The sequence below is a fragment of the Micromonospora sp. WMMD975 genome (assembly GCF_029581215.1).
Classification (GTDB): Bacteria; Actinomycetota; Actinomycetes; order Mycobacteriales; family Micromonosporaceae; genus Micromonospora.
The window spans coordinates 4936802-4991893 of the sequence record NZ_CP120739.1; the positions used below are offsets into that span (position 1 = coordinate 4936802).

Annotated in this window: 62 protein-coding genes and 4 tRNA genes (2 of these 66 only partly in view); 4 read left to right on the forward strand and 62 right to left on the reverse strand. The window is 70.2% G+C overall.

The genetic code is table 11. The annotated features are described in order from the left end of the window. The 55 genes from O7613_RS21710 to O7613_RS21980 all read right to left on the reverse strand — a co-directional run. Positions 1 to 846, reverse strand: partial view of a DNA-directed RNA polymerase subunit alpha gene (locus O7613_RS21710; RefSeq protein WP_007073009.1) — the 5' portion only. It extends 177 nt beyond the left edge of the window; the window shows 846 of its 1023 coding nt (coding positions 1–846); it begins with the start codon at positions 844 to 846; the stop codon falls past the left edge of the window. Between the two features lie 94 nt (positions 847 to 940). Further along, positions 941 to 1567: a 30S ribosomal protein S4 gene (gene rpsD, locus O7613_RS21715; RefSeq protein WP_089155247.1), complete on the reverse strand. Its 627-nt coding sequence runs from the start codon at positions 1565 to 1567 to the stop codon at positions 941 to 943. A gap of 14 nt (positions 1568 to 1581) precedes the next feature. Further along, on the reverse strand, positions 1582 to 1989 hold the full coding sequence (rpsK, locus tag O7613_RS21720) for a 30S ribosomal protein S11 (RefSeq protein WP_014440747.1): 408 nt from the start codon (positions 1987 to 1989) through the stop codon (positions 1582 to 1584). An 87-nt stretch (positions 1990 to 2076) separates the two neighbouring features. Beyond that, a complete protein-coding gene (gene rpsM / locus O7613_RS21725; protein WP_013288614.1) occupies positions 2077 to 2457 on the reverse strand; it encodes a 30S ribosomal protein S13 in 381 nt (126 codons plus the stop codon). Positions 2458 to 2609: 152 nt separating this feature from the next. Next, complete coding sequence (gene rpmJ / locus O7613_RS21730; RefSeq protein ID WP_012184307.1) at positions 2610 to 2723, reverse strand: 50S ribosomal protein L36; 114 nt, start codon at positions 2721 to 2723, stop codon at positions 2610 to 2612. A gap of 91 nt (positions 2724 to 2814) precedes the next feature. After that, the gene (gene infA / locus O7613_RS21735; protein WP_007073013.1) at positions 2815 to 3036 is read right to left on the reverse strand and encodes a translation initiation factor IF-1; all 222 of its coding nucleotides are present in this window, start codon (positions 3034 to 3036) and stop codon (positions 2815 to 2817) included. 295 nt (positions 3037 to 3331) lie between these two features. Next, positions 3332 to 3859 carry a DUF1707 domain-containing protein gene (locus O7613_RS21740; protein ID WP_282289769.1) on the reverse strand — a complete coding sequence of 176 codons (528 nt, stop codon included), beginning with the start codon at positions 3857 to 3859 and terminating at the stop codon, positions 3332 to 3334. Between the two features lie 186 nt (positions 3860 to 4045). Beyond that, positions 4046 to 4897: a type I methionyl aminopeptidase gene (gene map, locus O7613_RS21745; RefSeq protein WP_282289770.1), complete on the reverse strand. Its 852-nt coding sequence runs from the start codon at positions 4895 to 4897 to the stop codon at positions 4046 to 4048. A gap of 89 nt (positions 4898 to 4986) precedes the next feature. After that, positions 4987 to 5640 (reverse strand): adenylate kinase, encoded by a 654-nt coding sequence (locus O7613_RS21750; RefSeq protein ID WP_281586616.1) that lies wholly within the window; start codon positions 5638 to 5640, stop codon positions 4987 to 4989. Further along, on the reverse strand, positions 5641 to 6966 hold the full coding sequence (gene secY, locus O7613_RS21755) for a preprotein translocase subunit SecY (RefSeq protein ID WP_281586615.1): 1326 nt from the start codon (positions 6964 to 6966) through the stop codon (positions 5641 to 5643). It abuts the gene before it with no gap. Positions 6967 to 7201: 235 nt separating this feature from the next. Beyond that, the gene (gene rplO, locus O7613_RS21760) at positions 7202 to 7645 is read right to left on the reverse strand and encodes a 50S ribosomal protein L15 (protein ID WP_281586614.1); all 444 of its coding nucleotides are present in this window, start codon (positions 7643 to 7645) and stop codon (positions 7202 to 7204) included. Beyond that, positions 7645 to 7827, reverse strand: coding sequence for a 50S ribosomal protein L30 (gene rpmD / locus O7613_RS21765; protein WP_091065818.1), 183 nt, complete (start codon positions 7825 to 7827; stop codon positions 7645 to 7647). Before rpmD ends, rplO begins: the two co-directional genes overlap by 1 nt. Next, positions 7827 to 8441: a 30S ribosomal protein S5 gene (rpsE, locus tag O7613_RS21770; protein WP_281586613.1), complete on the reverse strand. Its 615-nt coding sequence runs from the start codon at positions 8439 to 8441 to the stop codon at positions 7827 to 7829. The genes rpmD and rpsE overlap by 1 nt, the downstream gene beginning before the upstream one ends. A gap of 33 nt (positions 8442 to 8474) precedes the next feature. Continuing rightward, the gene (gene rplR / locus O7613_RS21775; protein WP_281586612.1) at positions 8475 to 8864 is read right to left on the reverse strand and encodes a 50S ribosomal protein L18; all 390 of its coding nucleotides are present in this window, start codon (positions 8862 to 8864) and stop codon (positions 8475 to 8477) included. Beyond that, on the reverse strand, positions 8861 to 9403 hold the full coding sequence (gene rplF / locus O7613_RS21780) for a 50S ribosomal protein L6 (RefSeq protein ID WP_281586611.1): 543 nt from the start codon (positions 9401 to 9403) through the stop codon (positions 8861 to 8863). Before rplF ends, rplR begins: the two co-directional genes overlap by 4 nt. 16 nt (positions 9404 to 9419) lie before the next feature. Beyond that, on the reverse strand, positions 9420 to 9827 hold the full coding sequence (gene rpsH / locus O7613_RS21785; RefSeq protein WP_281586610.1) for a 30S ribosomal protein S8: 408 nt from the start codon (positions 9825 to 9827) through the stop codon (positions 9420 to 9422). Between the two features lie 98 nt (positions 9828 to 9925). After that, positions 9926 to 10111 carry a type Z 30S ribosomal protein S14 gene (locus O7613_RS21790; protein ID WP_007073023.1) on the reverse strand — a complete coding sequence of 62 codons (186 nt, stop codon included), beginning with the start codon at positions 10109 to 10111 and terminating at the stop codon, positions 9926 to 9928. A 1-nt stretch (position 10112) separates the two neighbouring features. Then, on the reverse strand, positions 10113 to 10682 hold the full coding sequence (rplE, locus tag O7613_RS21795; RefSeq protein ID WP_091065804.1) for a 50S ribosomal protein L5: 570 nt from the start codon (positions 10680 to 10682) through the stop codon (positions 10113 to 10115). After that, positions 10682 to 11002 carry a 50S ribosomal protein L24 gene (gene rplX / locus O7613_RS21800; protein ID WP_181570334.1) on the reverse strand — a complete coding sequence of 107 codons (321 nt, stop codon included), beginning with the start codon at positions 11000 to 11002 and terminating at the stop codon, positions 10682 to 10684. The genes rplE and rplX overlap by 1 nt, the downstream gene beginning before the upstream one ends. Then, positions 10999 to 11367 (reverse strand): 50S ribosomal protein L14, encoded by a 369-nt coding sequence (gene rplN / locus O7613_RS21805; RefSeq protein WP_007465279.1) that lies wholly within the window; start codon positions 11365 to 11367, stop codon positions 10999 to 11001. The genes rplX and rplN overlap by 4 nt, the downstream gene beginning before the upstream one ends. Before the next feature lie 97 nt (positions 11368 to 11464). Next, positions 11465 to 11743 (reverse strand): 30S ribosomal protein S17, encoded by a 279-nt coding sequence (gene rpsQ, locus O7613_RS21810; protein ID WP_281586609.1) that lies wholly within the window; start codon positions 11741 to 11743, stop codon positions 11465 to 11467. Further along, a complete protein-coding gene (rpmC, locus tag O7613_RS21815; protein ID WP_161685901.1) occupies positions 11740 to 11976 on the reverse strand; it encodes a 50S ribosomal protein L29 in 237 nt (78 codons plus the stop codon). The genes rpsQ and rpmC overlap by 4 nt, the downstream gene beginning before the upstream one ends. Further along, a complete protein-coding gene (gene rplP, locus O7613_RS21820) occupies positions 11976 to 12401 on the reverse strand; it encodes a 50S ribosomal protein L16 (RefSeq protein WP_073834927.1) in 426 nt (141 codons plus the stop codon). The genes rpmC and rplP overlap by 1 nt, the downstream gene beginning before the upstream one ends. A 3-nt stretch (positions 12402 to 12404) precedes the next feature. Continuing rightward, positions 12405 to 13286: a 30S ribosomal protein S3 gene (gene rpsC, locus O7613_RS21825; RefSeq protein ID WP_281586608.1), complete on the reverse strand. Its 882-nt coding sequence runs from the start codon at positions 13284 to 13286 to the stop codon at positions 12405 to 12407. Then, positions 13286 to 13750, reverse strand: coding sequence for a 50S ribosomal protein L22 (gene rplV, locus O7613_RS21830; RefSeq protein ID WP_281586607.1), 465 nt, complete (start codon positions 13748 to 13750; stop codon positions 13286 to 13288). Before rplV ends, rpsC begins: the two co-directional genes overlap by 1 nt. A gap of 40 nt (positions 13751 to 13790) precedes the next feature. After that, positions 13791 to 14072, reverse strand: coding sequence for a 30S ribosomal protein S19 (gene rpsS / locus O7613_RS21835; RefSeq protein ID WP_091627706.1), 282 nt, complete (start codon positions 14070 to 14072; stop codon positions 13791 to 13793). 12 nt (positions 14073 to 14084) lie between these two features. After that, a complete protein-coding gene (rplB, locus tag O7613_RS21840) occupies positions 14085 to 14924 on the reverse strand; it encodes a 50S ribosomal protein L2 (protein ID WP_278109425.1) in 840 nt (279 codons plus the stop codon). A 12-nt stretch (positions 14925 to 14936) separates the two neighbouring features. After that, positions 14937 to 15239, reverse strand: coding sequence for a 50S ribosomal protein L23 (rplW, locus tag O7613_RS21845; RefSeq protein ID WP_013288632.1), 303 nt, complete (start codon positions 15237 to 15239; stop codon positions 14937 to 14939). Continuing rightward, positions 15236 to 15886 carry a 50S ribosomal protein L4 gene (gene rplD / locus O7613_RS21850; protein WP_281586606.1) on the reverse strand — a complete coding sequence of 217 codons (651 nt, stop codon included), beginning with the start codon at positions 15884 to 15886 and terminating at the stop codon, positions 15236 to 15238. The genes rplW and rplD overlap by 4 nt, the downstream gene beginning before the upstream one ends. Beyond that, positions 15883 to 16548 carry a 50S ribosomal protein L3 gene (gene rplC, locus O7613_RS21855; RefSeq protein WP_282289771.1) on the reverse strand — a complete coding sequence of 222 codons (666 nt, stop codon included), beginning with the start codon at positions 16546 to 16548 and terminating at the stop codon, positions 15883 to 15885. The genes rplD and rplC overlap by 4 nt, the downstream gene beginning before the upstream one ends. Positions 16549 to 16559: 11 nt before the next feature. Next, complete coding sequence (gene rpsJ, locus O7613_RS21860; RefSeq protein ID WP_007073037.1) at positions 16560 to 16868, reverse strand: 30S ribosomal protein S10; 309 nt, start codon at positions 16866 to 16868, stop codon at positions 16560 to 16562. Between the two features lie 357 nt (positions 16869 to 17225). After that, positions 17226 to 18419, reverse strand: a complete 1194-nt coding sequence (gene tuf, locus O7613_RS21865) for an elongation factor Tu (RefSeq protein ID WP_091426406.1) — start codon at positions 18417 to 18419, stop codon at positions 17226 to 17228. A gap of 223 nt (positions 18420 to 18642) precedes the next feature. Next, positions 18643 to 20739, reverse strand: a complete 2097-nt coding sequence (gene fusA, locus O7613_RS21870) for an elongation factor G (protein WP_281586604.1) — start codon at positions 20737 to 20739, stop codon at positions 18643 to 18645. A gap of 76 nt (positions 20740 to 20815) precedes the next feature. Beyond that, positions 20816 to 21286, reverse strand: a complete 471-nt coding sequence (rpsG, locus tag O7613_RS21875; protein ID WP_077938296.1) for a 30S ribosomal protein S7 — start codon at positions 21284 to 21286, stop codon at positions 20816 to 20818. Position 21287: 1 nt separating this feature from the next. Beyond that, positions 21288 to 21662, reverse strand: coding sequence for a 30S ribosomal protein S12 (rpsL, locus tag O7613_RS21880; RefSeq protein ID WP_007465318.1), 375 nt, complete (start codon positions 21660 to 21662; stop codon positions 21288 to 21290). Positions 21663 to 22147: 485 nt separating this feature from the next. Beyond that, positions 22148 to 22528, reverse strand: a complete 381-nt coding sequence (locus O7613_RS21885) for a hypothetical protein (RefSeq protein ID WP_281590077.1) — start codon at positions 22526 to 22528, stop codon at positions 22148 to 22150. Positions 22529 to 23175: 647 nt separating this feature from the next. Then, positions 23176 to 23544, reverse strand: coding sequence for a hypothetical protein (locus O7613_RS21890; protein WP_281586603.1), 369 nt, complete (start codon positions 23542 to 23544; stop codon positions 23176 to 23178). Between the two features lie 177 nt (positions 23545 to 23721). Further along, complete coding sequence (locus O7613_RS21895; protein WP_281586602.1) at positions 23722 to 27609, reverse strand: DNA-directed RNA polymerase subunit beta'; 3888 nt, start codon at positions 27607 to 27609, stop codon at positions 23722 to 23724. A gap of 80 nt (positions 27610 to 27689) precedes the next feature. Then, a complete protein-coding gene (locus O7613_RS21900) occupies positions 27690 to 31121 on the reverse strand; it encodes a DNA-directed RNA polymerase subunit beta (protein ID WP_281586601.1) in 3432 nt (1143 codons plus the stop codon). Between the two features lie 575 nt (positions 31122 to 31696). Further along, positions 31697 to 32086: a 50S ribosomal protein L7/L12 gene (gene rplL, locus O7613_RS21905; RefSeq protein WP_281586600.1), complete on the reverse strand. Its 390-nt coding sequence runs from the start codon at positions 32084 to 32086 to the stop codon at positions 31697 to 31699. A 53-nt stretch (positions 32087 to 32139) separates the two neighbouring features. Beyond that, positions 32140 to 32688, reverse strand: coding sequence for a 50S ribosomal protein L10 (gene rplJ / locus O7613_RS21910; protein ID WP_281586599.1), 549 nt, complete (start codon positions 32686 to 32688; stop codon positions 32140 to 32142). A gap of 320 nt (positions 32689 to 33008) precedes the next feature. Further along, on the reverse strand, positions 33009 to 33701 hold the full coding sequence (locus O7613_RS21915; protein ID WP_282289772.1) for a hypothetical protein: 693 nt from the start codon (positions 33699 to 33701) through the stop codon (positions 33009 to 33011). After that, entirely contained in the window at positions 33698 to 34684 is a 987-nt protein-coding gene (locus O7613_RS21920; RefSeq protein ID WP_282289773.1) for an ATP-binding cassette domain-containing protein, read from the reverse strand. The genes O7613_RS21915 and O7613_RS21920 overlap by 4 nt, the downstream gene beginning before the upstream one ends. An 80-nt stretch (positions 34685 to 34764) precedes the next feature. Further along, entirely contained in the window at positions 34765 to 35481 is a 717-nt protein-coding gene (gene rplA, locus O7613_RS21925; protein ID WP_281586596.1) for a 50S ribosomal protein L1, read from the reverse strand. An 83-nt stretch (positions 35482 to 35564) separates the two neighbouring features. Continuing rightward, positions 35565 to 35996: a 50S ribosomal protein L11 gene (rplK, locus tag O7613_RS21930; protein WP_091065740.1), complete on the reverse strand. Its 432-nt coding sequence runs from the start codon at positions 35994 to 35996 to the stop codon at positions 35565 to 35567. 150 nt (positions 35997 to 36146) lie between these two features. Then, positions 36147 to 36869 carry a transcription termination/antitermination protein NusG gene (gene nusG, locus O7613_RS21935; protein ID WP_091065737.1) on the reverse strand — a complete coding sequence of 241 codons (723 nt, stop codon included), beginning with the start codon at positions 36867 to 36869 and terminating at the stop codon, positions 36147 to 36149. 35 nt (positions 36870 to 36904) lie between these two features. After that, complete coding sequence (secE, locus tag O7613_RS21940; protein WP_282289774.1) at positions 36905 to 37309, reverse strand: preprotein translocase subunit SecE; 405 nt, start codon at positions 37307 to 37309, stop codon at positions 36905 to 36907. 216 nt (positions 37310 to 37525) lie between these two features. Next, positions 37526 to 37598: transfer RNA gene (locus O7613_RS21945), tRNA-Trp, on the reverse strand. 127 nt (positions 37599 to 37725) lie between these two features. Further along, complete coding sequence (locus O7613_RS21950) at positions 37726 to 38118, reverse strand: MaoC family dehydratase (protein WP_282289775.1); 393 nt, start codon at positions 38116 to 38118, stop codon at positions 37726 to 37728. Positions 38119 to 38120: 2 nt separating this feature from the next. Then, positions 38121 to 38567: a MaoC family dehydratase N-terminal domain-containing protein gene (locus O7613_RS21955; protein ID WP_281586593.1), complete on the reverse strand. Its 447-nt coding sequence runs from the start codon at positions 38565 to 38567 to the stop codon at positions 38121 to 38123. 120 nt (positions 38568 to 38687) lie between these two features. Next, on the reverse strand, positions 38688 to 38855 hold the full coding sequence (gene rpmG / locus O7613_RS21960) for a 50S ribosomal protein L33 (RefSeq protein ID WP_013288652.1): 168 nt from the start codon (positions 38853 to 38855) through the stop codon (positions 38688 to 38690). Between the two features lie 131 nt (positions 38856 to 38986). Next, a tRNA-Met gene (locus O7613_RS21965) sits at positions 38987 to 39059 on the reverse strand. 25 nt (positions 39060 to 39084) lie between these two features. Next, positions 39085 to 39157 (reverse strand) — tRNA-Thr (locus tag O7613_RS21970). Positions 39158 to 39252: 95 nt separating this feature from the next. After that, a complete protein-coding gene (locus O7613_RS21975) occupies positions 39253 to 41781 on the reverse strand; it encodes a bifunctional diguanylate cyclase/phosphodiesterase (RefSeq protein WP_281586592.1) in 2529 nt (842 codons plus the stop codon). Positions 41782 to 42394: 613 nt separating this feature from the next. Continuing rightward, the gene (locus O7613_RS21980; protein ID WP_282289776.1) at positions 42395 to 42901 is read right to left on the reverse strand and encodes a hypothetical protein; all 507 of its coding nucleotides are present in this window, start codon (positions 42899 to 42901) and stop codon (positions 42395 to 42397) included. A 107-nt stretch (positions 42902 to 43008) separates the two neighbouring features. On the opposite strand from O7613_RS21980, the gene O7613_RS21985 reads away from it, so the two are divergent. After that, complete coding sequence (locus O7613_RS21985; protein ID WP_282289777.1) at positions 43009 to 43455, forward strand: hypothetical protein; 447 nt, start codon at positions 43009 to 43011, stop codon at positions 43453 to 43455. Positions 43456 to 43527: 72 nt separating this feature from the next. Here the strand turns inward: O7613_RS21985 and O7613_RS21990 are convergent. Continuing rightward, positions 43528 to 43611 (reverse strand) — tRNA-Tyr (locus tag O7613_RS21990). A 147-nt stretch (positions 43612 to 43758) separates the two neighbouring features. Between O7613_RS21990 and O7613_RS21995 the strand changes: the two genes are divergently transcribed. Then, complete coding sequence (locus O7613_RS21995; RefSeq protein WP_282289778.1) at positions 43759 to 44253, forward strand: YajQ family cyclic di-GMP-binding protein; 495 nt, start codon at positions 43759 to 43761, stop codon at positions 44251 to 44253. A gap of 43 nt (positions 44254 to 44296) precedes the next feature. Here O7613_RS21995 and O7613_RS22000 read toward each other — a convergent pair whose 3' ends face one another. Continuing rightward, positions 44297 to 45556, reverse strand: a complete 1260-nt coding sequence (locus O7613_RS22000; RefSeq protein WP_282289779.1) for an MFS transporter — start codon at positions 45554 to 45556, stop codon at positions 44297 to 44299. A gap of 171 nt (positions 45557 to 45727) precedes the next feature. On the opposite strand from O7613_RS22000, the gene O7613_RS22005 reads away from it, so the two are divergent. Next, positions 45728 to 47362 carry a hypothetical protein gene (locus O7613_RS22005; protein WP_282289780.1) on the forward strand — a complete coding sequence of 545 codons (1635 nt, stop codon included), beginning with the start codon at positions 45728 to 45730 and terminating at the stop codon, positions 47360 to 47362. Between the two features lie 182 nt (positions 47363 to 47544). Next, positions 47545 to 48729: a hypothetical protein gene (locus O7613_RS22010; protein WP_282289781.1), complete on the forward strand. Its 1185-nt coding sequence runs from the start codon at positions 47545 to 47547 to the stop codon at positions 48727 to 48729. A 102-nt stretch (positions 48730 to 48831) separates the two neighbouring features. Here the strand turns inward: O7613_RS22010 and htpX are convergent, their stop codons facing one another. From htpX to nuoK, 5 genes are all read right to left on the reverse strand, one after another. Further along, on the reverse strand, positions 48832 to 49707 hold the full coding sequence (gene htpX / locus O7613_RS22015; protein WP_281586567.1) for a zinc metalloprotease HtpX: 876 nt from the start codon (positions 49705 to 49707) through the stop codon (positions 48832 to 48834). A gap of 155 nt (positions 49708 to 49862) precedes the next feature. Beyond that, positions 49863 to 51362, reverse strand: a complete 1500-nt coding sequence (locus O7613_RS22020) for a proton-conducting transporter membrane subunit (protein ID WP_282289782.1) — start codon at positions 51360 to 51362, stop codon at positions 49863 to 49865. Beyond that, on the reverse strand, positions 51359 to 52864 hold the full coding sequence (locus tag O7613_RS22025; RefSeq protein ID WP_282289783.1) for an NADH-quinone oxidoreductase subunit M: 1506 nt from the start codon (positions 52862 to 52864) through the stop codon (positions 51359 to 51361). The genes O7613_RS22020 and O7613_RS22025 overlap by 4 nt, the downstream gene beginning before the upstream one ends. After that, positions 52861 to 54786 (reverse strand): NADH-quinone oxidoreductase subunit L, encoded by a 1926-nt coding sequence (locus O7613_RS22030; RefSeq protein ID WP_282289784.1) that lies wholly within the window; start codon positions 54784 to 54786, stop codon positions 52861 to 52863. Before O7613_RS22030 ends, O7613_RS22025 begins: the two co-directional genes overlap by 4 nt. Next, positions 54783 to 55092, reverse strand: partial view of an NADH-quinone oxidoreductase subunit NuoK gene (gene nuoK / locus O7613_RS22035; protein ID WP_281586563.1) — the 3' portion only. 29 nt of this gene lie beyond the right edge of the window; only the last 310 of its 339 coding nucleotides appear in the window; its start codon lies beyond the right edge, outside the window — the gene reads right to left on this strand; the stop codon is at positions 54783 to 54785. The genes O7613_RS22030 and nuoK overlap by 4 nt, the downstream gene beginning before the upstream one ends.

Below are 55092 nucleotides of genomic sequence, written 5' to 3' on the forward strand. Positions count from 1 at the left end.
GTCGGCCTCGGTGCGCCCGATCAGCTCACCGACGGAGTTGATGCCCTCGCGCTTGAGGCAGTTGTAGGAGCGGACGGTCAGGTCCAGCTCCTCGATCGGCAGAGCCAGGTCCGCCGCCAGCTGGGCGTCCTGCGGGGACGGCCCGATGTCGATGCCCTCGGCGGTCTCGTCCAGCTCGCGGGCGAGGCCGAACAGCTCCACGAGCGTCGAGCCGGCGGAGGCCAGCGCGGTACGCGGACCCATCGACGGCTTGGTCTCGACGTCGATGATCAGCCGGTCGAAGTCGGTCCGCTGCTCGACCCGGGTCGCCTCGACGCGGTACGTCACCTTGAGCACCGGCGAGTAGATCGAGTCGACCGGGATCCGGCCGATCTCGGCGCCCGCCTGCTTGTTCTGCGCCGCCGTGACGTAGCCCCGACCCCGCTCGACGGTCAGCTCCATGTCGAGCCGGCCCTTGCCGTTGAGGGTGGCGAGCTTCAGGTCCGGGTTGTGCACCGAGACACCGGCCGGGGGCTGGATGTCACCGGCGGTCACGTCGCCCGGGCCCTGCTTGCGCAGGTACATGCTGACCGGCTCGTCGTGCTCGGAGCTGACGCACAGCTCCTTGATGTTCATGACGAGCTCGACCACGTCCTCCTTGACCCCGGGGATCGTGGTGAACTCGTGCAGGACACCGTCGATCTTGATCGAGGTGACCGCCGCACCGGGGATGGACGACAGCAGCGTACGCCGCAGCGAGTTGCCGAGCGTGTAGCCGAAGCCGGGCTCCAGCGGCTCGATGGTGAACCGGGACCGGGTCTCGTTGATCGACTCTTCGGAGAGAGACGGTCGCTGGCTGATGAGCATCTTTTCTCTTCTCTTCCGGGGCGCCCGCTATTTGACGCCCACGACACAACTGTTCCGGTGGCCCGCCCCGCAGGACGGGCCACCGCAACGAGCCCTACTTGGAGTAGAGCTCGACGATCAGCTGCTCCTGGACCTGGGTGTCGATCACCTGTCGGGCCGGGAGCGAGTGCACGAGGACCTTCATCTGGCTGGGGATGGCCTCGAGCCACGCCGGAACGGTCTTGGAGCCGGCCTCGGCCTGCGCGACGATGAACGGGGTGAGCTCCTTGCTCTTGCCCCGGACCTCGATGATGTCGTGCTCCTTGACGCGGAACGACGGGATGTCGACCTTCTTGCCGTTCACCGTGAAGTGACCGTGCTTGACCAGCTGACGGGCCATGTCCCGGGACTTGGCGTAGCCGGCCCGGTAGACCACGTTGTCCAGCCGCGACTCGAGGATCTGCAGCAGAACCTCACCGGTCTTGGCCTTCTTGCCCACGGCCTCTTCGTAGTAGCCGCGGAACTGCTTCTCCAGCACGCCGTAGACACGGCGGGCCTTCTGCTTCTCACGGAGCTGGAGCAGGTACTCCGTCTCCTTGGTCCGGCCGCGGCCGTGCTGCCCGGGCGGGAACGGCCGGGACTCGAACGGGCACTTCGGGCCATCGCACTTGCTGCCCTTGAGGAACAGCTTCATCTTCTCCCGCCGGCAACGGCGGCAGTCAGCACCGGTGTAACGAGCCATCTCTCTCTAACCTCTCAGACCCGGCGACGCTTCGGCGGACGGCACCCGTTGTGCGGCTGCGGCGTGACGTCGGAGATCTGCCCGACCTCGAGGCCCGCGGCCTGCAACGAACGGATGGCGGTCTCCCGGCCGGAGCCGGGGCCCTTGACGAACACGTCGACCTTGCGCATGCCGTGTTCCATGGCCCGACGCGCGGCGGCCTCGGCGGCCAGCTGCGCGGCGAACGGGGTCGACTTGCGGGAGCCCTTGAAGCCCACCTGGCCGGAGGAGGCCCAGGAGATGACCGCACCGGTCGGGTCCGTGATGGACACGATGGTGTTGTTGAAGGTGCTCTTGATGTGCGCCTGCCCGTGGGCGACGTTCTTGCGTTCCTTGCGCCGGACCTTCTTGACAGCGGCTCCGGCACGAGCCTTCGGTGGCATAAGTCTTCTGCGCTCCTAGTTGACTTTCCGGAACGGGTTGCGGCCTGGCCCACCTCTGCGGCGGCCGACCCGTCACCCGGGTAAGAATTACTTCTTGCCGGGCTTCTTCTTGCCGGCCACGGTCCGCTTCGGGCCCTTCCGGGTCCGCGCGTTGGTCTTGGTGCGCTGACCGCGCACGGGCAGACCGCGACGGTGCCGGATGCCGGCGTAGCAGCCGATCTCGACCTTGCGGCGGATGTCGGCGGCGACCTCGCGGCGCAGGTCGCCTTCAACCTTGTAGTTGCCCTCGATGTGGTTCCGGAGCTCGACCAGCTCCTCGTCCGTGAGGTCCCGAACGCGCTTGTCCGGCGAGATGCCGGTGGCGGCGAGGGTCTCCAGGGCGCGGGTGCGACCGACCCCGAAGATGTAGGTGAGCGCGATCTCCATCCGCTTCTCGCGGGGGAGATCCACGCCGACTAGACGTGCCATGTGCGGGCGTACTCCTCAAATGTGTGCGGAGGTGTGGACCCGTCCCACCCCGCTGCCCGAGCGGGCCCCGGCCTCCAACCGGGGGTCAACCACGAGGGGGTACGCGCGAAGCGCACCGTCCGCGGCTGGGACGAGCTGTGACGTGTGGGGCGTCAGCCCTGGCGCTGCTTGTGGCGCGGGTCGGTGCAGATGACCATGACCCGGCCGTGCCGGCGGATCACCCGGCACTTGTTGCAGATCCTCTTGACGCTCGGCTTGACCTTCACGGTTGCCTTACTTCCCATCCGGCCCGGAACGCGACGAGTCGCGACCCGGACGTCGAAGACGGACACGGGGACGTCCCGGCCGTCGTCAGGCTTACTTGTAGCGGTAGACGATGCGCCCGCGGGTCAGGTCGTACGGCGAGAGTTCGACGACGACCCGGTCCTCCGGCAGGATGCGGATGTAGTGCTGCCGCATCTTGCCGCTGATGTGAGCCAGCACCTTGTGACCGTTCGCGAGCTCCACCCGGAACATGGCGTTCGGCAGGGGCTCGATGACCCGACCCTCGATCTCGATGGCTCCGTCTTTTTTCGGCATGTACTCCGCTGTCCTGACGTCGGTTACTCCGGACGGCTCACAACGTCTTACACGGATCGCCCAATCAAGATCAGTTGACCCGCGCCAGCCGCGGCTCCGACTCCCACCGAAGCGCAGGGTGGGCATGGCGGAGTGGACGCTGTGCGCCGATCAGAAAGTGTACGCCGGCCGGAGCGCTGCCGCCAAACCGGCCGGCCCTGACGCCCCGCGCCTGGCCGATTTCCGCACCCACTGTGACCAGTGGCACAGCGGTGGAAGGCCGCGACCGTCGCCGTACCCCCTCGGGCACCCACGCTCAGCGCCGGCGGTCGCGCCGCTTCCGGCCATGATCCACACCGATCAGCCCGACCGACTGCATCAACACCAGGCCACCCCACGGGCCCAGCACCCAGAGCGGCCAGACGCCGGCGACGTGGCCCGATGCGACCGCACTGATCAGCCAGATCGGCACCAGGATCGCGGCCACCCGCAGCCAGGGCATCCAGATCCAGAGCAGCCGGGAGCGGGTCTCCGGCGCCTCGGGTTCGCCGGAGGCCGTCGGCGCTCCGGACGGGCCGGACCCGGTCGAGGTGGCCGGCTCGGCGCCAGCGGGCGGCGGAGTCGGCGCGGGCGGTGCCAGGGCGGATCGCTCGGCGGACGCCACCCCCGGCAGGTCGGCGACCACCTCGTCCAGCTCGCCGTAGGTCCGGGCGGCGTACGCGCGGGCCAGCCGCTCGTCGTACTCGTGCAGGCCGAGCCGGCCCTCCTCCAGCGCCACCCGGAGCCGTTCCGCAGTGGCCTCCCGGTCGCGGTCGGCCGCTCGCATCTCCCGGTGCCCGTCCATGACGGCAAGGATGCCACCACCCTGCCACCGCACGAAACGCCCGGCCCTCCGTGATCCACACCAGTTCGCCGAAGTGGCCGCATCACACCCACCCCGATACCGCCAGAGCGCCGAAACGGAGTTGATCACGCAAGCCGAGGCCCCGAACCAGGACCAACCGGGCCCGGGTGGGCGTCCCCGGCCGGGTCAGCGCGCCGGCGAGTCCGCGGGCTGGCGGGAGGTGACCAGGTCGCCGAGGCGGGCCCGGCCGCCGTCTACCGCGGTCAGCACCCACACGCCGTCGGGCAGCAGCGCCATCGAGTGCTCGACGTGCGCCGCCATCGACCGGTCCCGCGTCACCACGGTCCAGCCGTCGGACAGCTCGACCGTACGCGGGGAACCGGCCGTGATCATCGGCTCGATGGCCAACGCCATGCCGGGCACCAGGCGCGGACCCTTGCCCGGACGGCCGTGGTTGAGCACGTGCGGATCCTGGTGCATCTCGGTGCCGATGCCGTGGCCGCCGTAGCCGTCGACGATGCCGTACCGGCCGCCCTTGCGGACCGCGGTCTCCACCGCGTGCGAGATGTCGGTGAGCCGGCCCCGGCCGGAGGCCGCCCCCCGGGCCGCGGCGGCGATCCCGGCCCACATCGCGTCCTCGGCGACCTCGGCCATCCGCAGCAGCGCCGGGTCGACGTCGCCCACGGCAACCGTGACAGCCGCGTCGCCGTGCCAGCCGTCGAGCACCGCGCCACAGTCGATCGAGATCAGGTCGCCGGAGCGCAGCACCTGATTCGGCGACGGGATGGCATGCACCACCTGCTCGTTGACCGAGGAGCAGATCGACGCCGGGAAGCCGTGGTAGCCCTTGAACGACGGGACCGCCCCGGCCTCGCGGATGGTGGCCTCGGCGATCGCGTCCAGGTCGGCCGTCGTCACGCCGGGCGCGACCGCCTCCCGCATCCGGCCCAGGGCACGGGCGACGACCAGACCGGCGGCCCGCATCAGCTCGATCTGCTCGGGGGTCTTCAGCTGGATGTCCAGCTGGGGACGGCGCATGACGGCGACACCTTTCGTTACACGGAACAGCGGGGCACGTCACGCGTACCCCGCTGTTCGAACTCTATCCGCCGGGCGGCGGCGGGCGGTCAGCCTCCGTACGACCGTAGCGCGTCGATGGCGCGGACGGTGACGTCCTCCACCGGCCCGGTCGCGTCGATGCCCACCAGCTTGCCCTGGGCGCCGTAGTAGTCGACGAGCGGCGCGGTCTTCTCCGCGTATTCCCGCAGCCGGGCGGCGATGGTCTCCGGCTTGTCGTCGTCCCGCTGGAACAGCTCCGCGCCGCACCTGTCGCAGACACCCTCCCGGGTGGTCGCGTCGAACTCGACGTGCCAGATCTTGCCGCAACCCCGGCAGGTACGCCGGCCGGAGAGCCGCCGGATCACCTCGTCGTCGTCGACGACCAACTCCAGCACCAGGTCCAGCGAGCCGCCCAGGTCGGCGAGGAGCTTGTCCAGCTCGGCGGCCTGCGGCGTGGTCCGCGGGAAGCCGTCGAGCAGGAAGCCCTCGCCGGCGTCCGGCTCGGCGAGCCGGCCCCGCACCATGTTGATGGTGACGTCGTCCGGGACCAGCTTGCCGGCGTCCATGTATCGCTTGGCCTCGACCCCCAGCGGCGTGCCCTGGGTGACGTTGGCCCGGAAGATGTCACCGGTGGAGATCTTCGGCACCGCCAGGTGAGCGGCGATGAACTCCGCCTGTGTGCCCTTGCCCGCGCCCGGCGGGCCAACCAGAACGAGTCGCATCTACCGCAGGAACCCTTCGTAGTTCCGCTGCATGAGTTGGCTCTCGATCTGCTTCACGGTCTCCAGACCGACGCCGACCATGATGAGCACAGCGGTGCCGCCGAACGGGAAGTTCTGGAACTGCTGGTTGTCCAGCCAGATGAAGAAGAAGTTCGGCAGGATCGCGACGATGCCCAGGTAGAGCGCGCCCGGCAGGGTGATCCGGCTGAGGATGAAGTCCAGATATTCGGCGGTCGGCTTGCCGGGGCGGATGCCCGGCACGAAGCCGCCGTACTTCTTCATGTTGTCCGCGACCTCGGTCGGGTTGAACGTGATCGACACGTAGAAGTAGGTGAAGAAGATGATCAGCAGGAAGTAGATCGCGATGTGCTCCGGCGCGCTCGCCTTCACGATGTGGTTCTGGATCCACGCCTGGGTCTTGCCCGGGTCGTTCTGGTCGAAGAACTGGAGCGCGAGCGTCGGCAGGTAGAGCAGCGACGAGGCGAAGATGACCGGGATGACGCCGGCCTGGTTCACCTTGAGCGGGATGTAGGTCGACGTGCCGCCGTACATCCGCCGGCCGATCATCCGCTTCGCGTACTGGACCGGGATCCGGCGCTGCGCCTGCTCGATGAACGTGACCGCGGTGATGACCAGCAGCACCAGGGCGATGACGAGGAGGAACATCCCCCAGCCCTTGGTGGTCTTGATCTTCCAGCCCTCGCTGGGGAGCCGGGCCGCGATCGACGTGAAGATCAGCACCGACATGCCGTTGCCGACGCCCCGGTCGGTGATCAGCTCGCCGAGCCACATCACCACGCCGGTGCCGGCGGTCATGGTCATGACCAGCACGGTGAGCGTCAGCCAGTCAGGGATGCCGGTGCCCTTGGGCACGATCGGGAACTGGTCGCACTGGTTGTTGAACAGCTGCCCGGAGCGGGCCAGCGCCACGAACGCCGAGGACTGGAGGATGCCCAGGCCCAGCGTCAGGTAGCGGGTGTACTGGGTGATCTTCGCCTGACCGGCCTGGCCCTCCTTGCGGAGCTGCTCCAGGCGCGGGATCACCACCGTCAGCAGCTGCAGGATGATCGACGCGGTGATGTAGGGCATGATGCCCAGCGCGAAGACCGAGAGCTGGAGCAGCGCGCCGCCGGAGAAGAGATCCAGCAGGTTGAGCACGCCGGTGCTGCCCTGGATGGTGTCGAGGCACTTCTGCACGTTGCCGTACGAGACGCCCGGGCTGGGCAGCGTGGCGCCCAGCCGGTAGACCGCGATGATGCCTACTGTGAACAGCAGCTTCTTGCGCAGGTCAGGCGTACGGAACGCACTGAGAAAGGCGGACAGCAACTTCTTCCTCCTGCGCGACGCGGGCCGCCGGTGACGATCCCTGGCGGGGCGGGGTGAATGTCGGGCCCAGTGCCCGATATCCATGGCTGGGAACGGACTCTAACAGCCCGACCCCCGTCCGGGCAGATGTGCCCGGCTACATAAACCGAATCCGATGTTACCCGGCGCACACGTCGCCGGTAGACCATGGCGCCCGCCCAGTCACGAACAACTGAGCGGGCGCCACGAACATGCCTTACAGCTCGGTGACCGAGCCGCCGGCCGCGGTGATCTTCTCCTTGGCCGACGCGCTGAACGCGTGCGCCGACACCTGGAGCGAGACACCACCGAGGTCGCCGGTGCCGAGGACCTTGACCGGGTGGCCCTTACGGACCGCGCCGGACTCGACCAGCTCGACCGGGCCGATCTCGCCGCCGTTCGGGAACAGCTCGGCGAGGCGGTCCAGGTTGACCACCTGGAACACGACCTTGAACTTGTTCTTGAAGCCCTTCATCTTCGGCAGGCGCATGTGGATGGGCATCTGCCCACCCTCGAACGCCGGCGAGATGTTCTTCCGGGCCTTCGAACCCTTGGTACCGCGACCGGCGGTCTTGCCCTTGGAGCCCTCACCACGACCCACACGGGTCTTGGCGGTCTTGGCGCCGGGTGCCGGACGCAGGTGGTGCACCTTGATCGTCATTACTCGACCTCCTCGACCTTCACGAGGTGGTTGACCGTGAAGATCATGCCTCGGATCTCCGGCCGGTCCTCCTTGACCACCACGTCGTTGATCCGCTTGAGCCCGAGCGAACGCAGCGAGTCACGCTGGTTCTGCTTGCGCCCGATCCCGGACCGGACCTGGGTGACCTTCAGACGTGCCATCAGGACGCCACCCCCGCACGCGACGCCAGCATGGCAGCCGGCGCGACATCCTCCACCGGCAGGCCACGACGCGCCGCGACCTGCTCGGGGGACTCGAGCCCCCGCAGGGCCGCCACGGTGGCGTGCACGATGTTGATCGGGTTGGACGAGCCGAGGCTCTTGGAGAGCACGTCGTGGATGCCCGCGCACTCCAGCACGGCACGGACCGGACCACCGGCGATGACACCCGTACCGGCCGAGGCCGGCTTGAGCAGCACCACACCGGCGGCGTCCTCGCCCGTGACCGGGTGCGGGATCGACTGACCGATCCGCGGCACCTTGAAGAAGTGCTTCTTGGCCTCCTCGACACCCTTGGCGATCGCCGCGGGCACCTCCTTGGCCTTTCCGTAGCCCACGCCGACGGTGCCGTCGCCGTCGCCCACGATCACCAGGGCGGTGAAGCTGAAGCGACGACCACCCTTCACGACCTTGGCGACGCGATTGATCGCGACGACCCGCTCGAGGTGCGGGGTCTTCTCGACGGGCGCGTTTCCGCGGCCGCCCTCACGGCGGTTGTCGCGGCGACCACCCTCGTTGCCACCGGACCCGCCGCCACGGCGCTGTTGACCTGGCATCAGCAGCCTTCCTTCTCTCTCGTGACGGGGTTGTTAGAACTCGAGCCCGGCTTCGCGGGCGGCGTCGGCAAGCGCGGCAACACGCCCCGCGTACCGGTTGCCACCGCGGTCGAAGACGACCTTCGAGACGCCGGCGGCCTTGGCGCGCTCGGCGAGCAGCGCGCCGACCTTGCCGGCCAGGGCGCTCTTGTCGCCCTCCGCGCCGCGCAGCGAGGCGTCCATGGTCGAGGCCGACGCCAGGGTGTGACCCTTGGTGTCGTCCACGACCTGGGCGACCACGTGCCGCAGGGAGCGGGTGACGACGAGGCGGGGACGCTCGCCGGTGCCGCTGACGTTCTTGCGGACCCGGAAGTGCCGACGCGCACGCCCGACGGCACGCTTTGCGGCGACGCCGCGGCGGCGCTTGAGCAGCGTGGCGCTCACTTCTTACCTGCCTTTCCAGCCTTGCGGCGGATGACCTCGCCCTGGTACTTCACGCCCTTGCCCTTGTAGGGCTCCGGCGGGCGGATCTTCCGGATGTTGGCGGCGATCTCGCCGACCTGCTGCTTGTCGATGCCGGCCACGTGGAACAGCGTCGGCCGCTCGACCGTGAAGGTGATGCCGTCCGGCGCCTGCACCAGCACCGGGTGCGAGAACCCGAGCGCGAACTCCAGGTCCTTGCCCTTGGCAGTGACGCGGTAACCGGTGCCGGCGATCTCCAGGCTCTTGCGGTAGCCCTCGGTCACCCCGACGATCATGTTGGCCACCAGCGTACGGCTCAGGCCGTGCAGCTCCTTGGCCTTGCGCTCGTCGTTCGGCCGGTTGACGACCAGCTCGCCGTTCTCGCTGCGCTCCGCCGTGATCGGCTCGGCCAGCACGTGGCTCAGCTCGCCCTTGGGGCCCTTGACCTTGACGGTCTGGCCGTCGATCGTGATGTCGACGCCGGAAGGCACCGGGATCGACTTACGTCCAATACGCGACATTTCTACCTGTCTCCCGTTACCAGACGAAGGCGAGGACTTCCCCGCCAACGCTCCGCTTGCGGGCCTGCCGGTCGGTCAGCAGCCCCTGGGACGTCGAAATGATCGCCACGCCCAGTCCGCCGAGCACCCGCGGGAGCCCGTCCGACTTGGCGTACACCCGGAGACCGGGCTTGGACACGCGCTTGATGCCGGCCAGGCTCCGCTCGCGGTTCTGGCCGTACTTCAGCTCGACGACCAGTCGCTTGCCGACGGCGCCCTCCTCGGGGTCATCGACCGACCAGGTGGCGATGTAACCCTCGGCCTTGAGGACCTCGGCGATGTTCGCCTTGATCTTCGAGTAGGGCATCGTCACCCGGTCGTGGTACGCCTGGTTGGCGTTACGCAGACGCGTGAGCATGTCTGCGATCGGGTCGGTCATCGTCATGAAAACTCGTCAACCTTTCTCGCCGGGGTTCCCCGGGCCAGGCCCGGGGCCTACGGCGAAGAGACAGTTCAGCTGACGCGCCGGAGCGCGCCGGGCTATTACCAGGAAGCCTTGGACACGCCGGGCAGCTCACCGCGGTGGGCCATCTCCCGGATGCACACCCGGCAGAGACCGAACTTGCGGTAGACCGCCTTCGGACGCCCGCACCGCTGGCAGCGGGTGTACGCGCGAACCGAGAACTTCGGCTTCGCGGCCGCCTTGAGGATCAGCGCCTTCTTGGCCATCTCAGTTCTCCTTGAACGGGAAGCCCAGGAGCTTGAGCAGCGCCCGGCCCTCGTCGTCGGTCGTGGCGGTCGTGACCACCGTGATGTCCATGCCCCGCTGGCGATCGATCTTGTCCTGGTCGATCTCGTGGAACACCGACTGCTCGGTCAGACCGAACGTGTAGTTGCCGTGCCCGTCCAGCTTGCGCCCGTCCAGACCGCGGAAGTCGCGGATACGCGGCAGCGCGATCGAGAGCAGCCGGTCCAGGAACTCCCACATCCGGTCGCCCCGCAGGGTGACCTTCGCGCCGATCGGCATGCCCTCACGGAGCTTGAACTGCGCGATCGACTTGGTCGCCCGCCGGACCAACGGCTTCTGGCCGGTGATCGTGGCCAGGTCGCGGACCGCGCCGTCGATCAGCTTGGCGTCGCGAGCGGCCTCGCCGACACCCATGTTGACGACGATCTTGACCAGGCCGGGCACCTGCATGGGGTTGCCGTAGGCGTACTGCTCCTGCAGCTTCGCCACGACCTCGTTGCGGTACCGCTCCTTGAGACGCGGCAGGGTCTTCGTTTCGGTAGCCGTGGTCATCACAGGTCCTTACCGGTGCTACGCGCGATGCGGACCTTCTGGCCGTTGTCGTCGATCCGGTAGCCGACGCGGGTCGGCTTGCCGTCGGAGTCCATGACCATCACGTTCGAGACGTGGATCGGGGCCTCCTGGGTGACGATGCCACCGGTCTTGGCGCCACGCTGGGTGGTGCTGATGCGAGTGTGCTTCTTGACCCGGTTCACGCCCTCGACCAGGACCTTGTCCTGCCGCGGGTAGGCCGCGATGACCTTGCCCTTGGCACCCTTGTCCTTGCCGGCGATGACGACGACCGTGTCGCCCTTCTTGACCTTCACGGTCACAACACCTCCGGCGCGAGAGAGATGATCTTCATGAACCGCTTGTCCCGCAGCTCGCGACCCACCGGGCCGAAGATACGGGTACCGCGCGGGTCCCCACCGTCCTTGATGATGACGGCGGCGTTCTCGTCGAAGCGGATGTACGACCCGTCCGGCCGCCGCCTCTCCTTGGCGGTCCGAACGACGACGGCCTTGACGACGTCGCCCTTCTTCACGCCGGCACCGGGGATCGCGTCCTTCACCGTTGCCACGATGACGTCGCCGATGCTCGCGTAGCGCCGACCGGAGCCACCGAGAACCCGGATGCACAGGATCTCCCGGGCACCCGTGTTGTCGGCGACGCGCAGTCGCGACTCCTGCTGAATCACGTCTATCTCCTATGTCTGCCGGTTCTCCGGCCGCCGAGGGCGGCCGGAGCCTGGCGGAACGTTCGCCCGACCGATGCCGGCCGAGCTCGAGCCTTCGCTACTTGGCCTTCTCGAGGATCTCCACGAGCCGCCACCGCTTGGTGGCGGAGAGCGGCCGGGTCTCCATGATCAGGACCCGGTCGCCGGTACCGGCCGAGTTCTGCTCGTCATGCACCTTCAACTTGCTGGTACGGCGCATGATCTTGCCGTACAGCGCGTGCTTGACCCGGTCCTCGACCTCGACCACGACGGTCTTGTCCATCTTGTCGCTCACCACGAGGCCCTCACGGACCTTGCGGCGGGCCCGCACGGTGGCGGTCGTGTTCTCGTCACTCATGATGCAGTCACCTCAGTCGGCGCGGCCGAGAGACCCAGCTCACGCTCACGCATGATCGTGTAGATCCGGGCGATCTCCCGACGGATGACCTGCAGCCGCCGGTTGTTGTCCAGCTGCCCGGTTGCGCCCTGCACGCGGAGGTTGAACAGCTCCGCCTTCGCCTCGCGCAGCTTCGTGACCAGCTCCTCGTCGGAGAGCTCACGCAGCTCGGAGGCCTTGACGCCCGCTGCCATCAGGATTCACCCACTTCGCGCGTAACAATGCGGCACTTCATCGGGAGCTTGTGGATCGCGCGACGCATTGCCTCTCGCGCGATCTGCTCGTTCGGGAAGGACATCTCGAAGAGAACCCGCCCCGGCTTGACGTTGGCGACCCACCACTCGGGCGAACCCTTACCGGAACCCATCCGGGTCTCGGCCGGCTTCTTGGTGAGCGCCTGGTCCGGGAAGATCGTGATCCAGACCTTGCCACCACGCTTGATGTGACGGGTCATCGCGATACGCGCCGACTCGATCTGGCGGTTGGTCACGTACGCCGGCTCGAGAGCCTGGATCCCGAACTCGCCGAACACCACCCGGTTACCACCCTTGGACGCGCCGTGGCGGTCCGGGTGGTGCGGCTTGCGGAAGCCCTTCGGGGGCTTGCGCGGCATCAGCATCTGTCAGCCCTCCTGCTGCGTTTCTGCCGGCTGGTTCGGAGCCGAGGCGGCTGCGGCGACAGCGCTGCTGTCGACCGGCTCACCGGCCGGCGTCTCCGCCTGCTGCGCGATGGTGGTCGCGGCAGCCCGGCCGGCCTCGGTGCCACCGGCGGTCGTACCCGACGAGCCCGAGCGGCCACGACGCGGCCGGTCCGGCCGGTCCCCACGGTCGCGGCGCGGGCCGCGCGACGGGGCGGTCTCGGCCGGAGTCTCCCGACCCGGGACGGCGTCGCCCTTGTAGATCCAGACCTTCACACCGATCCGGCCGAAGGTGGTACGGGCCTCGAAGAAGCCGTACTCGATGTTGGCCCGCAGCGTGTGCAGCGGGACGCGGCCCTCACGGTAGAACTCGGTCCGGCTCATCTCGGCGCCGCCCAGACGACCCGAGACCTGCACCCGGATGCCCTTGCAGGCCGGGTTCTTCATCGCGGACTGCATCGACTTGCGCATCGCGCGACGGAAGCTGACCCGGCTGGAGAGCTGCTCGGCGACGCCCTGGGCGACCAGCTGCGCGTCCGACTCCGGGTTCTTCACCTCGATGATGTTCAGCTGGACCTGCTTGCCGGTGAGCTTCTCCAGCTCACCGCGGATCCGGTCGGCCTCCGCACCCTTACGGCCGATGACGATGCCCGGCCGGGCGGTGTGGATGTCGACGCGGACCCGGTCCCGGGTGCGCTCGATGTCGACCTTGGAGATGCCGGCGCGCTCGAGGCCCTTGGACATCATCCGGCGGATCTTGACATCCTCGCCGATGTAGTCCTTGTAGAGCTTGTCCGCGAACCAGCGGGACTTCCAGTCGGTCGAGATGCCGAGCCGGAACCCGGTGGGGTGAACTTTCTGACCCATTACTCGGCACCCTCCGTCGTGCTCTGCCCCTCGGCCGGCGCGGCCGACTCGGCCTGCTTGGCCGGAGCGGCCTTCCTGGCCGACTTCTTCGGCGCGGCCGGCGCCACCGCCTCGACCGCCACGGTGATGTGGCAGGTCCGCTTGCGGATCCGGTAGGCCCGGCCCTGCGCCCGCGGCCGGAACCGCTTCATCGTCGGGCCCTCGTCGACGAACGCCTCGCTGACGAGCAGCGCGTCGGGGTCCAGCCGCTCGTTGTTCTCCGCGTTGGCGATCGCGCTCGCGAGCACCTTGAATACCTGCTCGCTCGCAGCCTGCGGCGCGAACTGCAGCACCGTGAGCGCCTCCTTCGCGGGCAGGCCGCGGACGAGGTTGACCACCCGGCGCGCCTTCATCGGCGAGATGCGCACGTGCCGCGCAACCGCCCGCGCGCCCGGAAGCACCGGAGCGTCGCCCTTTCCTGGCATCGCTGTAACCCCTTGTTCCTCTATCCGTATGCCCGCGGCGTCAGCGCCGGCGGCTCTTCCGGTCGTCCTTCTCGTGACCCTTGAACGTGCGGGTCAGCGCGAACTCGCCGAGCTTGTGCCCGACCATTGCTTCGGTCACGAAGACCGGAACGTGCTTGCGTCCGTCGTGCACGGCGATCGTGTGACCCAGCATGTCCGGGATGATCGTCGAACGCCGCGACCAGGTCTTGATCACGTTCTTCGAGCCCTTGTCGTTCTGCGTCTCCACCTTCTTGAGCAGGTGGTCGTCGACGAACGGGCCCTTCTTCAGGCTGCGAGGCATGTCTTATCTCCCTCAGCCGCGCTTACGCGTGGCGTAGCGGCGGCGGACGATCAGCCGGTCGCTCGGCTGGCCCTTACGACGGGTGCGGCCCTCGGGCTTACCCTGCGGGTTGACCGGGTGGCGACCACCGGAGGTCTTACCCTCACCACCACCGTGCGGGTGGTCGACCGGGTTCATGGCGACACCACGGACGGTCGGGCGCTTGCCCTTCCACCGCATCCGGCCGGCCTTGCCCCAGTTGATGTTCGACTGGTCGGCGTTGCCGATCTCGCCGACGCTGGCGCGGCAGCGCACGTCGACACGCCGGATCTCACCGGACGGCATACGCAGGGTCGCGTACGCGCCCTCGCGGCCGAGCAGCTGGATGCCGACGCCGGCCGAGCGGGCCAGCTTGGCGCCGCCGCCCGGACGCAGCTCCACGTTGTGCACGGTGGTACCGACCGGGATGTTGCGCAGCGGCAGGTTGTTGCCCGGCTTGATGTCGGCGCCCGGGCCGGACTCGACGCGGTCGCCCTGCTTCAGGTCCTTCGGCGCGAGGATGTAGCGCTTCTCGCCGTCGGCGTAGTGCAGCAGCGCGATGCGCGCGGTGCGGTTCGGGTCGTACTCGATGTGCGCGACCTTCGCCGGCACGCCGTCCTTGTCGACCCGCTTGAAGTCGATCAGGCGGTACTGGCGCTTGTGGCCGCCGCCGTGGTGCCGCGTGGTGATCCGGCCGTGGGCGTTGCGTCCACCCTTCTTCGGCAGCGGAGCCAGCAGCGACTTCTCCGGCGTCGACCGGGTGATCTCAGCGAAGTCGGCGACGCTTGAGCCACGCCGGCCCGGCGTCGTCGGCTTGTACTTACGGATAGCCATTGTCTACACCCCTCAGCTGACCGGGCCGCCGAAGGCCTCGATACGGTCACCGTCAGCCAGCTTCACCATCGCGCGCTTGGTGTCCTTGCGCTTGCCGAACCCGGTGCGGGTCCGCTTGCGCTTGCCCTCGCGGTTGAGCGTGTTGACCGTCAGGACACGGACGTTGAAGATCTGCTGGATAGCGATCTTGATCTCGGTCTTGTTCGCGTCCGGGTGCACCAGGAAGGTGTACCAGTTCCGGTTCAGCTCGCTGTAGCTCTTCTCCGAGACGACCGGCGCGACGATGACGTCACGCGGATCGGCGATCGTGCTCACTTGCCACCCTCCTCGGTGGTCTCGGCTGGCACGCCCAGGAACTCGTCCAGGGCCTCCTTGGTGAAGACCACGTCGTCGGCCACCAGCACGTCGTAGGTGTTGAGCTGCCCGGCCTCAAGCAGGTGCACCCGCGGCTCGTTGCGCAGCGACACCCAGTTCAGCTCGTCGGTGCTGCTGAGCACGACCAGGACCCGGCGGGCCTCGGTCAGCTTCGCCAGCGTGGCCAGAGCGGCCTTGGTCGACGGCTTCTCGCCCGAGACGAACGCCTCGACGACGTGCACCTGGCCGGCGCGGGCCCGGTCGGAGAGGGCGCCACGCAGGGCGGCGGCCTTCATCTTCTTCGGGGTCCGCTGGCTGTAGTCGCGCGGCACCGGGCCGTGGACCACGCCACCGCCGGCGAACTGCGGCGCGCGGGTCGAGCCCTGGCGGGCACGACCGGTGCCCTTCTGCTTGTACGGCTTCCGGCCACCGCCGGAGACCTCGCCGCGGGACTTGGTCTTGTGCGTGCCCTGTCGGGCCGCCGCGAGCTGAGCCACCACGACCTGGTGCATCAGCGCGATGTTCGCCTGCGCGTCGAAGATGTCGGCCGGCAGCTCGACGGAGCCGCTCTTGCCGCCTTCGACGTCGAGGACGTCAACGGTGGTCACTTGGCCACACCGCCCTTCTTCACCTTCGCCTTGGCCGCGGTGCGGACCAGGACCAGCGCGCCCTTGGGGCCGGGGATGGCGCCACGAACGAGCAGGAGGTTGTTCTCGGTGTCGACCGCCTGGACGGTGAGGTTCTGGACGGTGTAGCGCACGCCACCCATCCGACCCGCCATCCGGGTGCCCTTGAAGACGCGACCCGGGGTCGCGCAGGCGCCGATCGAGCCGGGCGAGCGGTGCTTGCGCTCGACACCGTGGCTGGCGCGCAGACCGTGGAAGCCGTGCCGCTTCATCGGGCCGGCGTAGCCCTTGCCCTTGGTCTTGCCGGTCACGTCGATCACGACGCCGGGCGGGAACTCGTCGACCGTGACCTCCTGGCCCGGCGCGTAGTCCGCGGCGTCGGAGGTGCGCAGCTCGACGATGTGCCGGCGCGGCGCGACGTCCGCCTTGGCGTAGTGCCCGGCGATCGGCTTCTTGACCTTGCGCGGGTCGATGGCTCCGTAGGCGAGCTGAACGGCGGCGTAGCCGTCCTTCTCGGCGTTACGAACCTGGCTCACGACGCACGGGCCGGCCTCGACCACGGTCACGGGGACAACTTTGTTGTTGTCCCAGACCTGGGTCATGCCGAGCTTGGCGCCCAGGATCCCCTTGACTTGCCTGTCCATTTGATCGATCCCTACAGCTTGATCTCGATGTCGACGCCAGCCGGCAGGTCGAGGCGCATGAGCGAGTCGACCGTCTTCGGGGTCGGGTCGATGATGTCGATCAGACGCTTGTGCGTACGCATCTCGAAGTGCTCGCGCGAGTCCTTGTACTTGTGCGGCGAGCGGATGACGCAGAAACGGTTGATCTCCGTGGGCAGCGGCACCGGGCCAGCGACCTGCGCCCCGGTACGCGTCACCGTCTCGACGATCTTCCGAGCCGAGGAGTCGACGACCTCGTGGTCATAGGCCTTGAGCCGGATGCGGATCTTCTGTCCCGCCATGGTGGCTTCTGTTCCTTCTCTCGATGCCGCTGTGTTGCGGGCGCCTGTACCGGCTGGTACCGGCCCACTTCCGCCGACCCCCGCGGTCGGGCGTGTCGCGCCCGTGGACCAAGCTCCGCCCCGAGACTCCGGAGCGATCCTCTTGACCACGCGGTGGGTCATGACGCCGGTCGCGGGAACCGCGACCTGAACGCCGCGCGAGGGTGGTTGACCGCCGATGGCGGTCAACCACCCTACGCGAGAGACTGTCTGCCTCCCGGGGTCCGGCCTCAACCGGACGCGGGTGACCGACCGTCGTTACGCAACCTGACTAGTATGCCGCACGACCGGCGGCAACGCTAATCGGGGTTACCCAGCTCACTTAATGATCTTGGTGACGCGACCCGCGCCGACCGTACGACCACCCTCGCGGATCGCGAACTTCAGGTTGTCCTCCATGGCGATGGGCTGGATCAGCTTCACCGACATCGAGGTGTTGTCGCCCGGCATGACCATCTCGGTGCCCTCGGGCAGCGTGACGACGCCGGTGACGTCCGTGGTCCGGAAGTAGAACTGCGGGCGGTAGTTCTGGAAGAACGGGGTGTGCCGGCCACCCTCCTCCTTGGAGAGGATGTAGACCGTCGCCTCGAACTCCGTGTGCGGGGTCGTGGTGCCCGGCTTGATGACGACCATGCCGCGCTCGACGTCCTCGCGCTTGGTGCCACGCAGCAGCAGGCCGACGTTCTCACCTGCGCGGGCGTCGTCCAGGGTCTTCCGGAACATCTCGATCGCGGTGACCTTGGTCTTGAAGCCCTTCTCGCGGATGCCGACGACCTCGACGTCCTCGTTCGGGAGCAGCACGCCACGCTCGACACGACCGGTGACGACGGTGCCACGACCGGTGATCGTGAACACGTCCTCGACCGGCATGAGGAACGGCTTCTCGGTCTCGCGCTCCGGCTGCGGGATCGCGGTGTCGACCGCGCTCATCAGCTCGAGCAGCTTCTCGGTCCAGACCGGGTCGCCCTCGAGCGCCTTCAGCGCGGAGACCTGGACGACCGGCAGGTCGTCACCCGGGTACTCCTGCGAGGAGAGCAGCTCGCGAACCTCGAGCTCGACGAGCTCCAGGAGCTCCTCGTCATCGACCATGTCGCTCTTGTTGAGCGCCACGACGATGTACGGCACGCCGACCTGACGGGCCAGCAGCACGTGCTCGCGGGTCTGCGGCATCGGGCCGTCGGTCGCCGCGACCACCAGGATCGCGCCGTCCATCTGCGCGGCACCGGTGATCATGTTCTTGATGTAGTCGGCGTGACCGGGGCAGTCGACGTGCGCGTAGTGACGCGCCTCGGTCTGGTACTCGACGTGCGCGATCGAGATCGTGATGCCGCGGGCCTTCTCCTCCGGCGCCTTGTCGATCTCGTCGAACGGCGTGTACGGGTTCAGGTCCGGGTACTGGTCGTGCAGGACCTTGGTGATGGCCGCCGTCAGCGTCGTCTTACCGTGGTCGATGTGACCAATGGTGCCGATGTTGACGTGCGGCTTAGTCCGCTCGAACTTCGCCTTCGCCACTGGTGTCCTCCTGTGGACTTTCTTGGTTCGTTCGCCCCGGTGCGCCGGTCGGCGCGTAGGACTCTGTCGACAGCCTTTCCGGCCTGACGGCCGGAGAGCCTTTGTGGGTTCTGCGGCGATGAAGCCTACAGGCCCGGATTCACACAACCCGACCGAGGTGGCCGCGGGCGGGAGCACCCTCCCGCGACCGCCCTCGGATCATCTCCGCCGGCTCAGGTGAGCGTCACTCACCCGTCGCCTTGGCGATGATCTCCTTCGCCACGCTCTGCGGCACTTCGGCGTAGGAGTCGAACTGCATGCTGTAGCTAGCCCGGCCCTGGGTCTTCGACCGCAGGTCGCCGACGTAGCCGAACATCTCCGACAGCGGCACCAGAGCCCGGACGACGCGAGCGCCGCTGCGCTCCTCCATCGCCTGGATGATGCCCCGACGGGAGTTGAGGTCGCCGATGACGTCACCCATGTTCTCCTCAGGAGTGGTGACCTCAACGGCCATCATCGGCTCGAGCAGTGCGGGGTCGGCCTTGCGGGCCGCCTCCTTCATCACCATCGAACCGGCGATCTTGAACGCCATCTCGGACGAGTCGACCTCGTGGTACTGCCCGTCCAGCAGCGTCAGCTTGAGACCCACAAGCGGGAAGCCGGCGAGGATGCCGTACTGCATGGCGTCCTGGGCGCCCGCGTCCACCGACGGGATGAACTCCCGGGGGATGCGACCACCGGTGACGGCGTTCGCGAACTCGTAGGTCGGCGAGTCGTTGCCAAGCGGCAGCGGCTCGACGCTCACGATGACGCGGGCGTACTGACCGGAGCCACCGGTCTGCTTCTTGTGGGTGTACTCGATCTTGTCCACCTTGCGGCGGATGGTCTCGCGGTACGCCACCTGCGGCTTGCCGAAGTTCGCCTCGACGTTGAACTCGCGGCGCATCCGGTCGACCATGATGTCCAGGTGCAGCTCGCCCATGCCGGAGATGACCGTCTGACCGGTCTGGTCGTCGAGCTTGACCCGGAACGTCGGGTCCTCCTCGGCGAGCTTCTGGATGGCGGTGCTGAGCTTCTCCTGGTCGGCCTTGGTCTTCGGCTCGATGGCCACCTCGATGACCGGCTCCGGGAAGGTCATCGACTCCAGGATGACCGGGTTCGCCGAGTCGCAGAGCGTGTCGCCGGTGGTGGTCTGCTTGAGACCCTGGACCGCGATGATGTCGCCGGCCTTGGCGGAGCTGCGCTCCTCCCGCTTGTTGGCGTGCATCTGGTAGATCTTGCCGATGCGCTCCTTGCGGTCCTTGGTGGAGTTGACCACCTGGGTACCGGTCTCGACCACGCCGGAGTAGACCCGGACGTAGGTGAGCTTGCCGAGGTGCTTGTCGGTCTGGATCTTGAACGCCAGGCCGGAGAACGGCTCGGAGGTGGACGGCTTCCGCAGCATCGGGGTCTCGCCGTCGGTGGCCGTACCCTCGATCGCCGGCACGTCCAGCGGCGACGGCAGGTAGTCGATGACGGCGTCGAGCATCGGCTGGACGCCCTTGTTCTTGAACGCCGAGCCGCAGAGCACCGGGTTGGCCTTGCTGGCGATGGTGGCGCGCCGGATGGCGGCCTTGATCTCCTCGGTGGAGATCTCCTCGCCCTCCAGGTACTTCTCCATCACCGCGTCGTCGACGTCGGCCAGGGTCTCCATCAGCTTCTCGCGCCACTCGGCCGCGGAGTCGGCCAGCTCGGCCGGGATCTCCTCGATCGCGTAGTCCTCACCCTTCTGGGTCTCCCCGCGCCAGGTGAGGGCGCGCATGCCGACCAGGTCGACGACGCCGATGTGGTCGCCCTCCAGGCCGATCGGGATCTGGAGCACCAGCGGGGTGGCGTTGAGCCGGTCGATCATCATCTGCACGCAGCGGAAGAAGTCGGCGCCGGTCCGGTCCAGCTTGTTGACGAAGCACATGCGCGGGACGCTGTACTTGTCCGCCTGGCGCCAGACGTTCTCCGTCTGCGGCTCCACACCGGCCACGCCGTCGTACACGGCGACCGCACCGTCCAGGACACGCAGCGACCGCTCGACCTCGACCGTGAAGTCGACGTGACCGGGCGTGTCGATGATCTGGATCGTGTGGCCCTTCCACTCGCACTTCGTGGCGGCGGAAGTGATGGTGATACCGCGCTCCTGCTCCTGCTCCATCCAGTCCATGACGGCGGCGCCCTCGTGGACCTCACCGATCTTGTACGTGATGCCGGTGTAGAACAGGATTCGCTCGGTGGTAGTGGTCTTACCGGCATCGATGTGCGCCATGATGCCGATGTTGCGTACGTTGGCGAGCGCGTCTGCGGCGGCCACTTCAATCCCTACTTATCGTCGTCTCGACACAACTGGTGGCGGTTCCGGCGCCTCGTGGGCGCCGGAACCTCAGGTGTTACCAGCGGTAGTGCGCGAAGGCCTTGTTGGACTCGGCCATCTTGTGCGTGTCCTCGCGCCGCTTGACGGCGGCACCGAGGCCGTTGCTCGCGTCCAGCAGCTCGTTCATCAGCCGCTCGATCATCGTCTTCTCACGCCGGGCCCGGGAGTAGGTCACCAGCCAGCGCAGACCGAGGGTGGTCGCGCGGGCCGGACGGACCTCGACCGGAACCTGGTAGGTGGCGCCACCGACACGGCGGCTACGCACCTCGAGGGTCGGCTTCACGTTGTCCATCGCGCGCTTGAGCGTGACGACGGGGTCGGTGCCGGACTTCTCGCGGCAGCCCTCCAGGGCGGCGTACACGATGCGCTCGGCGAGCTGACGCTTGCCGCGCAGCAGGATCTTGTTCACCAGCTGGGTGACCAGCGGCGAGTTGTACACCGGGTCAGCGACCAGCGGCTTCCGCGGAGCGGGTCCCTTACGCGGCATGTCAGCTCTTCTCCTTCTTCGCGCCGTAACGGCTGCGAGCCTGCTTGCGGTTGCGGACACCCTGGGTGTCCAGCGAGCCGCGAACGATCTTGTACCGCACGCCGGGGAGGTCCTTCACACGGCCGCCACGCACGAGCACGATCGAGTGCTCCTGCAGGTTGTGGCCGACGCCCGGGATGTAGGCGGTCACCTCGATCTGGCTGCTGAGCTTGACGCGAGCGACCTTGCGCAGCGCCGAGTTCGGCTTCTTGGGAGTGGTGGTGTACACGCGGGTGCACACGCCGCGCCGCTGGGGAGACCCCTTGAGCGCCGGGGTCTTGGTCTTGGTCGTCTTGGCCTGTCGGCCCTTCCGGACCAGCTGCTGAATGGTGGGCACCGGGTTTCTCCGCTCCCTTCGGCCGCTGCGAGGCGACCGCGCCGTCTGCTCTAGCCGGCCTGATGGACGGCTCTCCTACATTTCGACCGGGGCCACATGGACCCCAGCACCCGCGGTCGGGCGTGTCGCCCGAGTCACGGTCCCGTGCCGGCCGCTCGCGCGTCGTCCCGGGATCTTTGGTCTTGGTGGTGCGACCACGCGATCACCGGGATGACCGGCTCCAGCGCACGCACGCATTGCCCGGGCGAGCCCGGGCGCAAGGGGAAAGAGTACCCACCACAGGCGCGCCGGTCAAAACGGAACGGTTCGTCGGGACTGCTCCGCAGCCCCGCCGGCCGGCTTCCGGATCGCCGTTACGCCCCCGACAGGCACCTACGGTGGCAAGTGTACCGGCTGATCCGGCGTACGGCCCGGCGGCCCGGACACGCCCCGGGTCCGACGACGCAGGACATTCCGCAGAACAACGACGAATCCCCCAGCGGTTCTCACGTGATCTGCACCACCAGGGCCAGCCCGAGCCCGATCACACTCAGCAGCAGTCCGACCGCGCCGCAGCTGAGCCCGGCCACGGCCAGGCCGGTGCCGGTGAACCGGACCGCGGGCGGCGGCGCCGGCCGCCGGATCTGCCGCCGGGCGAAGAACCAGGCCACGATCGCCCCGACCCCACCGAGCGCGCCGAGCACGGTGAAGGCGCCCGCCGCCCAGGCGCCGCCGTAGTTCGGACCCGCGATGCCGAAGCAGAAGACCAGCAGCGACACCAGGATCGAGGCGATCCCGGCGATCAACGAGCCGATGGCCAGCCCGGAGGTGACCGGCGGCACGTCGAGATGGACCACCCCGAACGGGGTACCCGGCACCGCGTCCACCCGCTTCGGCGGCCGGGGTGCCTCGGGCGGAGGCGGCGGGAGCACCGGCCCGCCGCCGGGCGCGTTCCCCGGCGTCCCCCACCCACCGCCGTGGCCAGGTCCGCTCCCCGGCGTCCCCCACCCACCGCCGTGGCCAGGTCCGCTGACCGGGTACGCCCCGAGCCCGCCGTGCCCGGGCTGCCCCGGGTGGTACGGCGGCGCACCCGGCCCGGACGGCTGCTGGTGCACCGCCGGAGGGTGCACCGCCGGAGGGTACGGTCCCGCCGGCGGCCGAGGGCCGGGCGGCCCGGACACCGGCCCGCCAGCCCGGTCGGCGCGTTCCCACTCTCCGCCGGCCGGACCGGCTGGCTCCCCGCCAACCGGGGCGGCACGCTCCCCGACCGGCGAGTCGACGCGCTCGCCGGCGGCCGAGTCGACGCGCCCGCCGGCGGCCGGCGGGGGCGCCCACGGGCTGGTCGGAGCCGGGTCCCGCGGGGACACGGCGGGGTCCGCCCCGGCGCCGGGGCGGGTCGGGTCGCCGCCCGGCGCAGCCGGTTCCGTCACGGGGTCCTCCTGTCCATGGTCACCCGCCGTGCGGCGGACACCGGCCAGGCTACCGTCGCGGGTCACCGCCGGGTGGCCGGCGCGGAGCCCGCTCCCCCACCCGGTCAGTCGATGTTCGGGGCGAAGTCGTGCCCGAACGAGGCGTCGGCGTGCCGGACCACCCCGATCACCACCGCGGCCACCAGGGCGACGGCGGCGAGCACCAGGCCCACCTGGGCCAGCCGCTCGCCGCGGCGCAGCCGGTCCGCGCCGGTCAGGTAACCCCCCGACGCGTACGCCTCCCGGCGGGCCTGCCGGACCAGCGTGAGCGCGATCGTCGACGGCACCACCCCGCCGACGAAGAGGCCGGTCAACGCACCGATCAGGCCGAGCGCGAAGACGGCGCGGGCCTTCGTGGAGCGGACCGGCTCCGGGTCGTGCGGATGGCGGTGCGCCTGCGGCACGACGGGCACCTGCCCGGGCACGGTCGTCATGCTTTCCATCATGCCTCCCACCCGGGCGGCCTGATTCGGTGATCCACACCAGCCCGCCGAGGTGGCGGGTTCCGGGGCGCATTGACCCCACCACCTCGCCGTACTGGAGTGGATCAAGACCCGCCGGAACGCGACGAGGCCCCCGGCGGATGCCGGGGGCCTCGTCGTTCGTGCGGTTTAGCGGTACGACCCGAAGTCGAAGTCGTCAAGCGGCACCGCCTGGCCGCTGGCCGGCCCGAAGCCGTAGTCGGTCTCCGGGTAGCCGGTCATCGAGTAGACCTTGGCCTTCGCCTCCTCGGTCGGCTCGACCCGGACGTTGCGGTACTTGCTGATGCCCGTACCGGCCGGGATGAGCTTACCGATGATCACGTTCTCCTTGAGGCCGATCAGCGAGTCGCTGCGGGCGTGGATCGCCGCGTCCGTCAGCACCCGGGTGGTCTCCTGGAAGGAGGCCGCCGACAGCCAGGAGTCCGTGGCCAGCGAGGCCTTGGTGATACCCATCAGCACCGGACGACCGGCGGCGGGCTCGCCACCCTCGCCGACGAGCCGGCGGTTCTCCGACTCGAACAGCGCCCGGTCGACCAGCACGCCCGGCAGGAACTCGGTCGAGCCGGAGTCGATGACCGTCACCCGCTTGAGCATCTGCCGGATGATGATCTCGATGTGCTTGTCGTGGATGAGCACACCCTGCGAGCGGTAGACCTCCTGGACCTCCTGGGTCAGGTGGACCTGGACCGCACGCGGGCCGAGGATGCGCAGCAGCTCGTGCGGGTCGATGGTGCCCTCGGTGAGCTTCTCGCCGACCTCGACGTGGTCGCCGTCGTGCGCCCGGAGCCGGACCCGCTTGGAGATCTTGTCGTAGACGATCTCGTCGCTGCCGTCGTCCGGGATGACCACGATCTTGCGGGACCGCTCGCCGTCCTCGATCCGGATCCGGCCGGGGGTGTCGGCGATGGGCGCCTTACCCTTCGGCACCCGGGCCTCGAAGATCTCCTGCACACGGGGCAGACCCTGGGTGATGTCCTCACCCGCGACACCGCCGGTGTGGAAGGTACGCATGGTCAGCTGCGTACCGGGCTCACCGATCGACTGGGCGGCGATGATGCCGACCGCCTCGCCGACGTCCACGGTCTTGCCGGTCGGCAGCGAGCGGCCGTAGCACGCACCGCAGACGCCCAGCTTCGACTCGCAGGTGAGCACGCTGCGCACCCGGACCGTCTCCACCCCGGCGGCGACGATGGCGTCGACGCCGATGGAGTTGATGTCCTGGCCACGGTGGGCCACCACGGTGCCGTCCGGCCCCTTGATGTCGTCGGCGAGCGTCCGGGCGTGCACGCTGGTCTCGGCGTGCTCGTGCACGACCAGCTTGCCGTCCAGCTGCTCACCGATCTGCATCGGGATGGCCCGGTCGGTGCCGCAGTCCTCCTCGCGGATGATGACGTCCTGCGAGACGTCCACCAGACGCCGGGTCAGGTAGCCCGAGTCGGCGGTACGCAGGGCGGTGTCCGCGAGGCCCTTCCGGGCGCCGTGCGTGGAGATGAAGTATTCCAGCACGGAGAGACCCTCCCGGTACGAGGCCTTGATCGGCCGCGGGATGATCTCGCCCTTCGGGTTGGCCACCAGACCACGGATCGCCGCGATCTGCCGGAGCTGGAGCAGGTTACCGCGGGCACCCGAGTTGATCATCTTCCACAGCGGGTTCTCCTGCGGCAGCGCGGTGTCCATCTCCTTGGCGACCTCGTTCGTCGCCTTGGTCCAGATCTCGATGAGCTCGCCGCGACGCTCCTCGGCGGTCATCAGACCACGCTGGTACTGCTTGTCGATCCGGTCGGCTTCCTTCTCGTACCGCTCCAGGATCTCCCGCTTGCGCGGCGGAGCGATGACGTCCTCCATGCCGATGGTGACGCCGGACCAGGTGGCCCAGTGGAAGCCGGCCTCCTTGAGCCCGTCCAGGGTGGCCGCCAGGGCCACCTTCGGGAAGCGCTCGGCGAGGTCGTTGACGATCGCGGAGAGCTGCCCCTTGCGGATCTCGTAGTTCACGAAGCGGTAGCCCGGGGGCAGCGTCTCGTTGAACAGGACCCGGCCCAGGGTGGTCTCCACCGTCACCGGCTCGCCCTCGACCCAGCCCTCGGGCGCGGTCCACGGCTGCGCGCCGGCGCCGTTGTCGACACCGATCACGTCGTGCAGCCGGATCTTGACCGGGGTCTGCAGGTGCAGCTCGCCGTTGTCGTACGCCATCCGCGCCTCGGCGTCGGAGCTGAACGCCCGGCCCTCGCCCGTGCCACCCGGAGTGAGGTGGGTGAGGTGGTAGAGACCGATGACCATGTCCTGGGTGGGCATGGTGACCGGCTTGCCGTCGGCCGGCTTGAGGATGTTGTTCGACGACAGCATCAGGATCCGCGCCTCGGCCTGGGCCTCGGCGGACAGCGGCACGTGGACCGCCATCTGGTCACCGTCGAAGTCGGCGTTGAACGCGGTGCAGACCAGCGGGTGGATCTGGATCGCCTTGCCCTCGACCAGCTGCGGCTCGAAGGCCTGGATACCCAGGCGGTGCAGGGTGGGCGCCCGGTTCAGCAGGACCGGGTGCTCGCCGATGACCTCTTCCAGCACGTCCCACACGACCGGCCGCTGCCGCTCGACCATCCGCTTGGCGGACTTGATGTTCTGCGCGTGGTTGAGGTCGACCAGCCGCTTCATCACGAACGGCTTGAACAGCTCCAGCGCCATCTGCTTGGGCAGGCCGCACTGGTGCAGCTTGAGCTTCGGGCCGACCACGATGACCGAACGGCCGGAGTAGTCGACGCGCTTGCCGAGCAGGTTCTGGCGGAACCGGCCCTGCTTGCCCTTGAGCATGTCGGAGAGCGACTTCAGCGGCCGGTTACCCGGGCCGGTGACCGGACGACCGCGACGGCCGTTGTCGAACAGCGCGTCGACGGCCTCCTGGAGCATCCGCTTCTCGTTGTTGACGATGATCTCGGGCGCGCCGAGGTCGATCAGCCGCTTGAGGCGGTTGTTCCGGTTGATCACGCGACGGTAGAGGTCGTTCAGGTCGGACGTCGCGAAGCGGCCACCGTCGAGCTGCACCATCGGGCGCAGGTCCGGCGGGATGACCGGGACACAGTCGAGGACCATGCCGAGCGGCGAGTTCCGGGTGTTCTGGAACGCCGCGACGACCTTCAGGCGCTTGAGCGCACGGATCTTCCGCTGGCCCTTGCCGGAGCGGATGGTCTCGCGCAGGTTCTCCGCCTCGGCGGTGAGGTCCATGTTCTGGACCAGCGCCTTGATGGCCTCGGCGCCCATGCTGCCGGTGAAGTACTCACCGAAGCGGTCCCGCAGCTCGCGGTAGAGCAGCTCGTCGGTGACCAGCTGCTTCGGCTCCAGCTTGCGGAAGGTGTCGAGGACCTCGTCGAGGCGGTCGATCTCGCGCTGGGCCCGGTCGCGGATCTGGCGCATCTCGCGCTCTCCGCCCTCCTTGACCTTGCGCCGGACGTCCGCCTTCGCGCCCTCGGCCTCCAGCTCGGCCAGGTCGGCCTCGAGCTTGGCGGCACGCTTCTCGATCTCCGAGTCGCGGCTGTTCTCGGACTGCCGCTTCTCGGCCAGGATCTCGTTCTCGATGGTCGAGAGGTCGCGGTGACGCGCGTCGGCGTCCACGCTCGTCACGACGTACGAGGCGAAGTAAATGATCTTTTCGAGGTCCTTCGGGGCGAGGTCCAGCAGGTAGCCCAGCCGGCTCGGCACGCCCTTGAAGTACCAGATGTGGGTCACCGGAGCGGCCAGCTCGATGTGACCCATCCGCTCCCGGCGCACCTTGGAGCGGGTCACCTCGACGCCGCAGCGCTCGCAGATGATGCCCTTGAAGCGGACCCGCTTGTACTTACCGCAGTAGCACTCCCAGTCCCGCTGCGGACCGAAGATCTTCTCGCAGAAGAGCCCGTCCTTCTCCGGCTTCAGGGTGCGGTAGTTGATGGTCTCGGGCTTCTTGACCTCGCCGTGGGACCACTGACGGATGTCGTCGGCGGTGGCGAGACCGATGCGCAGCTCGTCGAAGAAGTTGACGTCGAGCACTATGTCCCCTATGTCGTCGTCTGTACTGCTAGCTAACGGGCGGGAGCGGGGGCCGGCCAGCCGACCCCCGACTCACCGCCTCAGACCTCTTCGACCGAGCTCGGCTCGCGCCGGGACAGGTCGATGCCCAGCTCCTCCGCCGCCCGGAACACCTCGTCGTCGGTCTCGCGCATCTCCAGGGCCACACCGTCGCTGGAGAGCACCTCGACGTTGAGGCACAGCGACTGCAGCTCCTTGAGCAGCACCTTGAACGACTCCGGGATGCCCGGCTCGGGGATGTTCTCGCCCTTGACGATGGCCTCGTAGACCTTGACCCGGCCGAGGACGTCGTCGGACTTGATGGTCAGCAGCTCCTGGAGGGCGTAGGCGGCGCCGTACGCCTGCATGGCCCAGCACTCCATCTCGCCGAAGCGCTGGCCACCGAACTGCGCCTTACCACCCAGCGGCTGCTGCGTGATCATCGAGTACGGACCGGTCGAGCGGGCGTGGATCTTGTCGTCGACCAGGTGGTTGAGCTTCAGGATGTAGACGTAGCCGACCGCGATCGGGTCGGGCAACGGCTCGCCGGAACGACCGTCGAACAGCTGCGCCTTGCCGGTGCGCCCGATCAGCTGGTTGCCGTCCCGGTTGGGCCGGGTCGACGCCAGCAGACCGGAGATCTCCTCCTCGCGGGCACCGTCGAAGACCGGAGTGGCCACGTTGGTGTCCGGCTCGGACTCGTGCGCGTTGATCGAGCGGAGCTGGCGCTTCCACTCCTCGTCGTCACCGTCGACGCTCCAGCCGGTCTTGGCCACCCACCCGAGGTGGGTCTCCAGGACCTGGCCGATGTTCATCCGGGACGGCACGCCGAGCGGGTTCAGCACGATGTCGACCGGGGTGCCGTCCTCCAGGAACGGCATGTCCTCGATCGGCAGGATCTTGGAGATGACGCCCTTGTTGCCGTGGCGGCCCGCGAGCTTGTCACCGTCCTGGATCTTGCGCTTCTGGGCCACGTAGACCCGCACCAGCTCGTTCACGCCCGGGGGCAGCTCGTCGCCGTCCTCGCGGGAGAAGGTGCGTACGCCGATGACCGTGCCGGTCTCGCCGTGCGGCACCTTCAGCGAGGTGTCACGGACCTCGCGCGCCTTCTCCCCGAAGATCGCGCGAAGCAGCCGCTCCTCCGGGGTCAGCTCGGTCTCGCCCTTCGGCGTGACCTTGCCGACCAGGATGTCACCGGGGACGACCTCGGCGCCGATCCGGATGATGCCGCGCTCGTCGAGGTCGGCGAGCATCTCCTCGCTGACGTTCGGGATGTCGCGGGTGATCTCCTCCGGGCCGAGCTTGGTGTCCCGGGCGTCGACCTCGTGCTCCTCGATGTGGATCGAGGTGAGCACGTCCTGCTGCACGAGGCGCTGCGACAGGATGATCGCGTCCTCGTAGTTGTGGCCCTCCCAGCACATGAACGCCACCAGCAGGTTGCGTCCGAGCGCCATCTCGCCCTCGTCGGTGCACGGACCGTCGGCGACGACCTGGCCGGCCTCGACGCGGTCGCCCTCGAAGACGACCGGCTTCTGGTTGACGCAGGAGCCGGCGTTGGAGCGGCGGAACTTGTGCAGCAGGTACGTCCGGCGGTGGCCGTCGTCCTGGTGGACGGTGATGTAGTCCGCGCAGAGGTCCTCGACCACACCGCCGACCTCGGCGACGACCACGTCGCCGGCGTCCACGGCCGCACGGTATTCCATGCCCGTACCGACGAGCGGAGCCTCGGCCTTGACCAGCGGCACCGCCTGACGCTGCATGTTCGCGCCCATGAGCGCGCGGTTGGCGTCGTCGTGCTCCAGGAACGGGATCATCGCGGTGGCGACCGAGGTCATCTGCCGCGGCGACACGTCCATGTAGTCCACGGCCCCGGGCGCCACGTCCTCGGTCTCGCCGCCCTTACGGCGGACCAGGACGCGATCCTCGGCGAACGTGCCGTCCGACCGCAGCGGCGCGTTGGCCTGCGCCTTGACGAACCGGTCCTCCTCGTCCGCGGTCAGGTAGTCGATCTGGTCGGTGACCCGACCGTCGATGACCTTCCGGTACGGCGTCTCGATGAAGCCGAACGGGTTGACCCGGGCGAAGGTGGAGAGCGCGCCGATCAGGCCGATGTTCGGGCCTTCCGGCGTCTCGATCGGGCACATCCGGCCGTAGTGGGACGGGTGCACGTCGCGGACCTCGAAGCCGGCCCGCTCACGGGACAGACCACCCGGGCCGAGCGCGCTCAGCCGGCGCCGGTGGGTCAGACCCGCCAGCGGGTTGGTCTGGTCCATGAACTGGGACAGCTGCGACGTGCCGAAGAACTCCTTGATCGCCGCCACCACCGGGCGGATGTTGATCAGGGTCTGCGGCGTGATCGCCTCGACGTCCTGGGTGGTCATCCGCTCGCGGACGACCCGCTCCATCCGGGAGAGACCCACCCGGACCTGGTTCTGGATCAGCTCGCCCACGGTGCGCAGGCGACGGTTGCCGAAGTGGTCGATGTCGTCGGCCTCGTAGCCCTCCTCACCGGCGTGCAGCCGGCAGAGGTATTCCACGGTGGCGACGATGTCGTCCTCGGTCAGCGTGCCGGTGTTCATCGGCACGTCGACTTCGAGCTTCTTGTTGAACTTGTAGCGCCCGACCTTCGCGACGTCGTACCGCTTCGGGTTGAAGAAGAGGTTGTCGAGCAGGGTCTGGGCGTTCTCCCGGGTCGGCGGCTCGCCAGGACGGAGCTTCCGGTAGATGTCCAGCAACGCCTCGTCCTGGCCGGCGATGTGGTCCTTCTCCAGGGTGGTCATCATGAGCTCGGACCAGCCGAACTTCTCGCGGATGCGCTCCGCGGACCACCCGATGGCCTTCAGCAGGACGGTGACGGCCTGCCGGCGCTTGCGGTCGATGCGTACGCCGACCGTGTCGCGCTTGTCGATGTCGAACTCCAGCCAGGCACCCCGACTCGGGATGACCTTGACGCTGGAGAGGTCGCGGTCGGAGGTCTTGTCCGGCTGCTTGTCGAAGTAGACGCCCGGCGAGCGGACGAGCTGGCTGACCACGACGCGCTCGGTGCCGTTGATGATGAAGGTGCCCTTCGGCGTCATCATCGGGAAGTCACCCATGAACACCGTCTGGCTCTTGATCTCGCCAGTGGTGTTGTTGGTGAACTCCGCGGTCACGAACAGCGGCGCGCAGTAGGTCAGGTCCTTCTCCTTGCACTCCTCGATCGAGGCCTTGACCTCGTCGAAGCGCGGAGCGGAGAAGGACAGCGACATGGTGCCGGAGAAGTCCTCAATGGGACTGATCTCGTCGAGGATCTCCGCGAGACCCGAGCGTGCGTGCGGGTCGTCCGCCGACCGGCCCTGCCAAGCCTCGTTGCCGACGAGCCAGTCGAAGGACTCGTTCTGAATGGCGAGGAGGTTGGGGACCTCGAGGTGTTCGGTGATCCGACCGAAAGAAACTCGGCGGGGCGCGAAAGCGCTCGACGTACGACTGGTCTTCGCAGGGCGGGAAGCTGCCAAGATGCGTCCTTCCGAGGACCGGTGCTGCAGAACGGCTGGTACGCGTGCACTCCAATGACCCCACCAGAAATATCCACAATCGGACATTTCCGAGCAGGGGTCAAGTCGGAAGGCAGCGCAAACTAGCAGTGTAGCCGAGAGGCTAACCGCTGTCCAGCCCACCCCGCAGGTCGTCGCGGAACAAGCCCTGGAACCTCGGAAAAACCGGGTCCACCGGGCCGCTCGGAACGCGACGCTCCTGCCGGTCCGCCCGGGTGCCGCGGCGGCGGTGCTGCCGTTGCCTTTACCCGAGTGGCGGCCGTTGCAAGCGCGGAAGGTCTTGCTGATGTCAGCGTGCCTGCCGGGCCGTGTCGCGTCAAGGGCCGGTTACCGCTCGGGGTGTCTTTCCCCCGACGGGACGACCTGCCCCGGGTCGCTGGGAAATCGGTGCGAGGATCCTGTACGCCCTGCTCACACCGGTGACGCCGGCCGGCACGAACACGGCGGGCGGTGATCCGGTTCCGGATCACCGCCCGCCGCGACGCGGTGTGCCCCGGCTCACGTGAGCCGGAAGCGCGCCTCAGGTCAAACCGAGGTCACTTGAGGGTGACCTTGGCGCCCTCGCCCTCGAGCTTCGCCTTCGCCTTCTCGGCGGTCTCCTTGTTGGCCTTCTCCAGGATGGCCTTCGGAGCGGCCTCGACCAGGTCCTTGGCCTCCTTGAGGCCCAGGCCGGTCAGCTCGCGAACGACCTTGATGACCTGGATCTTCTTGCCACCGTCGGCGTCGAGGATGACGTCGAACTCGTCCTTCTCCTCCTCCGCCGGAGCGGCGGCGGCGCCACCGGCGCCGCCGGCCGCGGCAACCGCGACCGGAGCGGCGGCGGTGACCTCGAAGGTCTCCTCGAACTGCTTCACGAACTCGGAGAGCTCGATCAGCGTCATCTCCTTGAACGCGTCAAGCAGCTCGTCGGTGCTGAGCTTCGCCATGTCTGGCGTCCTTTCTGCAAGTGGAAACTAAGAATGTGGTGCGCCGTGCGGCCTCAGGCCGCCTCGGCGCCCTCCTGCTCGCGCTTCTTGTCCGCCAGGGCGGCCGCCGCGCGGGCGGCCTTGGAGAGCGGGGCCTGGAACAGGGCCGCGGCCTTGCTCAGGTTGCCCTTCATGGCGCCGGCCAGCTTGGCCAGCAGCACCTCGCGGGACTCCAGATCGGCGAGCTTCGTGACCTCGGCCGCGGAAATGGCCTTGCCCTCGAAGACACCGCCCTTGATGACGAGCTTCGGGTTGGCCTTCGCGAAGTCGCGAAGCCCCTTCGCCGCCTCGACGACGTCGCCCGAAACGAAAGTCAGCGCGGTAGGACCGGTGAACAGCTCGTCGAGGCCGGAGATGCCCGCATCGGCCGCGGCACGCTTGGCCAGCGTGTTCTTCGCGACCGTGTAGCTGGTCTCCTTGCCGAGCGTGCGCCGCAGCTGAGTGAGCTGCGAAACCGTGAGCCCGCGGTACTCGGTGAGCACGGTGGCTCCCGACGAGCGGAAGCTCTCGGTCAGCTCGGAGACGGCCGTGGCCTTGTCGGCCCGGATCGGCTTGTCCGCCATGTCCCTCCTCTCTCGTTGCTCGGAGCTGGCTCGCCGGCGACGAGCGGAGGCTCGCGACGGCGGCGGAGGGACCGTGAACAACGAAAGAGCCCCGGCGCGGGGCGCACGGGGCGAGGGCCGGGATCATGGGGCACAGTCGGCGGACCGTGCGTGACACCGAGTTTCGCTTGCCGCCCTGCGCGGGTCGCCCGTCGTCGCGGGACCTTCGACCGTGCCGAGGCACGGTGACCAGCGGTCTTTGGGTGGAACTACCGCACCAGGTTACGTGACGTGAGCCGGAGCGCCAAATCGTCTGCGGGTGCTCCCGGTCACCCGCCTGATCAGGCTCGGTCGCGCCGCCCCCAGGCGTAGCCGGCCAGCACCACCACGGTCCAGAGCGCCGCCCAGCCGGTGAGCAGCAGGCCGGTGCCGGCAGCGATCGGCTCGTTGACCGCCCGCGCGGTCGCCATCACCGGTGGGACCAGCCACGGCACCACCGAGCCGGACAGCCCGCACACCACCACCCCGACCAGCCCGACCGCCAGCACGGCCGCGCCGTAACCGGCGCTGCGGGTGATCGCCCGGCTGGCCAGCGCGCCGAGAGCCACCGCGGCCGGCAACCCGAGCAGGTGCGCCCAGACGCCGAGCGCCACCCCGACGAGAGCCGACCGGCCCTCCGGCCCGCTCTCCAGCGACACCGCGCCGAGCGGCCACGGCATCGCCAACGCGAGCAGCACCAGGACGAGCCCGGCGACGAACGCCGCGAGCAGGCCGGCCACCCGTTCCCGGACCGGCCCGATGACGACCCGGGCCAACCGGCGCTGCACGTCGGGTTCGACGTCCAGCAGGATCTTGGTCTGCCAGGCCAGCACCGGGAAGATCACCACCGCGGAGACGCCGTAGACCCCCGCGGGCCGGCCCCCGCCACCGCCGCCGTAGAGAATGCCCAGGGCGAAGAGGCCGGCAAGCATCGGTGCCAGCACCCGCCCGGTCTGCACGAAGCCGGCCAGCCGCAACCGCACCAGGGCGATCACCGGGTCACCTCCGACGTCGTCCCGTCCCGGCCGGTCCGGACGGCCGGTGTTGCCCCGGCCGGATCGTCACCCGGCGCCAGGCCGGCGGACGGCGTTTCGCCGCCCGGGTTGCCCGACGAAGCCCCGGACGAAGCGCCAGACGAAGCCTCAGCCGGGCCGCCCGACGACGTGGGGACGCCCGTCGGCGCCTCGGCCGGGCCGCCCGGCGGATCGGCGAGCGCCGGCTCCGGGGACGTGGCTGCGGCGGGGACGGCGTGGTCGCGTACCCGAAGAATCTGATGGCCGTCGGCGCGCAGGCGGGCGACGGTGGTGGCGAGCCGCGCGGCCGGCACCGCCAGCTCGACCACGGCGACGGCCGCGCCCCCGGACGACGCCGCCTCGGCCAGCGTGCCGTCGGCGACCGACCACTGCCGGGCGCCGGGCAGACGGACGGTCTCCCCCCGGTGGTCGCTGACCAGCACCGCACCGCCGCCCGCCAACACCTCGCCGATCATCTCGGGGACCAACTCGCGGGCTGCCGCGTCCAGCCCTTCCCAGGGTTCGTCGAGCACAAGCAGGCCGGGCGGGCGCAACAGCGCCTGCGCCAGGCCGACCTTCTGGGCGGTGCCCTTCGACAGCTGCGGCAGGCGCACGTCGTGGAACCGGGTCAGGCCCAGCCGTTCCACCCAGTGACGCACCGCCCGGTCGGCGGCGGGCCCGGACAGGCCGGCGACGCGACCCATCGCGGCCAGGTAGGCCCCGACGGTGAACGGCTGGTCGGCCGGGAACCGCTCGGGCACCCACCCGACGGTGGCCGGCCGGTCGACCACCCGGCCCCGGCCCGGACGCAACACCCCGGCGGCGAGCTGGAGCAGCGTGGACTTGCCCGCTCCGTTGCGGCCGAGCACGACCACGACGTCACCCGGGCCGATCGCCGCGTCGACCTGCCGCAGCACCCAGGGACCGCGCCTGTGGTAGCGGAGCCATACCCCGTCGAACCGCATGCGCCGAGCCTGCCACATCGGACAGACGGACGGGGCCCCGCCACGGCGTGGTGGCGGGGCCCCGTCCGGGAAGCGCGTGCTCAGCCCTCGGCCGAGCCCTCCTGGAGGTTCTTGACCACCTTCGGGTCGACCGGGACGCCCGGGCCCATGGTGGTGGTCAGGGTGACCTTCCGGAGGTAGGTGCCCTTGGCCGCGGACGGCTTGGCGCGGAGCACCTCGTCCAGCACCGCGGCGTAGTTGTCCACCAGCTGGGTCTCGGAGAAGGAGGCCTTGCCGATGATCAGGTGCAGGTTGGAGTGCTTGTCCACCCGGAAGGTGATCTTGCCACCCTTGATGTCCGCGACCGCCTTGGTGACGTCCATGGTCACGGTGCCGGTCTTCGGGTTCGGCATCAGGCCGCGCGGGCCCAGGATCCGCGCGATCCGGCCGATCTTGGCCATCTGGTCCGGCGTGGCGATCGCCGCGTCGAAGTCCAGCCAACCACCCTGGATCCGGGCGACCAGCTCGTCGGTGCCCACCTCGTCCGCACCCGCCGCGGCGGCCTCCTCGGCCTTCGCGCCGGCGGCGAAGACGATCACGCGGGCGGTCTTACCGGTGCCGTGCGGCAGGTTGACCGTGCCGCGGACCATCTGGTCCGCCTTGCGGGGGTCGACGCCGAGGCGCATCGCGACCTCGACCGTGGCGTCGAACTTGACGTTGGTGTTCTCCTTGGCCAGCTTGACGGCCTCGGCGGGGGCGTAGAGCTTGGACCGGTCGATGACCTCGGCGGCCTTGCGGTAGCTCTTGCTGCGCTGCATTTCTGGTGACTCCTGTGGTCTCTGGCGGGCGCGCGGCATCGCGGCCCTCCCACGAACGGATCGGGTGGAGCGGTGGAGCGAGATCAGTCGGCGACGGTCAGGCCCATCGACCGGGCGGTGCCGGCGATGATCTTCTCGGCCTGGTCGATGTCGTTGGCGTTGAGGTCCGCCATCTTCTTCTCGGCGATCTCGCGCAGCTGGGCGCGGGTGACCGAGCCGACCTTCTCCTTGTGCGGGACGCCCGAGCCCTTCTGCACGCCGGCGGCCTTGATCAGCAGCCGGGCGGCGGGCGGGGTCTTCAGCACGAAGGTGAAGGTGCGGTCCTCGTAGACGCTGATCTCGGCGGGGACGACGTCGCCCCGCTGGGACTCGGTCTGCGCGTTGTAGGACTTGCAGAACTCCATGATGTTCACGCCGTGCTGGCCGAGCGCTGGGCCGACCGGCGGCGCCGGGGTGGCCTGGCCCGCCGGCAGCTGAAGCGTGAACGTCTTGACGAGCTTCTTCTTCGGAGGCATGTCTCTTCCTGGGGCTTGGAACCGGGATTTTCCGCCGCCCGCGGGCGCGCACGGTCAGCGCGGTGCGGACGGCCGACGTTCAAGAGTAGCGCAGTCCGACGCGACACCGGCGGCCGGCCCGCGAAGGCCGACCGCCGGTGCGGACGTACGTCAGATCTTGGCGACCTGGTTGAAGTTCAGCTCGACCGGCGTCTCCCGGCCGAAGATCGACACCAGCACCTTGAGCTTCTGCTGATCGGCGTTGATCTCGCTGATCGTCGCCGGCAGCGACGCGAACGCGCCGTCGGTGACGGTGACCGAGTCGCCGACCTCGAAGTCGAGGACCTTGACCTCGGGCTTCGCCTTCTTCTGCTCGGTCTCGACCGCCGGGGCGAGCCACTTGAGCACCTCGTCGAGGCTCAACGGCGCCGGCCGGTCGGCCCGGTCGGTGGCGCCGACGAAGCCGGTGACCCCCGGGGTGTTCCGGACGCAGGAGTAGGACTCGGCGGTCAGCTCCATCCGGACCAGGATGTAGCCCGGGAAGACCTTCGCCTGGACCTGCGACCGCTTGCCGTTCTTGACCTCGACCTCTTCCCGGGTCGGGACCTCGACCTGGTAGATGTAGTCCTCCATGTCGAGGGACGTGATCCGGGTCTCGAGGTTGGTCTTGACCTTGTTCTCGTAGCCGGCGTACGAGTGCACCACGTACCAGTCACCGGGCGCGTAGCGCAGCTTCTGGCGCAGCTCGGCCACCGGATCGAAGTCCTCGTCCGGGGCCGGCTCGGTGGTCGGGAACTCCGGCTCGCTGGCGGCCTCGACCGACTCGTTGCTGTCCGCCGTCGCCACCGCGGACTGCTCGTCCGGGGTCTCGGCGGTCTCGTCGTACTCAGGCACGCTCGCTCACTTCCGTCAGTATCGCTGTCCGCAGGTCAGCTGGGGTTGCCGAAGACCCACAGCACCGCCTTGGCGAAGCCGTAGTCCAGGCCGGCCACGATCGCCAGCATCACCGCGACGAAGGTGACCACCACGGCCGTGTAGGTCAGCAGCTCCTTGCGGGTCGGCCAGATGACCTTACGCAGCTCGGCCACGACCTCGCGGAAGAACCGCGCGATGCGGGCGAAGAGCCCGATCCGCTCGGTGTCCTTACGGGTCTTCCGGCCCTCGGCGGGCTCGGCGTGCGCCCGCTTGCGGGTCGCCGTGCCGCCCCGGGAGACCGGCTCGTCCGCGTCGGCGGCATCGTCGGCCACGTCGTCGTCGGCCACGTCGTCGACAGTCGCGTCGTCGTTCAGACGCTCGTCGCCGTCGTCCTCGCCGCGCCGCTTCTTCTCGGCCACTTCGCCCTCCGTGCGGGGTATGGGGTCGCACGCCGGGCGGCGTGCGCGGCGTGTTGGTCACGCCGGCCGGACCAACCGTCCCGCGACGGGCCGCGGCCGGCGGACCGGTCAGGAGAGCCCCGAACGCCTCGGAACCACCCCACCGGTGCCACCACCACGGGCCGGACGCCACCGCGAACGGCGGCGCGACCCACGGGAACGGTCAGGCCTGAGGCGCAGGGGTGACAGGACTTGAACCTGCAGCCTGCGGTTTTGGAGACCGCTGCTCTGCCAATTGAGCTACACCCCTGTGCGGCAACTCACCTCCACCCGGACACAAGGTGCCGAGCGGGGGTCACTTGCCCCACGGCGGACCAGTGTACGGGTAGTCGTACGACTTTCCCAACCGGTCCACCCCACGCGCGTCGGGTCGCCCCTCAGCGAGAAACGCGGACCAGCGCCCGGGCCTGCGAGAGCACCTTCTCGCCCTGGCACGTCGCGGTGATGTCGAGCCTGGTCAGACCCGCCTCGGTGACCTCCTTGACCACCGCGGCGACCTCGATCTCGGTGCCCTCGTCGGTGTCCGGGACGACCACCGGCCGGGTGAAGCGGACGCCGAAGTCGACCACCGCGTCCGGCGAACCGGCCCAGCCGACGACCGCGCGACCGACCAGAGCCATGGTGAACATGCCGTGGGCGATCACCCCGGGCAGGCCCACTCCGGCGGCGGTCCGGTCGCTCCAGTGGATCGGGTTGAAGTCCCCCGAGGCGCCCGCGTAGCGGACCAGGTCCGCCCGGGTCACCCGGTAGGTCTGGACGGGCAGTTCCATCCTCACGCCTCCCCGCGTACGACGATCTTGGACCAGACCGCGACCACCGGCTCACCGTCGGAGGTGCGCACGTCGGTGCGGGTGGTCAGGAATCCGTGGCCGCCCCGGCTGCTGACGTCCTCGATGGTGTTCACGCACACCAGCTCGTCCCCGGCCACCACCGGCCGGGTGTACGCGAACCGCTGGTCGCCGTGGACCACCCGGCTGTAGTCGACGCCAAGCTCCGGGTCCTCGACGATCTGCCGGCTGGCCGCCATCGTCACGATCACCGGGAAGGTCGGCGGCGCCACCACGTCGGGATGGCCGAGCGCGCGGGCCGCCTCCGGGTCGTGGTGCGCCGGGTCGGTCGCGCCGACGGCGGTCGCGAACTCACGGATCTTTTCTCGGCCCACCTGGTAGGGGGCGGTCGGCGGATACGTCCGGCCGACGAAGGACGGGTCCAGGGACATGCCGCGAACCTACACGTAAAGCACGAACGCCGATCCGAGCGGTCGGCTGGCCCTCAGGGCCGTCGACCTGGCGGATCGGCGTCGGTGAAGCTGCTGCGGGCCGGCGGCGCCGGCCGTGCGTCAGCGGGTCTCGCGGTGGACGGTGTGCTTGCCGTCCCGGGGGCAGAACTTCTTCAGCTCGATGCGGTCCGGGTCGTTACGGCGGTTCTTGCGCGTGATGTAGTTGCGCTCCTTGCACTCCACACACGCCAAAGTGATCTTCGGCCGGACATCGGTCGCCTTCGCCACGGCGGAGTGCCTTCCTCGCTCACGGGTATCAACTACGGCGTGTCAGCTTACGTGCTGACGCCGCGGACATGCAAAGTGGGCGCCTGTGGCGCCCATCCCACCGGCCACCGGGCGGGCCCGGAGGACGAGAGTAGCGGTGGCCGGACTTGAACCGGCGACACAGCGATTATGAGCCGCTTGCTCTGCCATCTGAGCTACACCGCCGTGGCGGGTCCAGCCGGACCCTCTGAGCCCCCTTACGGAATCGAACCGTAGACCTTCTCCTTACCATGGAGACGCTCTGCCGACTGAGCTAAGGGGGCCTGCCCGATCACCCCAGGGGTGTCGCGCAGAGGAAACAGTACACGACCGCGTCGGCGAGGTGAAATCGGATCCCCCCGACAGGTGGCGCACCTGCTCAGGGCACCACACGCAGGCGCGGCAGCTCGCCGGCGACGACCGTCTCGGGGTCGACCTGGGCGCCGAACCACGCCTCCAGGCGCTCGTACGGCAGCGGCCGGCTGAACAGGTAGCCCTGGCCGATCTCGCAGCCGATGTCCTGGAGCAGTTCCAGCGTCAGCTCGCTCTCCACCCCCTCGGCCACCACGGTCAGGCCGAACTGCTGCGAGAGCGTCACCACCGCGTTGACGATGGCCAGGTCGCCCGGATCGGTCGCCATCCCCTGCACGAACGACCGGTCCACCTTGACCTCGTGCACCGGCAGCCGGCGGAGCTGGGCCAGGGACGAGTTGCCGGTGCCGAAGTCGTCCACCGCCAGTCGGACCCCGAGGTCCCGGAGGCTCCGCAGGGTCGGGATGGGACGTTCGGTGCCGTCCAGCACACCGGCCTCGGTGATCTCCAGGGTGAGCCGCTGCGGCGGTACCTCGTACTCGGCCAGCAGGTCCCGCACCAACGCCGGGAAGTGCTGGTCGTTGAGCGTACGGGCGGCGAGGTTGACCGAGACGGAGAGCGCCCGCTCGCCGTGGCTCCAGTCGCGGCTGCGCCGCAGGCTCTCCCGCAGCACGAACTCGGTGAGCCGGCCGAGCTGACCGGTGTGCGCGGCCACCGCCACGAAGTCGTCCGGCGCGACCGTGCCGTGCGCCGGGTGTTCCCAACGCGCCAGGCACTCCACGCCCACCAGGCGGCGGTCCCGCAGCGTGACCTTCGGCTGGAAGTAGACCTCCAGCTCACCGTCCGCCAGCGCCCGTTGCAGGTCGCCGGCGAGACCGAGCCGGCGCAACGAGCGCGACTCCAACGCCGGGCTGTAGAGCTGCACGCTGCCCGGCACCGACTTGGCCGCGTTGGCGGCCAGGTCGACCCGCTGGAGCAGGGCCACCGCGTCGCTGCCGTGGTCGGGGTGGACGGCCACGCCGACGGCGGTGTCCACGTCCAGGGTGAGCGCGTCGAAGACCATCTCGTCCCGGATCTGCTCCCGGAGCTGGGCCGCCAGCTCCAGGGCCGCGTCGGCGCTCTCCAACCGGAGCGTCACCAGGAACTCGTCGCCACCGGCCCGGCCCACGAGCGCGGACGAGGGGGCGCACGCCCGCAGCCGCTCGGCCACCTCGATCAGCACCTTGTCGCCGGCCGCGTGGCCGAGCGACTCGTTGACCTGGCGGAGCCGGTCGACGTCGAAGAGCAGCAGCGCCACCACCTCGTCCGGCGCACCGACCTTGACCGCCTCGGCCACCGCGGCGGTGAGCCGCCTGCGGTTCGGCAACTTGGTGAGCGCGTCGTGCTCGGCGTCGTGCCGGAGGCGGTCGACCAGGCGCGAGTTCTCCAGGGCGACGGCGGCGTGTGCCGCCACCGTCTCCAGGAGGGCGATGTCGGCCGCGGTGAAGTGGTTGCCGTCGCCGACCCGGTTGGCGACCTCCAGGGTGCCGATCACCACCTGGCCGGACCGCAGCGGCGTCGCGACCGCGTCCTTGATCCGCCGCTCGTCCAGCTCCGCCCGGAACTCGCCGTCCGTGGTCACGCCGTGCCCCACCGCCACCGTACGCCGGGTGCTGCGCACCTTGTCGCGCAACGCCTGCGGGGTGTGTGCCACGTCCAGCAGCCCGGGGTCGTCGGCCCGGGAGGTCAGCAACGTCTCCGGGTGGCGGCTCTGCGCCGGCACCCAGAGCGTCGCGTACTCGGCCTGCATCAGGGCACGGACGCGGACGAGCAGCGCGTCCGCAAGCGTGCCGCTCTGGCCGCTCTCCACCACGGCCCGCGTCAGCTCGTAGAGATCGGTGAGCGTGCGGTGCTGCCGGAAGAACTGGGAGTATGAGCGGTAGACCGGCACCAGGCCGATGCCGAGCCCGGCCAGCAGCAGCACCGACCACCAGTTGCTGCGCACCAGGATCAGCATGATCAGGCCGATGGACACGTTGATCGCGGCGGTCAGCAGCGCCGTCCGGGCGCTGCGCAACGCGCCCCGGCCGGTCTGCCAGCCGTGCAGCAGCGTGTGCACGGCGACCACGGCCGTGATGCTGACCAGCATCACCACGCCGACGGCGGCGAAGATGCTCAGCCAGGTCCGCGGGCCGACCCCCACCATCGGCGGCAGCGCCTGGAGCAGCAGCACCGCGAGCGAGGTGCCGGCGGCCGCGCGGGCGCCGTTGAACCAGACCTTCGGCGCCGAGAACCGGTGGCGGATGTGGGCGATGAGCGTCGCCGCGGTGTACGTGATCACCACCGTCAGCGGCGGCAGGAAGAATAGCGCCAGCACCAGGGGCAGCTCCGTGAGGGTGATCGCGACCGAGTGCCGGCGCACGACCAGGCTCAGCAGGGGCATCCCCGCGACCACCATGAGGACGAGGAGAAGAGCCGCCTGCGGCCACCTGCCGACGGGATGATCGGAGACCAGGCCGGTGACGACGGAACAGGCGACGGCGATCAACGCCATCGGCGCCGTGATGATCCAGGCGTCCTCGGACGACCGGCGGCGTGGCTGGCCGCGACCGATCATGCCGCTCCTTCGGGTTGGCGGTGTACCGCTTCGCCGCCGACGCAAGCCGCTTGCCCGGCCGTCACATGCTAGGCGGCAGCCGGGCCCAAACGGTTAACGACCGGAAAAGCCGGTCAGTTCCACACGAAGTCCTGCGTTTGAATGCCCCCGTTGCTGCCATCGAAATCGACCCCAGCGACACCACCCAGGAGGGTGGCGAGAACGAGAAGCGAGCCAAGCAGCCGGCCCAACCTTCGACCAGACATGATTGCTCCTGTCGGGAGAGTTACAGCGATGGTGGAGGTTCCACGATCGTGCCACACGGCACGCACCCGCAACAGCGGTGCGCACCCCTGCTAGGGGTGGTCAGACCGGGAAATCATCCGTTCGACAGGCCAGCCCCGACCTCCGGCCCAGCGCGACGTGACGATCAGCCCCGCGGTCGCTACGGAAAGCGCGCACAACGACTTCACACGTAAACCGCGCGTAAGACCTGATTCTCCTGTCAGGCCCGCCGGTCGCGACCCACGACCACAGTGGAGGACCCGCCTCCCCGCGGACCAACTCCCCGCACAGCCTCCACCATCATCGATGTCTGAGGCAAGGTTTCACGCCTACGAACCCGAGTGAATCATCAGTCATGCGTCACCTTCGTCGCATCCTCGTGCAGAAGCGCGGAAACCTCGTTCATGGTGCGATCGACATCCCAGTTGTCCCTAATCCCTGACGCATATCGGCTGATATCCGATATTGCGGCGGTGGCATGTCTTCTGATTCCCGGACCGCCGACGATGACCACCTCGTCATAACACCTGTGCAACGCGGCCATGGCCAGCGCGAACGGCGTAGCCAACTCGTAACGACCCGTGTAGATGATCTCCGAACCGGGCGGCACCGGAGGCAGCGACTCCTCGTCCAGGGGCAGCGCCTCGCCCGCGGAGACGAGCGCCCGGGCCTCGTCGTAGGCGGTCCTGGCAAGGTGAAGGAAGCGGGCATAGACCAACCGCTTCTCCGCCGCGAGCGCGATGGCCACACTCACCGCGCCCTGCGCCCGTACCGCGTCGAGCTGATGTCGCCGACCCGCGTGCGCGGCCCATACGGTCCCTGTCACGCCCACCACGCCCACCACAGCTGTCGTCACCGGCCCGAGCCGCGACCACGCCCGCGGCCCCTTGACATCGCGCCGGCGCCGTCCCGATCGCCGCACCAGCGTTGGATAAGGGACATTCCTACCGGGTACCCGGGTGCATGCGTGAGCAGGAAGCATCCGTCGACGGCCACCACGCTCGACCCCGGGGCGTCCACGACACCACGATCGAAGCGCTCGGCGAGTTGAGCGAGGCCCTGGAGACGATCCACCGCGTACGCGGTCACCTCTACTCGGCGCACCAGCTCGTCGGCGGCGCGGACCTCACCCTCGACCGGGTGGTGCAGCTGTTCCGCGAGGCCGGGCACGACGATATGGCCAACCGGGTCGAGCAGGAGCTGCTGGGACGCAACCTGCTACCCGGGAGGTGGACGTTCCAGATCGTGGAGGAGTTCGACGACGGCTACTACGCCGCGTTCCAGGAGATCGAGCGGGACGCCCGGGAGAAGCTGGTCGGCGGCCGGCGGCACATCTACGAGGCGGAGATGAAGCAGCGGCGCCGCACCCACAGCAGGCCGGGGCACGAGGCGACGCCGTCAGAGACGTGAGCCGGACCCGGCCGGGCCGACGAGAACGGCCCCCGATCAGCATCTCTGCTGGTCAGGGGCCGCATCTGCACCTGGTGGCGGGTAGAGGATTCGAACCTCTGAAGCTTTCGCGACGGATTTACAGTCCGCTCCCATTGGCCGCTCGGGCAACCCGCCAGGGCACCCCACCGCGTCGCAACGCGGCGGCGGAAGCAAGGATAGCGGTTGTCCCCCGCCCCACCGCAACGGGGTACCGTCAGGAGGTCCCACGCTGGTCAGTGCGGGACGGAACAGGACACACCGCCGGACAGCAGGAGCATGAGCATGGCAGCGAACCCGTCCTTCGACATCGTGAGCAAGGTCGACCGTCAGGAGGTCGACAACGCCCTCCGCCAGGCGGAGAAGGAGCTCGCGACGCGGTTCGACTTCCGCGGCACCGGTGCCGAGATCTCCTGGTCGGGTGAGGAGGCGGTCAGCCTCCAGGCGGAGACAGAGGAGCGGGTGCGGGCCGCCCTTGACGTCTTCAAGGAGAAGCTGATCAAGCGGAACATCTCGCTGAAGTCGCTGGACGCCGGTGACCCGAGGTCCTCCGGCAAGATCTTCAAGATCGACGCCAAGGTGATCCAGGGCATCGACATGGACAAGGCGAAGGCGATCAGCAAGAAGATCCGCGACGAGGGCCCCAAGGGCGTCCAGGCGCAGATCCAGGGCGACCAGCTCCGCGTCACCGGCAAGAAGAAGGACGACCTCCAGGCCGTCATCTCGCTGCTCAAGGGCGAGGACTTCGGGGTCGCCCTCCAGTTCAACAACTACCGGTAGCGGCGAACCGGCCGGCCGTCTGAGCCCGGTCTGACGTGGACCGTCAGGCGGCGAGCGACTGCTCGGCGCGTACCGCGGTCGCCTCGGCCCGGGCGATCGGGCCGCGGGGCGGCGCGGCGACCGCGGCCCCGACGGCGACCGCCGCCCCGGCGAAGACGAACGCCCACGGCACGCCGCCGGCGTGGTCGACGATCAGGCCGGCGACCGCGCCGCCGGCGGCGCTCGCCGCCACCGACATGGTGACCACCCAGGTGTACGCCTCGTTCAGCATGCCGGCCGGGGCGATCCGCCCGACGAGCGTGTTCTCCAGGGTGAGCGCGGGGGCGATGGCGGCGCCGCCGAGCGCCAGTGCGACGCCGAGCGCGGCCGGGCCGGGCATGACCGCGAAGACGGCGAAGCTGGCCGCCACGGTGCCGAGCAGCCAGGCGAACTGGCGGGTCATGTTGACGGCCGGCTTGCGTACGCCGAACCAGAAGCCGCCGGCGGCGCTGCCGATGCCCCAGACGGCGAGCAGCAGGCCGGCCAAGCTCTCCGGGTCTGCGGCGCCGGTGTTGCCGGCGAAGGCCGGGACGATCACGCCGGAGGCGCCGAACGCGATGCCGAGGCTTGCCACGCAGACCAGCAGGGCGGGGAAGCCGCCGACCCGCAGCGGGCCGAGTCCTCGGGCGTGGTGCTCGCGCGGGTGTGGGCGCCAGGCGCGCATCACCCGGCCGAGGGCGACCGAGCCGGTGCCGACCAGGGTGACCACGGCGGCGCCGAGCAGCGCGGCGGAGGCGTCGGCGACGAGCACGAAGCCGGCTACCAGCAGCGGGCCGAGCACGAAGACGATCTCGAACAGGGAGGTCTCGGCGGCGAGCGCGGTGTTGCGCAGGTGGCCTCGGCCGGTGGCCGGCGCGGTGAGGTCGTTCCAGGCGCCCCGGATCGCGGCGGTCAGCGGTGGGTACGTGGCGCCGGCGACGCCCGCGGCCAGGTAGATCAGGGCGAGGTTGCCGGCGCCGGAGCTGCTGGCGGCGAGGAGCCCGAGCAGGGCGAGCGGGTGGGCCAGCGCGGTGGCCAGCAGCACCGGGGTGGGGCCCACCCGGTCGGCGACGCGGCCGGCGACCGGGCTGAGGGCGGCGCCGGAGAGCGCGTAGATGCCGCCGGCGACCGCGGCGAGGGAGTAGCGGCCGGTGACCTGTGCGACCACGAGCAGCAGCGCCAGCGGGGTCATGCCGATCCCGAGTCGCCCGATGATGCCGAGGATCAGCAGCATCGGTGCGCCGGGGACCCGCCAGACGCCCAGGTACTGGCGCAGTGCGGCCACGGTCGACCTCCGGATGTAATGAGTCAGATGCCCTTCGACCCTAACGCCGGTCGAGGGCTGGGGAAACGGTCGGCTGCCTCACAGCGGCCCGTCATTCCGGAATGTCGTCTCAAGGGGGCGCCCGGCGTCGGAGAGTCAGGGACGGGAGGCGTCGGGGTCGAGGAGGTATGGGTGAGCCAGCGCAGGCGCAGGTTGCTCGGGCTCGTCGCGCTCGCCGCGGCCGTACCGGTGGCGCAGAACGTGCTGTTCGAGATGCTCGGGTTCCGGAGCGCGGAGGGCCTGTCCCCGCAGGGTTCGGCCGTGTGGCCGTACGACTCGTACAACGACATGCGCTGGCTGCTCGTCTACCACAACTCCTGGGAGGCGTACGCGATCGGGCTGGTGGTCGCCATCGGGCTGCGCGGGCTGCTCTCCGCGGGTCTGGTCGGCCTCGCCTGGCCGGCGGAGAAACCCCGGCCGGCGCGCCGGCGGATCCTGCTGCGCAACCTGGGGATCGCGGCGATGACCGCGGTGATCGTCTCCCCGTTCGCCGCGCTCTCCGTCGCCGCGGGGGTGGTGTCCCTCTCCTGGTTCGTGTTCGCCGCGGTGGGGCCGATGCTGCTGCTCGCGCCGTTCCTGCAACGGGCGGCCGTCGGCAGCGACTGGATGCGCGGCCTGCCGTCGGCGGCGCTCGTCGGCTGGTCACTGCTCGACTTCGTGGTGATCACGCTGGCCGGCGCGGTCGTCTGGCGGGTGCCCGGCTGGTGGACGCTGCTCGTGGCGGCGTTCGCCGGCGCCGGCAACGGCCTGCTGTGGAACCGGTCGGTGCGGGCGGCGGTCCTGCCGGCCCGGGTTCACTGGCCGCGGGTGCCGGTGGTCCCGATCGTCGTCGTGCTCGCCCTGGCGATCCCGGTGGCGGTGCAGGCGGTGACGTCCAGCCCGGCGTACCAGACGATCGACTTCCGGCCGCCGCTGCTCGACCGGCGGCTGCCCGCCTCGGTCCGGTACGCGGTGATCGTGCTCGGCGGGCACAACTCGCGGTACGACGGGCGGCCGGCGGTCGACCCGGCGGCGGCGACGTTCTCCTACGCCGGCCAGGACGCCACCGGTCGCCCGCTGCCCTACGACGCCCGGGACACGCATCGCTCGCTCGAGTCGAGCGCGGTGCTGCTGGCCCGGCAGGTGGACGCGCTGCACGCCCGGACCGGCCGCCCGGTGGCCCTGCTCGGCCAGAGCGAGGGGGCGATGGTGGGACGGACCTATCTGCGCGACCGCCCGCGATCTCCGGTCGGCGCGCTGCTGATGTTCAGCCCGCTGGTCCGCGCCGCCCGCGCCTACTACCCGCCGGCGGACGCGGCGGCGGGCTGGGGCATCGCCCCCGGCTGGCAGTTGCGCGGGATCTTCGCGCTGGTGGCCCGCGTCAGCGGGGGCGGGGACAGCCCGGACGAGCCGTTCATCCGGTCGCTGCTGGCCCAGGCGCCGTTCTACCGCTACCAGACCATGTGCCCGGTCCCCGGGATCCGGATGGTCGCCTTCCTGCCCACGGTCAGCGCGACGGAACTCCCGCCCGGGCCGTACACCCGGATCCCCGTCTACGAGATGCCCGGCCTGCACGGCGGGCTGCTGGGCCAGCCGGAGGTCGACGAACAGGTGATCCGCTTCCTGAGCGGCGGGGACGTCGAGTCGCGGCGGCGCGAGTACGGCACCATCCAGTTGCTCGGTGCGGCCTGGCAGGCCCCGACGCTGGCGGTGGCCGTCAACCCCGTCTGGCGGGGCCAGCCCGCCCCGGCACCGTCGTTCTCCCAGTCACGGCTCTGCGAACAGTGACACCCATCTGACCTGCGGGGCAAAGGACAGGGGCTGCCGTACGGGCCGGGAGGGAGTAGGTTCCTGATCGAACTGAGTCCATGCCTGGGGCGGCGGGATCGGCCGCCGACGCGTGCGGAGGTCGGGATGAGCGGCATGGCGGTCGCACCGCTGCGGGTCGAGGAAGCGGACCCGTCGAAGCGATGACTGACACCGCGACGCCCGCCCCCGGCTATCGCGCGCTGTTCCGGCACCCGGTCGCGTCCCGGCTGCTGGTCGCCCGGGGCATCTCCGAGCTGGGCGATTTCGTCGGGCTGGCCGCCCTGCTGCTGCTCGCCTACGACCAGACGCGCTCGGTGCTCGGGCCGGCCGCCGTGTACGCCGCCCGGGCGCTGCCCGCGCTGCTCGTCGCGACCGTGTTCAGTGGCTGGCTGGACGTGCTGGCCCGACGCACCATGCTGATCGGGCTCACGCTGGCCGGCGCGGTGCTCATCGCCGTGCCGGCGGCGGTTCCCCGGGCGCTGCCGGCGATCGTGGCGGCCGGCCTGCTCGGCGCGGTCCGGGCCGCGTACGGCAGCGTGCACGTGGCGATCATCGCCGAGGCGGTGGCGCCCCCGCTGCGCCTGCCGCTGTTCGGGCTCGCCGCCTTCGCCAACCAGAGCGGCCAGGTCGTCGGCCTGCTGGCCGGGGCGAGCGTCACGGTGGCGATCGGCCCCCGGGTGGCGCTGCTGATCGACCTGGCCTCGTTCCTGCTCGCGGCCGTGGTCCTCACCGGCCTGCGGGTGGGCCGGCAGGAGCGCCGCGGCCCACGACCACCGGCCACCGCCGGCGCCCGGATCATCGCCGCCCATCCGATCCTGCGCGGGGTCGCCCTGCTCACGCTCGCCACCATGCTGGCCGGCGGGCTGCCGGAGACGCTCGCACCGGACCTGTCCGGAGGCGCGTGGCGGCCGGTGGTGCTTGCCGCCTCGTCGTTCGGTGGCGCGGTGTTCGTGCTGCTGGTCGGGCGTCGCGGCTGGCTGGTCCGGGTGTCCGGCCAGGTGGTGGCGGCCGGCGCGCTCGCCACGGCGCTGCTGCTGGCCGCCCTGCTGGCGGCCGTCGACGCCCCGGCCTTGGCGCTCGCCGTGGCGAACGCGCTGATCGGGGCCGGCGGCGGATGGCTGATCGGCGCGCAGGCGACGTTCGCGCGGTTGGCGCCCCGGGAGCGGATGGGGCAGGTGGAGGCGACGATCGTCGCCGGGAACATCATGCTCTCCGGTGTCGGTGTCTTCCTGCTCGGCGGCGCCGCCGCGTTGTTCGGCCCGGCCGTGGCCTACCTGGCGGCGGGGCTGGTGCTGCTCGCCACGGTGCTGTTGACCCGGCCGGACCGCCTGCCCGAGCCGGCCTGAGCCGCCGACCGCACGCGGGCCGCCGACGACGAGCCGCGCCGCCCGAACGCGGCTCCGCCCGCCTCCGGGACGACGGACGCGGGCGGAGGAGGACGGACGGGGTCAGCGCTGGAACTGCACCGGGCCGGAGTTGCGGGCCATCTGCTCCAGCCGGGCCACCCGCTGCTCCATCGGCGGGTGGGTGGCGAACATCGCGGCGATGCCGCCGCCCCGCTTGAACGGGTTGTCGATCATCAGGTGCGCGGTGCTGGTGAGCTGGCCCTGCGGCGCGAGCGGGCGGGCCTGCGTACCCATGTGGATCTTCTTGAGCGCGCTGGCCAGGGCCAGCGGGTCGCGGCTCAGCTCGGCGCCGGACGCGTCGGCCTGGTATTCCCGGCTCCGGCTGATCGCCAACTGGATCACGGTGGCCGCGATCGGGCCGAGGATCAGGGTGAGCAGCAGCACCGCCGGGTTCGGGCCGTCCTCGTCGTCGGAACCCAGCGGGATGAACCAGGCCAGGTTGGCAAGCATGGTGATGATGCCGGCCAGGCCGGCGGCCACGCTGGAGATCAGGATGTCCCGGTTGTAGACGTGGGACAGCTCGTGCCCGATCACGCCACGCAGCTCCCGGTAGTCGAGGATCTCCACGATCCCCTGGGTGACGCAGACCGCCGCGTGCTGCGGGTTGCGCCCGGTGGCGAACGCGTTGGGCTGCGACGTGGGGCTCACGTAGAGGCGGGGCATCGGCTTGCCGGCCTGGGTGGAGAGCTCCCGCACCATCCGGTACAGCTCGGGGAACTGTGCCTCGCTGACCGGTTGCGCCTTCATCGAGCGCAACGCGAGTTTGTCGGAGAAGAAGTAGGTCACGCCGTTCATCAGCAACGAGATGAGCACGGCGATGACGAGTCCGCCGCTACCGCCGAACCAGTAGCCGACCGCGAGGATCAGCGAGGTCAACAGGCCGAGCAGCGCTGCGGTCTTGAGACGGTTGTGATGCACGGTCGATCGCTCCTTCGGTGCCGCGGGCCCACACGGGTCACCCGCTGACCGGTTCAACACACCGGTACCCGTCAACCATCCGGCTCATGGCTGAAAGTTGGCTGAGGATTCCTGTGCGCTTCCTGGACCGACCGCCCAGCCGGGCACGAACCGGGTCAACGCGCCGCGACGTCGAGCACGAACTGCGGTGCGAAACCGATCACCACGGCCGCCACGGTGGCCACCACGAGCGCGACCGCCACGGTGCGGGCCGGGCGGGTCGCGGCGACGCCGCTGGGCACCGCGTAGAGCGTCGCGGCCACCCGCAGGTAGTAGGCCAGGCCGAGCACCGCGTTCAACGCCACCACCAGGGCCAGCCAGCCGGCGTGCCCGGCCAGCAGCGACCGGACCACGGTCACCTTGGCGAACAGCCCGGCCAGCCCCGGCGGCAGCCCGGCCAACCCGATCAGCGCCAACGCGAACGCGCCACCCACCCACGGGTGCCGCCGCGCCGCGCCACGCAGGTCGGCGAGCGTGCCGCCGTCGCCGTCCGCCGGCCGCAACGCCACCACCGCGGCGAACGCGGCCAGCTCCAGCAGCACGAAGAAGACGGCGTACGCGACGGCCGCCGCGTACGCGCCGTCCCGCGCGTCGGCGGTGCGCCCCGCGGCCAGCGCCAGCGCGCCCAGCGGGGCCAGGATATAGCCCGCCTGGGCCACCGAGGACCACGCGAGCAGCCGGACGGTACGCCGCTGGCGCAGCGCCACCAGGTTGCCCACGGTCATGGTCAGCGCCGCCAGCGCCGCCAGCACCGGACCGGTCACGCCGGCCGGCAGCGCCCGCTGCACCACCGCCAGCAACGCCACCACCCCGCCCAGCTTCGAGGCGGTCGACAGGTAGGCGGCCACCGGCAGCGGCGCGCCGTCGTAGGTGGTCGGTGCCCAGGCGTGGAACGGCACGGCGGCCACCTTGAACGCCAGCCCGGCCACCACGAGCGCCACCGCGACCGTGGTGAGCGGCAGGTCGCGCAGGTCGTCCCGGGCGGCCAGGGTGGCGCCGAGCCGGTCCAGGTGCAGGCTGCCGGTGACCGCGTAGAGCAGCGCCGCGCCGAGCAGCGTGACCGTGGTGGCGACCACGCTCACCACGAAGAACGTCACCGCCGCCTCGGCCCCGGCCAGGCTGGCCCGACGCAGCCCGACAAGCACGTAGAGCGGCAGCGTCAGCGTCTCCACCGCCACCAGCAGGGTGATCAGGTCACCGGCCGCGCCGAGCACCACGCCGCCGGTCATCGCACAGGCGAGCAGGAAGCAGTATTCGCCGGCCGGGGTGCGCCCGGACCGCAGCAGCGGGCCGGAGATCGCCAGCACGCCGAGCGTGAGCAGGGCGATCACCGCCGCCACCAGGGCCGCCCGGCCGTTCCACACCCAGGAGCAGTCCGCGCCCGGTGCGCTGTTCCCGCGCATGTCGGCGACGCCGACGCAGAAGGTGCGCCGGGTGCCGGCCGCGCCGACGAGCGCCGCGCCCAGCGCGGTGCCGGCCGCGCCGAGCGCCGCCACCGCCACGGTCACCGCCTGGCGGGCCACCAGCAGGTCGACCAGGAGCACCAGCACGGCCGTGCCGGCGGCCAGGTAACCCGGCAGCAGCGCCACGTTGTCGACGCTTTGCACCAGACTCATGGCACGACCCCCAGCAGCGCCTCCACCGGGCCGGAGGCGTAGGACAGGACCAGCGTCGGCGCCAAGCCGACCGCGAGCGCGAGCAGCACCAGCGGTGCCCAGGCGGTCAGCTCCGCCCCGGCCAACCCCGGCCCGACCGGGGCCACCGCCGGGGAGGGCCGGCCGTGGCTGACCCGGCGCAGCAACCGCAGCAGGTACGCGGCGGTGAGCGCCCCGCCCAACGCGGCCAGCACCGCGAGCGTCAGCCACAGCGGACCGCCCCGCCGCACGGCCGCCACCACGGCGAACGCCTCACCCCAGAACCCGGCCAGGCCGGGCAGCCCCAGCGAGGCAACCGCCGCGAACCCGAGCAGCCCGGCCAGCCGGGGCGCGGTCTCCCGCAGGCCGGACAACTCGGCGAGCGAACCGGTGTGCGTCCGGTCCTTGATCGCCCCGGCCAGGAAGAACAGCAGCCCGGTGATCACGCCGTGGGCGATGTTGCCGATCAGCGCGGCCTGGAGGCCGGTGGCGGTGAGCGTGGCCACCCCGAGCAGCACGAACCCCATGTGACCCACGCTTGAGTAGGCGATCAGCCGTTTCAGCTCGCTCTGCGCCAGGCAGACCAGGCCGCCGATCAGGATAGCCGCGACGGCGAGCGCGCCGAGCACCGGCGACGCCCAGCGGGCGCCCTCCGGGGCCACCCCCACGGCCACCCGGATCAGCCCGTACGTGCCCATCTTCAGCAGCACCCCGGCGAGGATCACGCTGCCCACGGTGGGCGCCTGGGTGTGCGCGTCGGGCAGCCACGAGTGCAGCGGCCAGAGCGGACTCTTCACCGCGAACGCCAACGCCAACAGCGTGAACGCGGCCAACTGGGTGCTGCGGGACAGGCCGGCGCCGCCGGTCAGCGCGACCAGGTCGGCGGTGCCCGCGGCGGCCACCACCACGTAGACGCCGACCAGCAGCAGCACCGAACCGAACAGCGTGTAGAGCGCGAACTTGCGGGCCGCCCGCCGCCGGTCGTCGCCGCCCCAGCCGGCGATGATCGCGTACATCGGCAGCAGCACGACCTCGAAGAAGAGGAAGAACAGCACCAGGTCGAGCGCCAGGAACGTGCCGAGGATCCCCACCTCGACCACAAGCAGCAACGCCACCAGCGCCCGGCCGCTGCCGCCGCCGGCCGGCACCCGCCAGAGCGTGTAGCCGCAGCACAGCAGCGTGAGCAGCGCCGTCAGCACCACCAGCGGCCAGGAGATGCCGTCCACCCCGAGGTGGAAGCGCAGGTCCAGCCCCGGCACCCAGGGCAGGTCGAGCTGGTGCCACGGCTGCACCGCCGGGCGCGGACCGTACCCGAACCAGCCGTGCTCGCCGCCGACAAGCGGCAGCGTCGCCAGCAGCGTCAGCGCCGCGGCGGCGGTGCCGACCAGCCGGCCGGCCCGGTCACCCGGCACGGCGGCCGTGGCGACCGCGCCCAACGCCGGGGCCGCGACCACGGCGACCAGCAGAACCTGCCCGAACGTCATGACGTGACTCCGATCAGGGCTACCGCCAGGCCGATCAGCAACGCGCCGGCAAGCACCCCGGCCGCCGCCCGCGGCAACGCCGCCCGGTGCAACGCGGCCAGCCCGTCACCCAGCTCCACCGCCGCCCGGCCACCGCCCTCGACCAGACCGTCCACCCCCAGTTCGTCGCCGGCCCGCACGGCCCGCGCCAGCGCGCCGGTCGGGCGTACGACCAGGGCCTGCTGGACGTCGTCGAGCCGGAACGCGCGGGCGAACACCGGCCGCAGCGGACCCAGGAAGCGGGCCGGGTCGGCGGCCGGATCCCGACGCCAGCCGGCCCAGGCGACGCCCGCGCCGGCCGCCAGCAGCAGGAACGGCAGGATCAGATTCGGCGCGAGGTGGACCAGCTCCACCGCCTCGCCGGTGTCGTCACCCGGCACCCGCAGGCGGTCGGCGAACCAGGGCGCGAATGCGGCCAGCCCGAGCAGCGCGGCCGGGACCGCGAGCAGCAGCACCGGCAGGCGCAGCGACGCCGGCGGGTCGTGCGGGCGGACCAGCGGCATGCGGGCCGCGCCGAAGAACGTGCGCAGCAGCAGGCGGGTCGCGTACCAGGCGGTGACCGCCACGCCGAGCAGCCCGGCCAGCCAGACCAGCCAGCCCACCCAGGGCGCGGTCGGCCCGGCGTCGTCCAGCGCGGTCGCCTCGGCGGCGGCCAGCACGCCGTCCTTGCTCCAGAAGCCGGACAGCGGCGGCACCCCGGCCAGCGCGCCGAGCCCGACCACCATGCACCAGAACGTCACCGGCATGCCGGCGCGCAGGCCGCCCATCCGGGACATCAGCGTGGTGCCCACCGCGTGGATCACCGCGCCGGCGGCGAGGAACAGCAACGCCTTGAACGCGGCGTGGGTGAGCAGGTGGAACAGCGCGGCGGCGGGCGCGCCGACCGCGAGCGCACCGGTCATGTAGCCGATCTGGGAGACCGTCGACCAGGCAAGCACCCGCTTGATGTCGTCCTGCGCGGTGGCGGCGAACGCGCCGAGCAGGATGGTGACCGCGGCCATCACACCCAGCACCGCGAGCGCGGCCGGAGCCCGGTCGAAGAGCGGGAACAGCCTCGCCACCGCGTACACCCCGGCGGCGACCATCGTCGCGGCGTGGATCAGCGCGGAGACCGGCGTCGGGCCGGCCATCGCGTCCGGCAGCCAGGTGTGCAGCGGGAACTGGGCGCTCTTACCGGCCACCCCGGCCAGCAGCAGCAGGCAGGCGGCCGTCAGCGTGCCGGTGGACCAGTCGTGGGCCAGCACGTCGGCGATCCGGAAACTGCCCGCGCCCACGCCGAGCAACGCGATGCCGAGCAGGAAACCGACGTCACCCACGCGGGTGACCAGGAACGCCTTCACCGCGGCGGCCGGCGCCTCCGGCAGCCGCCGGTCGTGGGCGATGAGCAGGTACGAGCAGATGCCCATCACCTCCCACCCGACCAGCAGCATGATCAGGTCACCGGACACCACCACGGTCAGCATGGCGGCGGTGAAAAGGCTGAGCTGCGCCGCGTACGGCGGGTAGCGGTGATCCACGTCGACGTCGTCGTGCGGGCCGCGACGCAGGTAGCCGGTCGAGTAGACCTGCACCGCCAGCGCCACCGCGGTCACCGCCGTGGCCACCAGCACCGCCACGCCGTCCAGCCGCAGGCCCAGCGTGACCCGCAGCCCGCCCAGCTCGACCCACGTGGTGGCCGCCTCCACCGGACCGTCGACGCGGACCAGCAGCATCAGCGCGGCCAGCAGCGCCACCGCCGCGCCGGCCACGCCCAACCCGACCGCCAGCCGCCGGGCCGGCGCCCGGTCCCCGTGCGAGGCCGGCGGCAGGAGCAACCCGAGCAGGCCGGCCACGAGCGGCGCGCCCGGCAGCACCGCCGCGAGCCACAGCGTCGCTGAACTCATGAGGCCACCTCGTCGGGTACGGCCGGGGGCCGCTCGGTGAGCGGGACGTCGTCGACCGTGACGCTGGCCCGCAACCGGTAGAGCTGGAGCACGATGGCCAGCCCGACACCGATCTCGGCGGCGGCCAGCACGATCACGAACAGCGCGAACACCTGACCGGAGTGCGGCAACGCGGCCCGGACCGTGGTGTCGGCGGTGACCAGGACCAGGTTGACCGCGTTGAGCATCAGCTCCACCGCCATCAGCACCAGCACCGCGTTGCGCCGGCGCAGCACGCCGTAGACGCCGAGGCCGAACAGCAGCGCG

Excerpts from the sequence above, each read along its gene's own strand:
- rpsJ (WP_007073037.1), bottom strand. The coding sequence starts at position 16,868 with ATGGCGGGACAGAAGATCCGCATCCGGCTCAAGGCCTATGACCACGAG.
- rpsQ (WP_281586609.1), bottom strand. The coding sequence starts at position 11,743 with ATGAGTGACGAGAACACGACCGCCACCGTGCGGGCCCGCCGCAAGGTC.
- O7613_RS21975 (WP_281586592.1), bottom strand. The coding sequence starts at position 41,781 with ATGATCGGTCGCGGCCAGCCACGCCGCCGGTCGTCCGAGGACGCCTGG.
- rplB (WP_278109425.1), bottom strand. The coding sequence starts at position 14,924 with ATGGCTATCCGTAAGTACAAGCCGACGACGCCGGGCCGGCGTGGCTCA.
- rpsH (WP_281586610.1), bottom strand. The coding sequence starts at position 9,827 with ATGACGATGACCGACCCGATCGCAGACATGCTCACGCGTCTGCGTAAC.
- O7613_RS21920 (WP_282289773.1), bottom strand. The coding sequence starts at position 34,684 with ATGCGGTTCGACGGGGTATGGCTCCGCTACCACAGGCGCGGTCCCTGG.
- infA (WP_007073013.1), bottom strand. The coding sequence starts at position 3,036 with ATGCCGAAAAAAGACGGAGCCATCGAGATCGAGGGTCGGGTCATCGAG.
- rplC (WP_282289771.1), bottom strand. The coding sequence starts at position 16,548 with ATGGACAGGCAAGTCAAGGGGATCCTGGGCGCCAAGCTCGGCATGACC.
- rplK (WP_091065740.1), bottom strand. The coding sequence starts at position 35,996 with ATGCCTCCGAAGAAGAAGCTCGTCAAGACGTTCACGCTTCAGCTGCCG.
- rpsK (WP_014440747.1), bottom strand. The coding sequence starts at position 1,989 with ATGCCACCGAAGGCTCGTGCCGGAGCCGCTGTCAAGAAGGTCCGGCGC.
- map (WP_282289770.1), bottom strand. The coding sequence starts at position 4,897 with ATGCGCCGTCCCCAGCTGGACATCCAGCTGAAGACCCCCGAGCAGATC.
- O7613_RS22020 (WP_282289782.1), bottom strand. The coding sequence starts at position 51,362 with ATGAGTCTGGTGCAAAGCGTCGACAACGTGGCGCTGCTGCCGGGTTAC.
- O7613_RS21950 (WP_282289775.1), bottom strand. The coding sequence starts at position 38,118 with ATGGAACTGCCCGTCCAGACCTACCGGGTGACCCGGGCGGACCTGGTC.
- O7613_RS21955 (WP_281586593.1), bottom strand. The coding sequence starts at position 38,567 with ATGTCCCTGGACCCGTCCTTCGTCGGCCGGACGTATCCGCCGACCGCC.
- rpmC (WP_161685901.1), bottom strand. The coding sequence starts at position 11,976 with ATGGCAGCGGGCGTCAAGGCCTCCGAGCTGCGTGAGCTCTCCGACGAG.
- rpsD (WP_089155247.1), bottom strand. The coding sequence starts at position 1,567 with ATGGCTCGTTACACCGGTGCTGACTGCCGCCGTTGCCGGCGGGAGAAG.
- O7613_RS21985 (WP_282289777.1), top strand. The coding sequence starts at position 43,009 with ATGCGTGAGCAGGAAGCATCCGTCGACGGCCACCACGCTCGACCCCGG.
- rplF (WP_281586611.1), bottom strand. The coding sequence starts at position 9,403 with ATGTCGCGTATTGGACGTAAGTCGATCCCGGTGCCTTCCGGCGTCGAC.
- rplL (WP_281586600.1), bottom strand. The coding sequence starts at position 32,086 with ATGGCGAAGCTCAGCACCGACGAGCTGCTTGACGCGTTCAAGGAGATG.
- O7613_RS21995 (WP_282289778.1), top strand. The coding sequence starts at position 43,759 with ATGGCAGCGAACCCGTCCTTCGACATCGTGAGCAAGGTCGACCGTCAG.
- O7613_RS21750 (WP_281586616.1), bottom strand. The coding sequence starts at position 5,640 with ATGCGACTCGTTCTGGTTGGCCCGCCGGGCGCGGGCAAGGGCACACAG.
- O7613_RS22030 (WP_282289784.1), bottom strand. The coding sequence starts at position 54,786 with ATGAGTTCAGCGACGCTGTGGCTCGCGGCGGTGCTGCCGGGCGCGCCG.
- rpsS (WP_091627706.1), bottom strand. The coding sequence starts at position 14,072 with ATGCCTCGCAGCCTGAAGAAGGGCCCGTTCGTCGACGACCACCTGCTC.
- O7613_RS22010 (WP_282289781.1), top strand. The coding sequence starts at position 47,545 with ATGACTGACACCGCGACGCCCGCCCCCGGCTATCGCGCGCTGTTCCGG.
- rplJ (WP_281586599.1), bottom strand. The coding sequence starts at position 32,688 with ATGGCGGACAAGCCGATCCGGGCCGACAAGGCCACGGCCGTCTCCGAG.
- rplV (WP_281586607.1), bottom strand. The coding sequence starts at position 13,750 with ATGCCAGGAAAGGGCGACGCTCCGGTGCTTCCGGGCGCGCGGGCGGTT.
- rplO (WP_281586614.1), bottom strand. The coding sequence starts at position 7,645 with ATGACGATCAAGGTGCACCACCTGCGTCCGGCACCCGGCGCCAAGACC.
- O7613_RS22025 (WP_282289783.1), bottom strand. The coding sequence starts at position 52,864 with ATGACGTTCGGGCAGGTTCTGCTGGTCGCCGTGGTCGCGGCCCCGGCG.
- rpsM (WP_013288614.1), bottom strand. The coding sequence starts at position 2,457 with ATGGCACGTCTAGTCGGCGTGGATCTCCCCCGCGAGAAGCGGATGGAG.
- rplP (WP_073834927.1), bottom strand. The coding sequence starts at position 12,401 with ATGCTGATGCCGCGCAAGCCCCCGAAGGGCTTCCGCAAGCCGCACCAC.
- O7613_RS21890 (WP_281586603.1), bottom strand. The coding sequence starts at position 23,544 with ATGACGACCGTGCCCGGGCAGGTGCCCGTCGTGCCGCAGGCGCACCGC.
- rpmD (WP_091065818.1), bottom strand. The coding sequence starts at position 7,827 with ATGGCACGTCTGAAGGTCACCCAGGTCCGGTCCGGGATCGGGCGCAAG.
- rpsE (WP_281586613.1), bottom strand. The coding sequence starts at position 8,441 with ATGCCAGGTCAACAGCGCCGTGGCGGCGGGTCCGGTGGCAACGAGGGT.
- rpsG (WP_077938296.1), bottom strand. The coding sequence starts at position 21,286 with ATGCCGCGTAAGGGACCCGCTCCGCGGAAGCCGCTGGTCGCTGACCCG.
- O7613_RS21790 (WP_007073023.1), bottom strand. The coding sequence starts at position 10,111 with ATGGCCAAGAAGGCGCTGATCCTCAAGGCGGCCGCGAAGCCGAAGTTC.
- rpsC (WP_281586608.1), bottom strand. The coding sequence starts at position 13,286 with ATGGGTCAGAAAGTTCACCCCACCGGGTTCCGGCTCGGCATCTCGACC.
- rplE (WP_091065804.1), bottom strand. The coding sequence starts at position 10,682 with ATGACCACGGCTACCGAAACGAAGACCCTGCCGCGTCTCAAGGAGCGG.
- rplA (WP_281586596.1), bottom strand. The coding sequence starts at position 35,481 with ATGCAGCGCAGCAAGAGCTACCGCAAGGCCGCCGAGGTCATCGACCGG.
- O7613_RS21740 (WP_282289769.1), bottom strand. The coding sequence starts at position 3,859 with ATGGACGGGCACCGGGAGATGCGAGCGGCCGACCGCGACCGGGAGGCC.